Annotated in this window: 52 protein-coding genes and 2 pseudogenes; 38 read left to right on the top strand and 16 right to left on the bottom strand. The window is 65.5% G+C overall.

All coding sequences use genetic code 11. The features are described from left to right. From EBB59_RS12005 to EBB59_RS11975, 7 genes and pseudogenes are all read left to right on the top strand, one after another. A partial coding sequence (locus EBB59_RS12005) for a thioesterase domain-containing protein (RefSeq protein ID WP_245979300.1) occupies window positions 1–1,339 on the top strand: 1,339 nt, incomplete at its 5' end. After that, window positions 1,330–2,994: a multidrug ABC transporter permease/ATP-binding protein gene (locus EBB59_RS12000; protein WP_122102388.1), complete on the top strand. Its 1,665-nt coding sequence runs from the start codon at window positions 1,330–1,332 to the stop codon at window positions 2,992–2,994. The genes EBB59_RS12005 and EBB59_RS12000, both read left to right, overlap by 10 nt. A 9-nt stretch (window positions 2,995–3,003) precedes the next feature. Then, window positions 3,004–5,262, top strand: coding sequence for a M20/M25/M40 family metallo-hydrolase (locus EBB59_RS11995; RefSeq protein WP_147455581.1), 2,259 nt, complete (start codon window positions 3,004–3,006; stop codon window positions 5,260–5,262). Window positions 5,263–5,379: 117 nt separating this feature from the next. After that, window positions 5,380–5,874, top strand: a pseudogene (locus EBB59_RS11990) (TonB-dependent receptor domain-containing protein); the annotation flags it as partial. Window positions 5,875–6,080: 206 nt separating this feature from the next. Beyond that, window positions 6,081–7,337, top strand: a complete 1,257-nt coding sequence (locus tag EBB59_RS11985) for an NAD(P)/FAD-dependent oxidoreductase (RefSeq protein WP_122102385.1) — start codon at window positions 6,081–6,083, stop codon at window positions 7,335–7,337. Beyond that, a complete protein-coding gene (gene gorA, locus EBB59_RS11980) occupies window positions 7,334–8,692 on the top strand; it encodes a glutathione-disulfide reductase (protein ID WP_122102384.1) in 1,359 nt (452 codons plus the stop codon). Before EBB59_RS11985 ends, gorA begins: the two co-directional genes overlap by 4 nt. A gap of 113 nt (window positions 8,693–8,805) precedes the next feature. After that, window positions 8,806–9,000 (top strand): YgaP family membrane protein, encoded by a 195-nt coding sequence (locus EBB59_RS11975; protein ID WP_122102383.1) that lies wholly within the window; start codon window positions 8,806–8,808, stop codon window positions 8,998–9,000. 5 nt (window positions 9,001–9,005) lie between these two features. Here the strand turns inward: EBB59_RS11975 and EBB59_RS11970 are convergent, their stop codons facing one another. Next, window positions 9,006–10,886: a M48 family metallopeptidase gene (locus EBB59_RS11970; protein WP_122102382.1), complete on the bottom strand. Its 1,881-nt coding sequence runs from the start codon at window positions 10,884–10,886 to the stop codon at window positions 9,006–9,008. 28 nt (window positions 10,887–10,914) lie between these two features. Further along, window positions 10,915–11,508, bottom strand: coding sequence for a LemA family protein (locus tag EBB59_RS11965; protein WP_211327744.1), 594 nt, complete (start codon window positions 11,506–11,508; stop codon window positions 10,915–10,917). 101 nt (window positions 11,509–11,609) lie between these two features. Between EBB59_RS11965 and hutG the strand changes: the two genes are divergently transcribed. Continuing rightward, window positions 11,610–12,392: an N-formylglutamate deformylase gene (hutG, locus tag EBB59_RS11960; RefSeq protein ID WP_122102380.1), complete on the top strand. Its 783-nt coding sequence runs from the start codon at window positions 11,610–11,612 to the stop codon at window positions 12,390–12,392. A 15-nt stretch (window positions 12,393–12,407) separates the two neighbouring features. Here hutG and lpxE read toward each other — a convergent pair whose 3' ends face one another. From lpxE to parE, 8 genes are all read right to left on the bottom strand, one after another. Further along, on the bottom strand, window positions 12,408–13,040 hold the full coding sequence (lpxE, locus tag EBB59_RS11955) for a lipid A 1-phosphatase LpxE (RefSeq protein ID WP_122102379.1): 633 nt from the start codon (window positions 13,038–13,040) through the stop codon (window positions 12,408–12,410). Between the two features lie 12 nt (window positions 13,041–13,052). Continuing rightward, a complete protein-coding gene (gene eptA / locus EBB59_RS11950) occupies window positions 13,053–14,660 on the bottom strand; it encodes a phosphoethanolamine--lipid A transferase EptA (protein ID WP_122102378.1) in 1,608 nt (535 codons plus the stop codon). Window positions 14,661–14,907: 247 nt separating this feature from the next. Then, a complete protein-coding gene (locus tag EBB59_RS13905) occupies window positions 14,908–15,078 on the bottom strand; it encodes a hypothetical protein (RefSeq protein WP_158601798.1) in 171 nt (56 codons plus the stop codon). Next, window positions 15,075–15,866: a YaiO family outer membrane beta-barrel protein gene (locus tag EBB59_RS11945; protein WP_122102377.1), complete on the bottom strand. Its 792-nt coding sequence runs from the start codon at window positions 15,864–15,866 to the stop codon at window positions 15,075–15,077. The genes EBB59_RS13905 and EBB59_RS11945 overlap by 4 nt, the downstream gene beginning before the upstream one ends. Window positions 15,867–15,897: 31 nt before the next feature. Beyond that, window positions 15,898–16,518: an LbetaH domain-containing protein gene (locus tag EBB59_RS11940; RefSeq protein ID WP_122102376.1), complete on the bottom strand. Its 621-nt coding sequence runs from the start codon at window positions 16,516–16,518 to the stop codon at window positions 15,898–15,900. Beyond that, window positions 16,505–17,626 (bottom strand): glycosyltransferase family 2 protein, encoded by a 1,122-nt coding sequence (locus EBB59_RS11935; protein WP_211327743.1) that lies wholly within the window; start codon window positions 17,624–17,626, stop codon window positions 16,505–16,507. The genes EBB59_RS11940 and EBB59_RS11935 overlap by 14 nt, the downstream gene beginning before the upstream one ends. A gap of 43 nt (window positions 17,627–17,669) precedes the next feature. Next, window positions 17,670–18,299: a PIG-L deacetylase family protein gene (locus tag EBB59_RS11930; RefSeq protein ID WP_158601797.1), complete on the bottom strand. Its 630-nt coding sequence runs from the start codon at window positions 18,297–18,299 to the stop codon at window positions 17,670–17,672. A gap of 508 nt (window positions 18,300–18,807) precedes the next feature. Then, window positions 18,808–20,697: a DNA topoisomerase IV subunit B gene (gene parE / locus EBB59_RS11925; RefSeq protein ID WP_122102373.1), complete on the bottom strand. Its 1,890-nt coding sequence runs from the start codon at window positions 20,695–20,697 to the stop codon at window positions 18,808–18,810. Between the two features lie 136 nt (window positions 20,698–20,833). Here parE and EBB59_RS11920 point away from each other — a divergent pair, with 136 nt between their 5' ends. The 8 genes from EBB59_RS11920 to truD all read left to right on the top strand — a co-directional run bounded on the left by EBB59_RS11920 (window position 20,834) and on the right by truD (window position 27,723). Continuing rightward, window positions 20,834–21,082: a hypothetical protein gene (locus EBB59_RS11920; protein WP_122102372.1), complete on the top strand. Its 249-nt coding sequence runs from the start codon at window positions 20,834–20,836 to the stop codon at window positions 21,080–21,082. 252 nt (window positions 21,083–21,334) lie between these two features. Beyond that, window positions 21,335–23,020, top strand: coding sequence for a CTP synthase (locus EBB59_RS11915; RefSeq protein ID WP_122102371.1), 1,686 nt, complete (start codon window positions 21,335–21,337; stop codon window positions 23,018–23,020). Next, window positions 23,017–23,850, top strand: a complete 834-nt coding sequence (gene kdsA, locus EBB59_RS11910) for a 3-deoxy-8-phosphooctulonate synthase (RefSeq protein ID WP_122102370.1) — start codon at window positions 23,017–23,019, stop codon at window positions 23,848–23,850. Before EBB59_RS11915 ends, kdsA begins: the two co-directional genes overlap by 4 nt. Window positions 23,851–23,874: 24 nt before the next feature. Further along, entirely contained in the window at window positions 23,875–25,161 is a 1,287-nt protein-coding gene (gene eno, locus EBB59_RS11905; protein ID WP_122102369.1) for a phosphopyruvate hydratase, read from the top strand. 9 nt (window positions 25,162–25,170) lie between these two features. Next, complete coding sequence (gene ftsB, locus EBB59_RS11900; protein WP_122102368.1) at window positions 25,171–25,512, top strand: cell division protein FtsB; 342 nt, start codon at window positions 25,171–25,173, stop codon at window positions 25,510–25,512. Next, window positions 25,509–26,201 carry a 2-C-methyl-D-erythritol 4-phosphate cytidylyltransferase gene (gene ispD / locus EBB59_RS11895; RefSeq protein ID WP_122102367.1) on the top strand — a complete coding sequence of 231 codons (693 nt, stop codon included), beginning with the start codon at window positions 25,509–25,511 and terminating at the stop codon, window positions 26,199–26,201. Before ftsB ends, ispD begins: the two co-directional genes overlap by 4 nt. Beyond that, complete coding sequence (gene ispF, locus EBB59_RS11890; protein WP_122102366.1) at window positions 26,198–26,698, top strand: 2-C-methyl-D-erythritol 2,4-cyclodiphosphate synthase; 501 nt, start codon at window positions 26,198–26,200, stop codon at window positions 26,696–26,698. Before ispD ends, ispF begins: the two co-directional genes overlap by 4 nt. Beyond that, window positions 26,695–27,723, top strand: a complete 1,029-nt coding sequence (gene truD / locus EBB59_RS11885; RefSeq protein ID WP_122102365.1) for a tRNA pseudouridine(13) synthase TruD — start codon at window positions 26,695–26,697, stop codon at window positions 27,721–27,723. Before ispF ends, truD begins: the two co-directional genes overlap by 4 nt. Before the next feature lie 31 nt (window positions 27,724–27,754). Here the strand turns inward: truD and EBB59_RS11880 are convergent, their stop codons facing one another. Further along, on the bottom strand, window positions 27,755–28,300 hold the full coding sequence (locus EBB59_RS11880) for a Smr/MutS family protein (protein WP_170156560.1): 546 nt from the start codon (window positions 28,298–28,300) through the stop codon (window positions 27,755–27,757). Between the two features lie 69 nt (window positions 28,301–28,369). Between EBB59_RS11880 and surE the strand changes: the two genes are divergently transcribed. The 4 genes from surE to EBB59_RS11860 are packed head-to-tail and all read left to right on the top strand — an operon-like array spanning window position 28,370 to window position 31,287. Further along, the gene (gene surE, locus EBB59_RS11875; protein ID WP_122102363.1) at window positions 28,370–29,140 is read left to right on the top strand and encodes a 5'/3'-nucleotidase SurE; all 771 of its coding nucleotides are present in this window, start codon (window positions 28,370–28,372) and stop codon (window positions 29,138–29,140) included. Then, window positions 29,137–29,802: a protein-L-isoaspartate(D-aspartate) O-methyltransferase gene (locus EBB59_RS11870; protein ID WP_170156559.1), complete on the top strand. Its 666-nt coding sequence runs from the start codon at window positions 29,137–29,139 to the stop codon at window positions 29,800–29,802. Before surE ends, EBB59_RS11870 begins: the two co-directional genes overlap by 4 nt. A 2-nt stretch (window positions 29,803–29,804) precedes the next feature. Continuing rightward, window positions 29,805–30,464: an exopolysaccharide biosynthesis protein gene (locus EBB59_RS11865; protein WP_122102393.1), complete on the top strand. Its 660-nt coding sequence runs from the start codon at window positions 29,805–29,807 to the stop codon at window positions 30,462–30,464. 43 nt (window positions 30,465–30,507) lie between these two features. Further along, a complete protein-coding gene (locus EBB59_RS11860; RefSeq protein ID WP_122102362.1) occupies window positions 30,508–31,287 on the top strand; it encodes a peptidoglycan DD-metalloendopeptidase family protein in 780 nt (259 codons plus the stop codon). Window positions 31,288–31,318: 31 nt separating this feature from the next. Here EBB59_RS11860 and EBB59_RS11855 read toward each other — a convergent pair whose 3' ends face one another. Next, entirely contained in the window at window positions 31,319–31,693 is a 375-nt protein-coding gene (locus tag EBB59_RS11855) for an Mth938-like domain-containing protein (RefSeq protein WP_122102361.1), read from the bottom strand. A 22-nt stretch (window positions 31,694–31,715) separates the two neighbouring features. Beyond that, complete coding sequence (gene yhbY / locus EBB59_RS11850; RefSeq protein ID WP_122102392.1) at window positions 31,716–32,021, bottom strand: ribosome assembly RNA-binding protein YhbY; 306 nt, start codon at window positions 32,019–32,021, stop codon at window positions 31,716–31,718. Window positions 32,022–32,091: 70 nt separating this feature from the next. Between yhbY and rlmE the strand changes: the two genes are divergently transcribed. The 15 genes and pseudogenes from rlmE to recO all read left to right on the top strand — a co-directional run bounded on the left by rlmE (window position 32,092) and on the right by recO (window position 47,741). Further along, entirely contained in the window at window positions 32,092–32,721 is a 630-nt protein-coding gene (rlmE, locus tag EBB59_RS11845; protein ID WP_122102360.1) for a 23S rRNA (uridine(2552)-2'-O)-methyltransferase RlmE, read from the top strand. A 15-nt stretch (window positions 32,722–32,736) separates the two neighbouring features. Then, window positions 32,737–34,572: pseudogene (gene ftsH / locus EBB59_RS11840) on the top strand (ATP-dependent zinc metalloprotease FtsH); the annotation flags it as partial. Between the two features lie 229 nt (window positions 34,573–34,801). Beyond that, window positions 34,802–35,701: a dihydropteroate synthase gene (gene folP, locus EBB59_RS11835; RefSeq protein ID WP_122102358.1), complete on the top strand. Its 900-nt coding sequence runs from the start codon at window positions 34,802–34,804 to the stop codon at window positions 35,699–35,701. A 111-nt stretch (window positions 35,702–35,812) separates the two neighbouring features. After that, the gene (gene putP / locus EBB59_RS11830) at window positions 35,813–37,303 is read left to right on the top strand and encodes a sodium/proline symporter PutP (RefSeq protein WP_122102357.1); all 1,491 of its coding nucleotides are present in this window, start codon (window positions 35,813–35,815) and stop codon (window positions 37,301–37,303) included. Beyond that, window positions 37,303–38,253, top strand: coding sequence for a tRNA (adenosine(37)-N6)-dimethylallyltransferase MiaA (miaA, locus tag EBB59_RS11825; RefSeq protein WP_122102356.1), 951 nt, complete (start codon window positions 37,303–37,305; stop codon window positions 38,251–38,253). The genes putP and miaA overlap by 1 nt, the downstream gene beginning before the upstream one ends. Before the next feature lie 130 nt (window positions 38,254–38,383). Further along, on the top strand, window positions 38,384–38,653 hold the full coding sequence (gene hfq, locus EBB59_RS11820; protein ID WP_122102355.1) for an RNA chaperone Hfq: 270 nt from the start codon (window positions 38,384–38,386) through the stop codon (window positions 38,651–38,653). Window positions 38,654–38,697: 44 nt separating this feature from the next. After that, window positions 38,698–39,999 carry a ribosome rescue GTPase HflX gene (gene hflX / locus EBB59_RS11815; RefSeq protein WP_122102391.1) on the top strand — a complete coding sequence of 434 codons (1,302 nt, stop codon included), beginning with the start codon at window positions 38,698–38,700 and terminating at the stop codon, window positions 39,997–39,999. A gap of 98 nt (window positions 40,000–40,097) precedes the next feature. Next, complete coding sequence (hflK, locus tag EBB59_RS11810; RefSeq protein WP_122102354.1) at window positions 40,098–41,183, top strand: FtsH protease activity modulator HflK; 1,086 nt, start codon at window positions 40,098–40,100, stop codon at window positions 41,181–41,183. Between the two features lie 12 nt (window positions 41,184–41,195). Beyond that, a complete protein-coding gene (hflC, locus tag EBB59_RS11805) occupies window positions 41,196–42,068 on the top strand; it encodes a protease modulator HflC (protein ID WP_122102353.1) in 873 nt (290 codons plus the stop codon). Window positions 42,069–42,196: 128 nt separating this feature from the next. Beyond that, complete coding sequence (gene lepA, locus EBB59_RS11800) at window positions 42,197–43,987, top strand: translation elongation factor 4 (RefSeq protein ID WP_170156561.1); 1,791 nt, start codon at window positions 42,197–42,199, stop codon at window positions 43,985–43,987. Window positions 43,988–44,122: 135 nt separating this feature from the next. Next, on the top strand, window positions 44,123–44,929 hold the full coding sequence (gene lepB / locus EBB59_RS11795) for a signal peptidase I (RefSeq protein WP_122102351.1): 807 nt from the start codon (window positions 44,123–44,125) through the stop codon (window positions 44,927–44,929). Window positions 44,930–45,008: 79 nt separating this feature from the next. Further along, on the top strand, window positions 45,009–45,383 hold the full coding sequence (locus EBB59_RS11790; RefSeq protein WP_122102350.1) for a DUF4845 domain-containing protein: 375 nt from the start codon (window positions 45,009–45,011) through the stop codon (window positions 45,381–45,383). Further along, entirely contained in the window at window positions 45,373–46,035 is a 663-nt protein-coding gene (gene rnc, locus EBB59_RS11785; RefSeq protein ID WP_122102349.1) for a ribonuclease III, read from the top strand. The genes EBB59_RS11790 and rnc overlap by 11 nt, the downstream gene beginning before the upstream one ends. Window positions 46,036–46,070: 35 nt before the next feature. Then, the gene (gene era, locus EBB59_RS11780; RefSeq protein WP_122102348.1) at window positions 46,071–46,967 is read left to right on the top strand and encodes a GTPase Era; all 897 of its coding nucleotides are present in this window, start codon (window positions 46,071–46,073) and stop codon (window positions 46,965–46,967) included. 24 nt (window positions 46,968–46,991) lie between these two features. Further along, a complete protein-coding gene (recO, locus tag EBB59_RS11775) occupies window positions 46,992–47,741 on the top strand; it encodes a DNA repair protein RecO (protein ID WP_122102347.1) in 750 nt (249 codons plus the stop codon). Between the two features lie 16 nt (window positions 47,742–47,757). Here recO and EBB59_RS14090 read toward each other — a convergent pair whose 3' ends face one another. The 3 genes from EBB59_RS14090 to EBB59_RS11760 all read right to left on the bottom strand — a co-directional run bounded on the left by EBB59_RS14090 (window position 47,758) and on the right by EBB59_RS11760 (window position 50,370). After that, complete coding sequence (locus tag EBB59_RS14090; RefSeq protein WP_211327742.1) at window positions 47,758–48,549, bottom strand: hypothetical protein; 792 nt, start codon at window positions 48,547–48,549, stop codon at window positions 47,758–47,760. Next, window positions 48,550–49,422 (bottom strand): acyl-CoA thioesterase, encoded by an 873-nt coding sequence (locus EBB59_RS11765; protein WP_122102346.1) that lies wholly within the window; start codon window positions 49,420–49,422, stop codon window positions 48,550–48,552. A gap of 354 nt (window positions 49,423–49,776) precedes the next feature. Further along, on the bottom strand, window positions 49,777–50,370 hold the full coding sequence (locus EBB59_RS11760) for an N-acetylmuramoyl-L-alanine amidase (protein ID WP_122102345.1): 594 nt from the start codon (window positions 50,368–50,370) through the stop codon (window positions 49,777–49,779). Between the two features lie 51 nt (window positions 50,371–50,421). Between EBB59_RS11760 and EBB59_RS11755 the strand changes: the two genes are divergently transcribed. From EBB59_RS11755 to EBB59_RS13530, 3 genes are all read left to right on the top strand, one after another. Further along, entirely contained in the window at window positions 50,422–50,946 is a 525-nt protein-coding gene (locus tag EBB59_RS11755) for an alpha/beta family hydrolase (protein WP_122102344.1), read from the top strand. Window positions 50,947–50,963: 17 nt separating this feature from the next. Further along, the gene (gene rlmKL, locus EBB59_RS11750; RefSeq protein WP_122102390.1) at window positions 50,964–53,102 is read left to right on the top strand and encodes a bifunctional 23S rRNA (guanine(2069)-N(7))-methyltransferase RlmK/23S rRNA (guanine(2445)-N(2))-methyltransferase RlmL; all 2,139 of its coding nucleotides are present in this window, start codon (window positions 50,964–50,966) and stop codon (window positions 53,100–53,102) included. Between the two features lie 466 nt (window positions 53,103–53,568). Continuing rightward, a partial coding sequence (locus EBB59_RS13530) for a DUF6531 domain-containing protein (RefSeq protein WP_147455580.1) occupies window positions 53,569–55,483 on the top strand: 1,915 nt, incomplete at its 3' end.

Raw genomic sequence — 55,483 nt, 5'->3', positions numbered from 1 at the left:
GGCCGCGTTGGCGGGCGTCGCGGATGCGGCGGTGGTGTTGGAGGGTCGGGGCGAGGGCGCGTGTTTGTTGGGGTATGCGGTGGCGGAGGCCGGTGTTGCGCTGGATGCCGAGCAACTGCGTGAGCAACTGCGCACCCAACTGCCCGACTACATGCTGCCGCGGCAGATCGTGTTGCTGGCGGCGTTGCCGCTCACGGTCAACGGCAAGCTCGATCGAAAGGCGCTGCCGAAGCCCGAACAGCACACCGACGCAGGCCGTAAGCCGCGGTGCGCGCTGGAATGGCAACTGATGGATGCCTGGCGGCAGGTGCTGGGCAGAAGCGACTTCGGTATCGACGACGACTTCTTCGAGTTGGGCGGCCACTCGCTGCTCGCGACTTCGCTGCTGAGTCGGCTGCGTCGCTTGCAAGGGCAAGACTTGCCACTCGCCATGCTGTTCCAGCATTCCACGATCGCGCGCATGAGCGAGTTCCTACGCCATCGCGCGGGTTCGGCCAATACGCTGGTGCGTCTGCGCATGGGCATCGGGCCAGTCTCCCTGTTCTGTCTGCATCCCGGCGGTGGGCACACGCAGGCCTATGGCCCAGCGCTGGAACGCCTCAATATCGGCGCGTTGGGCGTGAACTCGCGCATGCTGATCGACAACGACTGGCGCCCGGAATCCCGCGAGGCACTGCTCGACGACTACCTCGCCCTGATCCGTGCCGAACAACCAAACGGACCGTATCTGTTGCTGGGCTGGTCGCTGGGCGGCACCTTGGCCTACGCACTGGCCGAGCGGCTGGAGCAAGCCGGCGAACGCGTCGCGCTGCTCGGGTTGATCGATTGCTTCGGCTGGCGTGAGAAGGAACGTGTCGAGCATCCGGCGCTGCATGGACTCGTCTGGTTGCCCGAATACTTCGCCTATCTCGAACCGCCGCAACGCGAAGACCTATACGCCCAGCCCGAACGGCTCGCCGTGCTCGATGCCGAGTTGGTGCAGGCAGGCGATGAAGCCACGCGGCAGGCCGTGCTCGCCGCACATTACGTTGCACTGGCGGGTGAGGCGGCTGTGGATGCAGAACGGCATCTGCTGCAACTGCGGCTGTTCCGCGCTTGGGATGAGGTGATGACGGGCTACCAGCCACGCACACTGACCGCTCCGGTGGTGCATTGGCAAGCCACCGACACCATCGCGCTGTTTGGCGGCACCCAGGACGCCTGGGAGGCGCATGCCACGGTCACGCGCTACCCGGTGTCGGGCGATCACTATTCGATCATGCAATCGCCCGCGCTCGCCGAGGGCGTCGCATCCGCCATCGCGCAGGCTCTACCCTTGGGGAGCACCGCATGTCGCTGATCCGCCTGTTGTACGCAAGGCACCGCTTCTTTATCGCCACTGCAATGTTGTTGAGCATTGCCAGCGCGGCGCTCGGCATCGCCGTCATGGCCATGATCAACGAACGTCTATTGGCGGCGCCGGCACTCGATCTGGCGGATCTGGGCCGCTTTGGCGGTTTGTTGCTGGCGACGTTCGTGGTGGGAAGCCTGGCACAGATCGTAATGTCCACGCTGGGCCACAAGGTGGTCTACCGGCTGCGCCAGACCATGGTCAAGCGTGTGCTGGACACCGGTATCGAGCGGCTGGAAGACCTCGGACTTCCGCGCATCCTGGCCACGCTCAGCGGTGACATCAACAAGATCACCCTGGCATTCGCCAGCCTGCCCTCGGTGGTTTATGGCCTGACGTTGACGCTAGGCGGTTTCGGCTACCTGGCCTGGTTGTCGCCGCGTCTGTTCGTCGCCACGGCGGCGTTGCTGATGCTCGCGGTCGCGGGCGGCGGTCTGTTAATGGCACGGACCCGGCGCGAAGCGGAACTGGCGCGCGAATTGGAGGATGAGCTGTACCGCCACTATCAGGCCGTCGTCGAAGGCCGTAAAGAGCTGGCTCTCAATCGCGACCGTGCCCGACACGTGTACGAGCAGGAGTTTGAAATCGATGCGCGCCGCAGCCGTGACCGTGAAATCCTCACGGACGTGTTCAACGGCCTCAACCAGAACTGGGTAAACACGATGCTGCTGACGACGATCGGCGTCGCCCTGTTCCTGGCGGATTACTTGAACTGGGCGTCCGCTGGCATCGTTTCCACGTTCGCATTCACCCTGATGTTCCTGCGAGCGCCGTTGACTGGGCTCGTTGGCGCCATCCCGAGCCTGATTTCCGGCAGCGTGGCGCTGGCCAAGGTCGAAAGTCTGCAACTGGCCGAATACCACGAAGATTTCGATCGGTTGCCCGAATTGCTGCCGCGGCAGTGGACGCAACTGCGCCTGGAGGGCGTCGAATATCGCTATCGCGGGGCCTCTGCCGACGAGCCGGGCTTTGCCGTCGGGCCGATCGATTTGCAAGTGCGCCGTGGCGAGCTGTTGTTCGTCGTGGGTGGCAATGGCAGTGGCAAGACGACCTTGATGCGCTTGTTGTCGGGACTGTATCGACCGCAACAGGGGCGGGTGTGCATCGACGAGATCGAGATCGATGACACGCGGCGGCCAGCTTTGCGCACCATGTTCGCCAGTGTTTTTTCCGACTTTTACCTGTTTCGCAGCGTGCTTGGACACGATGGAAAACATGCGGACGAAGAGCTGGGTGATACGTTGCTGACGACCTTGCAACTGGAGCACAAGGTATCGATCGATCGAGGCAAGCTGTCGGACGTCCGGCTTTCACAGGGACAGCGCAAGCGTCTGGCGCTTCTGTTGGCATGGGCCGAGCAGCGGCCAATCCTGCTGCTCGACGAGTGGGCTGCCGATCAGGATCCCGCTTTCCGCGACTTCTTCTACCACCACCTGCTTCCCGAACTGCGTAGCAGCGGCAAGACCATCGTCGCGGTAAGCCACGACGATCGTTATTTCCATCTCGCCGACCGCGTGTTGAAGCTCGACAGCGGGCGCTTGGTCGATTGGCGGGAACCGGGAGTGCAACTTCCCGCCACGCTTCCGCAAGAACTCACGGCCTGAGTTCCCGCCTTGTCCATTGCTTTGTCCGCAGCGAAGCCTTTTCTGCCGCGTGTTCTCGCCTTCCTTCTGGTCGTGCTGAGCGCCATCGCGTCACTGGCGAGCCTGCGCCCACCCGCGCCACGCGATGATGGCCCAAGTACGTTCTCGGCAGTGCGGGCCAAAACGTATTTGCCAGAGATTGCACGAGCGCCACATCCCATCGGCAGTGTCGAGAACGCGCGCGTGCGTGGTTATCTCGTGGAGATGCTTCGGACGCTGGGGCTACAACCGCATGTGCAGAGCGAGTTCGTCGTCCGACCCGATCCCTGGGGGGCCACGGCAGGCATCGTGCATAACGTAGTCGTGCGTTTGCCGGGCCGGGTTCCTGGCAAGGCCGTGCTGCTCATGGCGCATTACGACTCGGTGACTACAGGTCCCGGCGCCGCAGACAATGGCGCCTCGGTTGCCGCCGTGCTGGAAGTGTTGCGGATCATCAAGGGCCACAGCACATTGAAGAACGATATTGTCGTGGTGCTGACCGATGGCGAGGAAGTGGGTTTGCTGGGGGCGTACGCTTTCGTGGCCAAACACGCCTGGGCACGCGAAGTTGGCGTGGCCCTGAACTTCGAGTTTCGCGGCAATCGTGGGCCCGCCATGCTGTTCGAGACGGGGGATGGCAATGATCGCGTCGTCAGTGCTTACGCCACCGCCGTACCCGATCCGAAAGGCAGTTCGTTGCTATATGAGCTCTATCGGCTCATGCCGAACGACACCGACTTCACTCTCTTCAAGCAGGCAGGGGTACCGGGGCTGAATATCGCTGTGGCTGAGGGGCACACGAGTTATCACACAACCTTGGACCGCTTCGACCTGCTGGACGAGAACAGTCTGCAACACCTGGGCGAGACCATGCTTGGGTTGACACAGCACTTCGGCAACGCCGATCTCGATGGTCTACAGGGAGACGATCGAACCTTCTTCGATGTCCCGGTAATCGGCATGGTGTCGTACGCCTTATCTTGGAACCCGGTACTGTGCGCGTTGACCGCGCTTCTGTTCGTTGTGGTCTTTGTCCTCGTGGTTCGGCGGGGTGCCGTGCGTATTTCCAGAGCTACATGGGCTGCGTTGGCCTTCGTGGGTGTACTGGTCGCAGGCGCTGCTATGGCGCAACTCGGATGGTGGAGCGTACTGCAACTTCATCCTGGACATGCGACGCTGCTGCAAGGCGACACCTACAATAGCCATTGGTATCTGCTGACTTTCCTGATCATTGCCACGGCTGTCCTCGTGGGTGCCGTGCAGTCGCTCTCGCGCTGGATAACCCGCTTGGAGTTTCTGTTCGGCGTACTGGCGGTCTGGGTAGTCCTGATGGTCGCGAGTGCGATATGGCTACCGGGCGCCAGCTATACGCTGGTGTGGCCGCTCGTCTCGATGCTGCTCGTATTGCTGCTGAGAATGACGCGCGGTGGCGAGTTGGATACACACCTGTCGATGGCCTTGGCCGCGATTCCAGGCGTCGTATTGTGGATACCGCTGACGTGGTTGCTCTTCGTGGCTCTGACGCCTGCGCGGTCATTCTCGGCGGTGGTTTCCTTCGTGCTGCTCCTGGGCCTGCTTACCCCACTGGTACCGACCATCGCGGCGCGCAAGGTAGGGCACCGGACTACCGTCGTATTGATCATCCTCTCGTTGACGGGTGGTTCGCTGAGTTCCACCCACAGCCCCTCGAATCCGATCCAGAACAGCCTTATCTACGGCCAATATCGCGATAAAGCTTACTGGCTCTCCATGGACCCCGAACTTGACCACTGGACACGCCAGTTCATGGGTATCCAGCGCCAGTGGCGCGCCGTGCCGGAAATTTTCGGACCCGATTCCGCAATGTTCTGGACGGCTTCAGCCCCCGCGCAATTGCCGCCTCCCACCATCAAGGTCATCAACGAGCGGTTGGCTGCCAACCGTCGATCGATCCAATTGCGGATCGCGTCGCGTCGACGAGCTCCGCGACTGATGCTCGCCGTCGAAGGTGCCGCGGTGCTGAGCTCGTCGCTCGGAGGCTACCCCCTTACCGACTCGCGCAAGGACGATTGGACGCTGGATGCCTATGCCACCCGCGAGGACGGCTTGTCCGTCACTCTGGAGATAGAAGGCACCAAGCCCGTGCGCCTGCGCCTGTCGGATGTCTCCTACGCGTTGCCCGCTTCAGCTCCCGCTCGCCCGGAAGACCTGATCCCAAAACCCTTCATGCTGAACGGAAATTCCATCGCAACGAGCGATCTCTGGCACTAGTCCGACGCTTCCCAGGATTCCGATGCCGCTCGGCAAAAGGTACCGGTCGAGCCTGACCCTCAAGTACGAATGGTTGTCACTTGCTAAAGCCATGAGGGAAGGACCACCGACCCCACCGATCCGCGCCGGCAGATCAACGTCGGCACGCAGCGCACGCGCGGTGTCGAACTGGGATTGGCGGCCTCGTTGCTGGAGCGGCGGCTTGATCCGTATGCGGGCTACGCATATTTGAATGCGGAAATTACCCGTTCGAACAACGTGGTGGCGTACGGTAGCCAGCGCATCCCGTTGCAGGGCAAGGTGCCGGCACTGACGCCGCGCGACAGTGCGTCCTTGTTCGCCGAGTACGATCTCGGTGGTGGTTGGCGCGTGGGCGGTCTGGCTCAGCACGTCGGCCTGCGATATGCCGCTCCGACCAACGCATCGGTATTGCCGGCCTACACCCGCTTCGATGCGCACGTGCGCTACGCCAACGGCCCGTGGAAGGTACGCTTCCGCGTTGAAAACCTGTTCGACAAGCGTTATTACGCATCCGCTCACGGCGGTGTGGATGGCTTCAATACGCCAGGCGCGCCACGGACCTATGGCGTGAGCGTGGATTACCAGTTCTAAATTGGCCTGAGCCAAACCCCTTGGCGGTGCGCGCGTACCGTCGGGGGGCGTGGTTTGCGTCGTTTGTTGATTTTGCCGTAGCCAATATTGCCGGACGTGGGGTCGGGGGCCGCATTGGATGCGCGGCACGCCGTTCCGGGGCGAAGGGGCGGCCCATGCGTTGCCTTGGTCGTTGCCGTCCTGGGCGCAGGTTCTAAACTGTCGCCATGAGTGAGCAAACGGATGTCGTCGTCGTCGGTGCCGGGGCCATCGGCCTCTCTTCGGCGTTGGCCCTGGCCAGGGCCGGGCGCAGTGTGACGGTGATCGATGCCGGGCGCGTCGGGGGCGGGGCTTCGCACGGCAACTGCGGGACGCTGACACCCAGCCACGCGCCGCCGCTGGCCGCGCCGGGCACGGTGATGAGGGCGCTGGGCTGGATGCTGACCCCGGACGCGCCGTTGTACGTGCATCCGCGGTTCGACGCGCACCTCTGGCGCTGGCTGCTGCGTTTTTCCCTGCGTTGCAACGAAGTCGATTGGCGTCGCAGCGCGCGCGCGAAGCACGCGTTGCTGGTCGATTCCCGCCATCGCGTCCAGACGTGGATCGAGGCGCACGGACTGGCTTGCGAATTCGTCGAAAGCGGCGAGGATTACGTGTTCCGCGATGAGCGCGCGTTGCGTCACGAAGAGCGTGAATTTCAGTTGCTGCGCGAGCTGGGCGTCGAGGTGCAACTCATCGATGGCGCGGCCTACGAGCGCGAGGAGCCGGCGATGAAGCCGGGCGTGGCCGGGGCGATCCGTTTCGCCGGCGATGCCATGTTCCGCCCCGATGCGTATGTGCGAGAGCTGGCGCGCGCCGCGCGTGGTTGCGGTGTCGACATCATCGAGCATTGCGCCTTGCAAGCCATGCGCGAGGAGCAGGCCGGCGTGGTGCTGGCGACCTCGCGGGGTGAGCGCCGGGCGGGCCAGCTCGTCCTCGCGGCCGGCGCATGGTCGCCGCTGCTGGCCGGTATCGTCGGTGCGCGCTGGCTGCGTGGGATCATCCAGCCCGGGAAGGGTTACTCGATCACTTACGATGCGCCGGCGCTGGCGCCGAAGCGGCCGCTGGTGCTGCGCGAACGTCTGGTTTGCGTCACCGCCTGGGGCAGTGGCTACCGGCTGGGCAGCACGATGGAGTTCTCCGGCTACGACGACAGCCTCAATCCGCGCCGCCTCGCCGCGCTGGAACGTGGCGCCGCCGAATACTTGCGGCAACCGCTCGGCCCGGTGGCGCGCGAGCGCTGGTTCGGCTGGCGGCCGATGTCGCTGGACGATGTGCCATTGATCGGTCGCATCCCCGGCCGCCGTTCCAGTTGGCTGGTGACCGGCCACGGCATGATGGGCATGGGCATGAGCGCCGGCAGCGGCCAGTTGCTGGCCGACCTGTTGACGGGCGCCGAGCCGGCCATCGATCCCACCCCTTTTTCACCGGAGCGCTTCGTATGAGTGATGTTGGAAACGAGTTCGATCTCATCGTGATCGGCGGTGGCAGCGGGGGGCTGGCCGGTGCCTTTCGCGCCGCCGGGCACGGGGCCAGGGTGGCCTTGCTGGAGCCGGGCCCGCTGGGAGGCACCTGCGTCAATCTGGGGTGCGTGCCGAAGAAAGCGATGTGGTTGGCGGCGGACGTCGCCCACAAGATCGGGCAGGCGCGGCAGCTCGGCTTCGATCTGCCGGCCTCCGCGCCGCTGGATTGGCGCGAATTGATCCTGCATCGCGCTCGCTACATCGAGAACATCCATGCCGCCTACCGTGCCCGGTTGGCGCGGGAGGGCGTGGCGCTTCTGCCGTATCGGGGCGAACTGACCGGTATGCCTGGCGAGGTGCGCTGCGGCGACCTGCGCTGGCGCGCCCGTCATCTGTTGGTCGCCACCGGCGGGCATCCGTTGAAGCCGGAGATTCCCGGGGCCGAGCTGGGCGGCGTCTCCGATGATTTCTTCGCCCTGACCGAGGCGCCCGCGCGGGTGGCGCTGATCGGCGGTGGTTACATCGCGGTGGAACTGGCGGGCGTGTTGCAGGCGCTGGGCAGCCAGGTCGAGGTGTTCGTGCGGCAATCGTCCTTGTTGACCAGTTTCGATGCCGAGGTGGCCGCGCGGCTGGCCGAGGACATGGCCCAGGCGGGCGTGCGCTGGCACTTCGATACCGAGGTATCGGCGTTGCGGCGCGAGGCGGATGGCCGCACCGCGCTGGTGGTCGGCGAGGGCGCGCACGGCGGCTTCGATCGGGTGCTGTTTGCCACCGGGCGCGGGCCGAACAGCCGTGGCATCGGCCTGGAGGCGGCGAGCGTGCGCTGCAACGCGCGTGGTCAGATCGAAATCGACGCCTTCCAGAACACCTGCGTTCCCGGTGTCTACGCGACCGGCGACGTCACTGCGCAGCCGGCGCTGACGCCCTACGCCATCGCCGCCTCGCGCCGGCTGATGGATCGCCTGTTCGGCAGCCAGCCGGAGGCGCGCGCATGTTTCGACGAAGTGCCGACGGTGGTGTTCTCGCACCCGCCAATCGCCAAGCTTGGCCTGAGCGAGGCCGAAGCGCGCGAACGCCATGGCGGAGACCTGCGTATCCTGCGCGCCGATTTCCGCCCGATGCTCAGCGCACTGGCCGACTGCCCGACGCAGAGCCTGTTCAAGCTGATTTGCGCCGGGCCGGAGGACAGGGTGGTCGGCTTGCACCTGATCGGCGAAGGTTGCGACGAAATCCTGCAAGGCTTCGCGGTGGCGATGCGGATGGGCATGAAGCTGTCCGACTTGCGCGATACGCTGGCGATCCACCCGACCAGCGCCGAGGAAGTGGTGTTGATCTGATTGCCGAAAAAGACCGCGCGGCGGCGACCCGGCGACGTGGTCGCGCGCGTCCCCACTGGGTGAAGGGGGCGTGGTGCGCGATACTTGCGGTGTCTTCCAATGGAATTCCCGCCATGCAAGCCAACGTCGGTTCCGTCGATCGCATCATCCGCATCGTTATCGGTCTGGTGGTGTTGAGCCTGTTGTTTGTCCTGCCAGCGCCGCAGAAGTATTTCGGACTGATCGGGATCGTACCGATACTCACCGCGATCATCCATTTCTGCCCGCTCTATCACTTGTTCGGCATCGATACCTGCAAGGCGCGCTAGCCGGCTCAGGCGTGCAGGATCGGCGGTAGCGGGCAGTGCAGGATCGCGCAGACCGTGCGCAGCAGTTCCGACTCGGCCACCGTCACCCGGCCGTCGTGGCTGATGGTGGCGGTGATCGCCTCCAGCAAGGCTTGCTTGGCCAGCGGGTCCAGGCTGTCGAGCGGCGTCCACACCATATCGAGTGCCTGCACGCCTCCGCGTCGCGCTTGCCACGGCAGCGCCTGATGGGGGTACAGCAGGGCGATGCCGGCGTTGTAGGCGCGGCGTGCGTGCTCGGCATCGCCGTGGCCGAGCTGGGCCAGCACGGTAAGCAGGGTGGACGCCTCGGTCTTGACCGTGGACAGCTTACGCAGACCGAAGCCTGCGTGTCGCGCCGGTGACAGGGCATCACCCACTTGCACTTGCAGCATCCGCGCCAGGCAGTATTCGAACAGGGACACTTGGCCATCGACGTGCGAGACCGCCTGGCAGGTTTCGATGAAGGCATCGAGCGCCGGCCGCGGCCGTCGACGCAGGGCGGGGAAGGCCAGGGCCGCCAGCGGCAGGCGCAGCATCGGGTGTAGCGTTGCCAGTCGGCCACGCGCGAGCGCAGTGGCGGATTCGGCCACGGCATCGTCAAGGCGGGCGGCGATCTCCCGGCGTTGCGCCTCGGCGATGCCGGCATCGTCCGAAAGCAGTAGGCCGAGCAGCAAGGGCATCGCGCCCGCCTGTTCGCCGGCCAGTTGTCGTAGTGCGTCGGGCAACGTGGTGGCGATGCGTTCGGCGGCGAGATAGTCGTCGCTGGCTGGTTGCGCGACTTGCTCCACCACCTGTGTCGGATCGACGGCGAGCTCGCGCGCCGGCGAGGGCAGTGGTGGTGGGCCGTCACCGGCCAGACCGAGCAGGCGATCCTCGGCCAGGCCATCCGGTGGCGCGGACAGCCATTTCGCGCGCAGCTCGTCCAGTTGGCGCGCATCGAAACCGGGTTCCAACGCGCGGATGCGTTCCAGGAGCGGCGGATGGGTGGCGAACAGGCCGCTGAAGCCGACGCCATCGCCAAACAGCATGTGGCTGACCTCCTCGGCGTCGTCGCGGTGGCTGAGCCGGGCGCCTTCGCCGACGCCGGCGATTTTCTTCAGCGCCCCGGCCAGGCCCGAAGACTGGCGGGTGAATTGCACCGCCGAGGCATCGGCCAGCATCTCGCGCGAACGGCTCACCCCGGCCTTGATCATCCGCCCGAAGAACAGCCCGGCGTAGCCGATCAGCATCAGCCCAAGCGCGGCGACCAGTACCGCGCCCGCACCCTTGCCGCGCACGCGGCCACCCTCCAGGATCTTGCGGCCGGCCAGGCCGATCATCAGGATGCCGAACAGCACGCCGATCAGACGGATGTTGAGCCGCATGTCGCCGTTGAGGATGTGGCTGAACTCATGCGCGATCACCCCCTGCAATTCGTCGCGGCTCAGCCGGGCGAGCGCGCCGCGGGTGACGGCCACGGCGGCGTCGCTGGGCGAATAGCCGGCGGCGAAGGCGTTGATTGCGTCCTCCTGCTCCAGTACGAACAGCCGGGGCACCGGCACTCCGGAGGCAATCGCGATTTCCTCCACCACGTTGCGCAAGCGGCGTAGGTGGAAATCGGTGGTGTTGGCGGGCACTTCCACGCCGCCCAACTGCCGGGCGATGGCTTCGCCGCCATCGGACAGCGAGGCGATGCGGAACATCGAACCGGCGGCGATCACCGTCAACGTGACGAGGCTGGCGGCGGCGATCAACGCCGGATCGGAACTGAAGGCGATGGCGATGGCGACATCCACCGCCGCCACGATGCAGATCACCGCCAGCGCGAACAGCGCCAGCAGACGCGTGGAGCGACGCTTCGCCTCGGCCTGACGCTCGAAAAAGTTCATCGTTGCGAACCGCCGCCGGACGACCGCCTCAGAATTGCACCTTCGGCGCTTCGCGCACCTGCTCGCGTTTTTCCTCGGCGATTTCCAGCAGCGTTGCCGGGGTGAAGCCGAGGCTGCCGGCGATCAGGCCGGCCGGAAACATCTCGCGGCGGTTGTTGTAGGCCATCACCGCGTCGTTGTACGCCTGCCGGGCGAACGCGATCTTGTTCTCGGTGCTGGTCAGCTCCTCGGTGAGCTGCATCATGTTCTGGTTGGCTTTGAGGTCGGGGTAGGCCTCGGCCACCGCCAGCAGACGGCCCAGGCCGGTGTTCAACTGGTTCTGCGCGGCGGCCAGTTGCGCCATGGCCTGCGGGTCGCCCGGATTGGCCTTGGCCGCGGCCAGCCCCGATTGCGCGGCGGCGCGCGCGGCCACCACGGCCTCCAGCGTCTCGCGTTCGTGGCCCATGTAGGCTTTGGCGGTTTCCACCAGGTTGGGGATCAGGTCGAAGCGGCGCTGCAATTGCACGTCGATCTGAGCGAAGGCGTTGCGGAAAGCATTGCGGGCGGCGACGAGGCCGTTATAGACGCCCATCGCCCACAGAAAGCCGCCGACGATCAATATCAGCAGCACGATGGCGAACACGATCATGCGGAATCTCCCCACGCGCGGAATGCGCGTCCAGTGCGCGAAGCATAGCGAATGCGGGCGGCGGCGAGATGAAGCCGCACACTAGAATGGCCCGTATGGACACGCCGACCCACACTCTGCATCGCGGCACGTTGCCGCTTCTTATCAGCGCGCCGCACGATGGCAGCCGCGTCCCCGCCGGGATCGCCGCGCGGCTCACGCCCGCGGCGCGGCGCGTGCCGGATACCGATTGGCATATCGCACGGCTTTACCGCTTCGCCCGCGAAATGGGTGCGTCGATAATCGTGCCGAAGCATTCGCGTTACGTCATCGATCTGAACCGTGGCGAGGACGACGTTTCGCTCTATCCCGGCCAGAACACCACCGGCCTTTGCCCATTGCTGCGCTTTTCCGGCGAGCCGGTCTATCTGCCTGGCCGCGAGCCTGACGAGGATGAGGTGCGGGCGCGTGTCGAAACTTTCTGGCGGCCCTATCACCACGCCCTGCGCGGGGAGCTGGAACGCCTGCATGCCGAGCATGGCCGGGTATTGCTGTGGGAGGCGCATTCGATCAGGGGCGAATTGCCATTTCTGTTCGAGGGCCGGTTGCCCGACCTCAACCTCGGTACCGCCTCGGGCAACAGTTGCCTGCCCGAAACGCAGGCACGGATCGAAACCGTGCTAGCCGGGCAGGGCGATTACGGCTTCATTTCCAATGGCCGTTTCAAGGGCGGCCACATCACCCGCCATTATGGCCGCCCGGATGGCGGCATCGAAGCCGTGCAACTGGAAATCAGCCAGCGCTGCTATATGGACGAGGACAGCTTCGAGTGGAACGAGGCAAAAGCCGAGTGCCTGCGGCCGTTGTTGAAGCGGCTGATCCAGGCGGCGTTGGCCTAGCGGCAAGGGTAGGGTTCATACCGCCGCGTCGTTCTTGGTGTCGGTTTCGCGCTTGGTGGTGAAGATCGCAGTGACCATGATGCCGAGCAGGGCGCCGGAAATCACCGCGGAAATGGTGTGCATGTCCAATGCCACCCGCGCGTGCATGGTGAGCAGCATGATGGGGAGCGTCAGTATCGCCAGCATCCAGCCATAGCGGCGGCAGACGAAGTAGAAGCCGCTGGAGGCCATCGACGAATGGCCCGAGGGCATGTTGTGCCGGCTGTTGGGGGAGCTGGGTCGCTGGCCCAGCCGGGTGTCGCGGATCGTCAGGCCGTTCAAAAGGCGCTTGGCGCCGTGGGTGGCGAGCGTGGTGGCGATGGCCACCTTGGCGAGTTGGACGATGCCTGCCACATCGCGATAGGCCAGGGGCAGGCCGATTTGCAACGCGGTGTTGATGAAGCGCCCGTAGTTTTCGGTGACGTAAGCGGCCTGGGGGGCGATGGAGCTGCCCTTTTGAAGCTCGTAACAGGCCAGGTCGCTGGGATATAGCGTGCTTGTCAGGAGTGCAAGGATGCTGAGCAGCCATAGCATCCGTATGCTGGATGAACGTTTCGTGGGCAGGAAGTCGTCGTTTGGCGGGAGGTTTTTGTCGGAGGCGGGGGTCATGTGGGGGCGGGGTCAGGGGGCGAATATGTCGAATGTGGGGTTGTAGATGTCGCTGCGGGCATCGAAGGCGCCGAGCACGCTGTGAAAGATATCGTCCTGAGTACGGCCAGAGTTTTTCGCTTTTGTGACAGCCGAGGCTTGGGTCTTGCTGAAGCCCGGAGATGTCCAGACCAGGAAGGGGATCGCGCGTTGCTCATCGGGGGCTAGCGTGTTCGGTGTTCCGTGCAGGTAGAAGCCGCGCTCCCCCAGGGATTCGCCGTGATCGGACATGTAGATCATGGTCGAAACGCTATCGGGGACCGCTCGCAGCAGTTGGATCGTCTCGGCCAGGAAATGGTCGGTGTAGAGGATGGTGTTGTCGTAGGCATTGACGAGCGTGTCCGGCGGGCACTTGCTTACGTTTACCGAACGGCATACGGGTGTGAAACGCTCGAATTCCCGCGGGTACTTCCCGGCATATTGCGGGCCATGGCTGCCGGCCTGGTGCAATACCACGAAGATGCGCGAGGCGTCCGATGCCTGGAGTTTTTCCTTCAGCCCATACAGCAGCGCTTCGTCGTAGCGCAGGCGTGCGCAGTCGGTGCCGGTGCAGGTCTTGCGTATGTCCTCGGCGCGTTGATAGAGACCGACCTTGAGTGGCGGCTCGCCCCAGTTGTTGCTGCGCCAGATCACCTCCACGCCGTGGCGTTGCAGGTAGTTGGGCAGGATTTCCTGGGTGACGCGCGCCGGCGCCTTGCTGCCGAGATGCGACAGCATGCAGCGCAGCGATGCGGTGGTGTAGGTGCTGCATGAAACCGTATTGCCGAGCGCCACGACGCCGGCCTTGGCCAACTGCGGGTTGGTGTCTTTGGCATAGCCGTAAAGCGAGAAGTTTTTCGCGCGTGCGGATTCGCCGATCACCAGCACGACGATGGTCTTGCGCCCGGGCTGTGGCGCTTCTTCGAAATGCAGGGGCGGCAATGGCGCCTGGGGCCGGTTGGCGGAGGCCGAATCCTGGAAATGGCGGATCGTATTGGCGATGTAGGACCAGGGCAGCATCAACCCGCCGAGGTGCTTGGCGTGCTTGTCGAACCACAGCCAGGTGGACGAGCTGGCATAGATCATCGCGCAACCGAGTACCGCGCTCGCAAGCAGCAGCCCCAACCGTTTGAGGCGGGTGGAGCCGCGGATGGCGGCCTTGGCCACCACGAGCGCGGGCAATACGCCCAGCGCCAGCAGATAACCGATGATCCCGGGGCTGAAAAGCTCCCCGGCCTCGCGGCGGTCGGTGTTGAACACGTTGCCCATCATCGCCTTGTCGATGAGCACGCCGTAGGTGGTCATGAAATACAGCGCGAGAGCGTTTCCAAGCAGGATCAGGATGCAGGCGGTCTTGGTGAGCCGGATCGAAAGCAGGGAGAGCAGGGTCAGGAAGACCGCCATCAGCGCGACCTGGAGGCCGCTCAGCGTCAGCAGGTTCAGAAGGCCGGGAAGCGATCCGGGCTCGCTGTTGGCGATGGCGTAGCGGTACAGCGGCCACTGGAAGACCAGCAGGTTGAACAATGTGAATGCGGCGAGAAAGGCCGCATAACCAAGGTTCAGGTCGAACTTGCGGAAAACGGTGGATAGGGTTCGGCGCATGCCTTGAGGGAGTCGGTAAGGGCGCCGGGTGCGACCACGAGCGGGGCGTTATTGTTGCACGGCAGCATGGCGAAGATCGCCGGATGGCCGGGCCGATCGTGAACCGTATTGGGAACCGGGTCCGTTGGAGGCGCTCGCCTGGATGTCGGGCATCCGCTCGCGCGAGGCCGGGTTGATCGCATTTCCCCCTCATGGAGGTCGATCGGATACCGGTGTCGAGCGCGCGCGATTGCTCAGCCGCCAGCGGTCAGCGCCGCCGCATAAGAAGGCTACGCAGGAAGCGGATGCGGCATGCCTGCGGCATCGCGGCGGTGGCGGGCGGATCGCCCACGGAAATATTGGCATTCAAGCCGACACGGGTGGTAAAAAGACGGGAGGCTTCGATCAGCCTCCCGTGCGATTTCCCGGTGGGGTTCACCAGTTGTATTCGATGCCGAGACCCAGCGTGGTTCCGGTGTATTGGGTGAACGGCATCTTGTACCAGGTGCGGCCAAGCGTCGCGTTCAGCGCCAAGTTCTCGCTGACCGGTTGCACGCGGCGCAAGGTGGCCGATTTCGTCGACCCGGCCAGGAATTCCGTTGCCCAGTCGTACGCGAACGCGCGATTGCCCTTGCCCAGCCACAACTCGGTCCTGCCCTTGCTGGAAGCCCCATCCTTGATGGTCAGGCGGGCGGTGTGCCCGTTCTTGGAGCCGGTGATGTCCGTCTTGTAACGGGTGAAGCGATACATCAGCGAGCCGCGAGGGAAGTAGTAGGTGGCGCCGGCATTCCACGAGGTCACGCCGACATTGCCGAAGTATCGGGTATCGCGGGCGCCGAAGCTGAGCGAAGTGTTCGGGATGAAGTTGAGATCGACGTTGCCGTACAGGTCGCGCTTGGCGAACACCGGCTTGTCCGAGGCGACGGAGCCGCCGAAGCGGGTCGTGACGACGTCATTCCACTTGGTGTAGACCGTGATGCCGGCCTTGCTGGCCTTGGCGTCGGTGCCTTGCGGGAAACTGCGATCCCCCCCGGCAATGTTGAAAACGAAGGTGTTCTTTTCCTTCTTCAGGACATAGTCGGCGGACAGGACGGAACGTTCGCCCAGCGCCTCTAGGTCGGTGTATTCGACATTGAGGGAGAAAGTCTGTTCCGCAGCGATGCTGTGGGTGGTCGCGAGCGCCAGAATCGTAGCGGAAAGCGCCAGGGCGGGAGTTCGTTTGGTCATCGTGCTTCCTTCGTTCAGTCTATTGATGGGGCTACAGGTTGGAGGTGGAGAGTTCCTGCCGCAGGCTGTAGCGCGCCGTTGGCAGGTTTTTGGTGATGTTGATTCCCGGCCCGAACTGCGAATCGGCAGCGATCGTCCGCCCGGGAAAGACGATGCAGCCGACACCGAGCTTCGCGCGCTTGCCGATGCAAGCGCCAAGCTTCATGGTCCCGGAATCGACGCGTTCGCCCAGGGCATTCATCACTTCGATGTTCCGGTCGTCGAGTCGGTAGTTGGAGGTGCGGACCAGGGCGCCGAGAAAGACGGCTTCCCTGATGATGGAATCGGCGACGTAGGAATAGGGGCCGAGGCTCGCCTCGTCCTCGATGATGGCGTTCTTGACTTCCGCGCCATTACCGATGAGTACCTTGTCACCGATGAAGGTCGCGCCACGGATGACCGTATTGGTGCCGATGATGCAGCCCTCACCGATGATCACCGGGCCGCGGATGACGGCGTTTTCGCAGACTTTCGTTCCATGTCCGATGGCGATCGGCCCCTGGCTCGCGTCCAGGGTGGCGGTTGGATGTACCTCTGCGTGGATCCGGTTCGGGCCATCTCCCAGGTGCGTGGAAACTTCGCCGGTGCGCGTTTTTAATTCAACGCTCCACATGGGGATACCTCGTCGGTTTGTCGCGGGCGGGCTCGCGTCCCGTGAAAAGGCCCTTGATGCCGTGGCTGATCCAGATCGCGTACGCCAGTAGCACGTAACAGATAGCCAGCGGTGCGAGGAACACCAGCCGTTTCCGTTGATGGAATACGGCACAAAACATCCCGATGGCCATCACGACGAGAACCCAGGTGAGTGGAAATAGCGAATGGAAAATCCCGATGGGGCCTTCGTTCGAGAATGAGTCGGCCCAGTTGATGGCGTAGACGGCGACGCCCAGCATGACGAGGCCGAGCATGGGCAGGATGGAAAACAGGCCGAATCGGGTGATGAGCAGGCGCGGATACAGGCGCATGCAGACGGCATAACCGACGATCCAGCGGCGCCAGCGCTTCCACTCTTCGGTAACGGTATTGCACTCCTGCGGGTAAACGATGCAGCGGTTGGCTTGCCGGACCTTGTGGCCGGCCGCGACCAGTTGCCAGGTCAGATCGAGGTCTTCGACCTTGGTGCGGTCGGAGAACGGATATTTGCGGAGGACTTCGGTCTTGAACATCCCGCAGGCGCCGCTGATGATGAACGGCGCGCCGCCCAGCATCTGTTGGAAGGTGCGCTTGATGATGATCATCGGCAGCTTGACCGACGCGCGGATATGCGGCAACAGGCCGGCGCCGTTTCTCAGGTTGGAAGATGGAATTCCGCCGGCCGCGTCCGCGCCCGCCTCGATCTCGGCCAGCAGGAAGCCGATGGATTTGTCCGGTGGCACATAGGTGTCGGCGTCGGTCAGGAAGACCTGGTCGGTCGTGACGTATTGGAGACCTTTCATCAGCGCCCCGCCCTTGCCGGTATTGGTTTGGCTGACAACGACCAGGCGCTCGCCGTATTCCTGCTGGAGACGGGCGAGCTCGGCGGCCGTGCCGTCGGTGGAACCGTCGTTCACGCAGATCACCCGGTTGAAGTACGGGTTGCGCATGAGGTAGGTCAGCGAATCGGCGATGCATGCCTCCTCGTTGAAACACGGGATGATGGCGTCCACCGAGCGGAAGTTGGCCGATGCCTTGCGCCGCAGCGTGACCAGCAGCAGATAGCCCAGGGCGATGGCGGCCATCATGAAGAAAGCGATTGTTTTCATGTGTATGGGCGGTGTTGCCGTTTTAGAAAATGAATTTGTGTGCGATGAAGCCCTCGCATTGATTCAGGCCGACCTGCGTCGCGCGGAACTTGCATGCGGCCGTGATGGCTTCGTGATCCATGTAGATGCGTTCACCCTGGCTGACGTGTGCGGCCAGAGCGGTTTTTTTGAGCTGTATCTGCGCGGGGCTGAGCGCCTCGAAGAAGGTCGGCACGAAATTGGGATAGGCCGATGGCGTTTCGTAAACGAGGATCTGGGGCACCTTGCGGCAGGCCACGTCGGAGGCGTGGAAAACGGCGCGGTGATCCTGGTGCCGGTCTTCGCGGAACATCGTATAGACGCGATCGGGCTTGATGGAGGCGACCGTGTTTTCGATGCAGCGTATGAGTTCGAACAGCGGAACGCTGTCCAGCCGCGCATCGGGAAAATCGTGCTGAACGATATTTTCCATCGGCACACCCAACGTATTGAGAGCCGTGGCGGTTTCTTGCACGCGGTCGTGGCCGAAGGCGGCCGTGCCACCGCGAGTCGCGACGAGGCAATAAGGCTCGATGTCGCGCTCGATGAATTTCGCGATGGTGCCGCCACAGCCGAGTTCTATATCATCGGGATGCGCGCCGATGAACAAGGCTTTCTGGATTTTGCGTGTCATCGTGGGGAGCCATGCGTGGCGCATGCTTGAAATTTTGGGGAAAGGTAGTTCATAACCAGTACAGGCCATAGGAACCAGTTCACATATCGAGCCTCGAAGCGCTGGAGTGTTTCGATCTGTGGAAGGGCGCACATAGCTACGGTGCGTATATTCGCAGTAATTCCGCAAGGGTGAATCCATTTTTCATGTGGACTAAGAATTGGGCGGCCTGGTGATACACCAGGAATTCAAGCGATCTCAATGCGGTGTGAATGCCGGATGCGGCAGTCATCGATGGGTACGGCCGAGTGCCGGGCTAGGGCGCCTGGCGGGCATGTCGGATTGAAGGTGGATTCGCCCGCTTCGGTGTGCACCGGATGACCGGCCAGACGGATGACGGCATGTGCCGGATGACGAGCCGCACTGCCGGTAGCGGCGATTCGATCCTGCCCCGTGGCTGGTTGTTCGCCGGGCGGGGCCGGGTAGCGGCGCCGGCGCTCGGGGCTTGCCCTCGCGCGGCGGCGGGCGCTCAGACTTCCAGCGTCGCCAGGTCGCCCTTTTGCTCCAGCCAGTTCTTGCGGTCGCTGGCGCGTTTCTTCGCCAGCAGCATGTCCATCAGGCCGCGGGTGAGCGCCTCGTCGTCGTTGGTCAGTTGCACCAGACGACGGGTATCGGGATGGATGGTGGATTCGCGCAACTGCTGCGGGTTCATCTCGCCCAGGCCCTTGAAGCGGGTGATCGAAACCGCGCCCTTCATCTTCTCGCGTTCGATGCGCTCCAGCAGCAGGCGCTTTTCTTCCTCGTCCAGCGCGTAGAACACCTGCTTGCCCACGTCCACGCGGAACAAGGGCGGCATCGCCACGAACACATGACCGGCCTCGACCAGTGCCGGGAAGTGGCGCAGGAACAGCGCCGAGAGCAGGGTGGCGATGTGCAGGCCGTCGGAATCGGCATCGGCCAGGACCACGATCTTGCCGTAGCGTAGGCCGCCGATGTCCTCCTTGCCGGGATCGCAGCCGATGGCGACGGCGAGATCGTGCACTTCGTTGGAGGCCAGTACCTGGCCGCTACCGACCTCCCAGGTGTTGAGAATCTTGCCGCGCAGCGGCAGGATCGCCTGGAAATCCTTGTCGCGCGCCTGCTTGGCGCTGCCGCCGGCGGAATCGCCCTCGACCAGGAACAACTCGGTGCGTGAGAGGTCCTGGCTGATGCAGTCGGCCAGCTTGCCGGGCAGGGCGGGGCCTTGCGTGACCTTCTTCCGCACCACCTGTTTTTCGGTCTTGAGCCGGGCCGAGGCACGCTCGATGGCGAGTGCGGCGATTTTCTCGCCCAGTTCGGTATGGGTGTTGAGCCATAGCGAGAAAGCATCGTGCGAGGCGTTCTCGATGAAGCCCGCCGCCTGCCGAGAGGACAGCCGCTCCTTGGTCTGGCCTGAGAACTGCGGCTCCTGCATCTTCAGGCTGAGGACGAAGGCGACCCGGTCCCAGACATCCTCCGGCGCCAGCTTGACGCCTCGCGGCAGCAGGTTGCGGAACTCGCAGAACTCGCGCAGCGCCGCGGTCAGGCCGGAGCGCAGGCCGTTGACATGGGTGCCGTGCTGCGCGGTCGGGATCAGGTTGACGTAGCTTTCCTGCACCAGCTCGCCCTCGGCGATCCAGGCGGCCGCCCAGTCCACCATCTCGGTGTCCTTCTTCATCTGGCCGACGAACAGCTCCGGCGGCAGCGCCTCGGTCTGGGCCAGTTCGCCCTTCAGGTAATCGCGCAGGCCGTCCTCGTACAGCCACTCGCAGCGCTCGCCGCTGGCCTCGTCGAACAGGTTTACGGCCAGGCCGGGACAGAGCACGGCCTTGGCGCGCAGCAGGTGTTTCAGGGCGCGCAGGTTGAATTTCGGCGTGTCGAAGTATTTGGCGTCGGGCAGGAAGCGCACGCGCGTGCCGGTGTTCTTTTTGCCGACCGCGCCGACGATCTCCAGTGCCGAGGCGCGCTCGCCGTCGGCGAACGCCATGTGGTACTCGCTGCCCTCGCGCTTGATCCACACATCGACCCGCTGCGACAGCGCGTTGACCACGCTAACGCCCACGCCGTGCAGGCCGCCGGAAAAGGTGTAGTTGCGATTGCTGAATTTGCCGCCGGCATGCAGCCGGGTGAGGATCAGCTCGACGCCTGGGATGCCTTCCTCGGGGTGGATGTCCACTGGCATGCCGCGCCCGTCGTCGGAGACCTCGCAACCGCCGTCGGCGCGCAGGGTGACTTCGATGCGCCGGGCGTGGCCGGCCAGCGCTTCGTCCACCGCGTTGTCGACGACTTCCTGCGCCAGGTGGTTCGGGCGGCTGGTGTCGGTGTACATGCCCGGGCGGCGTTTGACCGGGTCCAGGCCGGAAAGGACTTCGATGTCGGCGGCGTTGTAGCGGGTGTTCATTCGTGACCGGGCGGCGCGTGAAGGCGGCAAGGATAGGCGATGCGAGGGGCGGGCGGACAGTCCGGTTGCGCGCTTCGTGGCGGATTCAGCCGGCGCGCGTTAGGCTCCGCGCGTTGATCCGCGAGGAGATTGTGTGATGAGGATTCGCAATACCGTGTTGTGGCTGGCCGCCGCTGGCGCATTCGCCCTGTTCGCGGGCAATGCCTTGGCGCAGCAGAAGCAGGGCGACGAGCCGAAGCAGGGCAGCGAGCAGCCCCCGGCTGACCAGAAGGCGGAGGAAAAGAAACGCGCCGAGGCCGAGGCGGCCAAGCAGCGCCGCGCCGAGCGGCGTGCCGCCCGCACCGGTGACGAACGCGAGAAGGAAGAGGACGAGCCGCTCAACTGAGCGCCTCGCCGCCGCACTCACTACACTCGCTGAGTTACGGCCACGAACGCATCGTGCTCGAGTTGAAAAGGCCGCGTCCGGCGCGATGCCGGAGCTGGCCCTGGCGGGGCGGGTTGCCTCGAACGCCGCCTGGTTTCCCAGGGCGATTCGCACGGCTTTGAGCTGCCCGGAGCGGCTGTCCGCTCTCGCGCGGCGTTCCGTCGGCGGTTCCGTATCCGGTAGAATGCCGATTTCCAGCGCGACGCGAACGCCATGATCTCCTCCGCCGCCACGCCCCTGATCTTCGTCACCGGGGGCGTCGTGTCCTCGCTCGGCAAGGGCATCACCGCCGCCTCGCTCGCCGCCATTCTCGAGGCGCGCGGGCTGAAGGTGACGATGATGAAGCTCGACCCCTACATCAATGTCGATCCCGGCACCATGTCGCCGTTCCAGCACGGCGAGGTCTACGTGACCGATGATGGCGCCGAGACCGATCTCGATCTCGGCCATTACGAGCGCTTCGTCAACACCCGCCTGTCGGGCAGGAATTCGATCACCACCGGCAAAATCTACGATGCGGTGATCCGCAAGGAGCGCCGTGGCGATTACCTCGGCGGCACGGTGCAGGTGATTCCGCATATCACCGACGAGATCAAGGCCCGCATCGACGATGCCACCGCCGGTTTCGACGTGGCGCTGGTGGAAATCGGCGGTACCGTCGGCGACATCGAATCGCTGCCCTTTCTGGAGGCGATCCGCCAGATACGCACCGAGCGCGGGCCGTGCGCCGCGATGTTCATGCACCTGACGCTGGTGCCCTACATCGCCGCGGCCGGCGAGCTGAAGACCAAGCCGACCCAGCATTCGGTCAAGGAGCTGCGCTCGATCGGCATCCAGCCGGACGTCTTGATCTGCCGCAGCGAGCAGCCGCTGCCGGAAGGCGAGCGGCGCAAGATCGCGTTGTTCACCAACGTGCCCGAGCGCGCGGTGATCACCGCCGTCGATCTCGACAACATCTACAAGATTCCGTTCTGGCTGCACGAACAGCAGCTCGACCAGATCGTGATCGACCAGCTCCGCCTGGAGAGCAAGGCGTCGAAACGGGCCGACCTGTCCGAATGGCAGGCGGTGGTCGATGCCACCGACCATCCGCTGGATGAAGTCACCATCGCCGTGGTCGGCAAGTACATCGACCATCAGGATGCGTACAAATCGGTGGCCGAGGCGCTCCGGCACGGTGGCATCCGCCAGCGCACGAAGGTCAAGCTGAAGTGGCTGGAATCGCAGGACGTGGAGCGCGAAGGCGCGGCGAACGCGCTGGCCGAGGTCGATGGCATTCTTGTTCCCGGCGGCTTCGGCGACCGCGGTTTCGAGGGCAAGGTGCAGACCGCGCGCTACGCCCGCGAACAGGGCATTCCATATTTCGGCATCTGCTACGGCATGCAGGCGGCGATCGTCGATGCCGCGCGCCACAAGGCGGGACTGGCGGGCGCCAACAGCACGGAGAACGACAAGGCATCGCCGCATCCGGTGATCGGTTTGATCACCGAGTGGCGCACCTCTACGGGCGACGTCGAGCGCCGTAGCGAGGCCAGCGATCTCGGGGGCACCATGCGTCTTGGCCTGCAAGAGCAGCGGTTGAAGGCCGGCACGCTGGCGCACCGGATGTACGGGACGGACGTGGTGGGCGAGCGCCATCGCCACCGTTACGAATTCAACAACCATTACCGCGCCCGGCTGGAGGAGATTGGTCTGGTGTTCTCGGCCAAATCGATGGACGACACCCTGGTCGAGATGATCGAGTGGCCGGATCATCCGTGGTTCCTGGCCTGCCAGGCCCACCCCGAATTCCTGTCGACGCCGCGCGGTGGCCATCCGTTGTTCGTCGGATTCATCCGCGCCGCGCGCGAGCACAGGCACGGCGGCATCGCGCATGACCAGGTGGAGGCGGCGGCATGAAACTCTGCGGTTTCGACGTCGGTCTCGACCGGCCGTTCTTCCTGATCGCGGGTCCCTGCGTGATCGAATCGATGCAGTTGCAGCTCGACACCGCCGGCGAATTGAAGGAAATCACCGACGCGCTCGGCATCCCCTTCATCTTCAAGTCCAGCTTCGACAAGGCCAATCGCACCTCGATTTCGAGTTTTCGCGGCCCCGGCATGGAAGAAGGGCTGAAGGTGCTGTCCGAGGTGAAGCGCCAGCTCGGCGTGCCGGTGCTGACCGATGTCCACGAATACACGCCGATGGACGAAGTGGCCGCGGTGGTGGACGTGTTGCAGACCCCGGCCTTCCTCGTGCGTCAGACCGATTTCATCACCCGTGTGTGCAACGCCTGCAGGCCGGTCAACATCAAGAAGGGCCAGTTCCTCTCGCCGTGGGACATGAAACCGGTGGTGGAGAAGGCCAGATCGACCGGCAACAGCGCGCTCATGGTCTGCGAGCGCGGCGCCAGCTTCGGCTACAACAATCTGGTCTCCGACATGCGTTCGCTGGCGGTGATGCGCGAGACCGGCTGCCCGGTGGTGTTCGACGCCACCCACTCGGTGCAGTTGCCCGGCGGGCAGGGCAGCGCCAGCGGTGGGCAGCGCGAGTTCGTGCCGGTGCTGGCGCGCGCGGCGATGGCGGTGGGCGTCAGCGGCGTCTTCATGGAAACCCATCCCGACCCGGCAAAGGCGCTGTCGGATGGCCCGAATGCCTGGCCGCTCGGCAAGATGCGGGCATTGCTTGAAACCCTGAAGGAGCTGGATGCGATCACCAAGCGCAACGGCTTCCTGGAATCCCAACCCTGACTGACGGAAACCTCCCGAAACGACATGACCACGATCAGCCGAATCCACGCCCGCGAAATTCTCGATAGCCGCGGCAATCCCACCCTGGAAGCCGAGGTCACGCTCGCCGATGGCGGCTTTGGCCGTGCGGCGGTGCCCTCGGGCGCTTCGACCGGCACCAAGGAAGCGGTGGAACTGCGCGATGGCGACAAGACGCGCTATCTCGGCAAGGGTGTGCGCAAGGCCGTCGAAAACGTCAACGGCACCATCGCCGAAGCCCTGGCGGGCATGGACGCGGCCGACCAGCCGGGCATCGATGCGCGGCTGATCGATCTCGACGGCACCGAGAACAAGGGCCGCCTCGGCGCCAACGCGCTGCTCGGCGTCTCGATGGCGGTGGCGCATGCCGAGGCCGCTTCGCGCAAGGAACCGCTGTGGCGATACCTCGCCCATGGCCGCGCGCCGGTACTGCCCGTTCCCATGATGAACATCATCAATGGCGGCGCGCACGCGGACAACAACGTCGACTTGCAGGAGTTCATGATCCTGCCGGTCGGTTTCGACAGGTTTTCCGAGGCGCTGCGCGCCGGCACGGAAATCTTCCATGCGCTGAAGGCGGTGCTGAAGGCGCGCGGTCTGTCCACCTCGGTGGGTGACGAAGGCGGTTTCGCCCCCGACCTGCGCAGTAACGCCGAGGCGCTCGACACCATCATGGAAGCCATCGGCAAGGCCGGCTACAAGGCCGGCGACGACGTCCTGCTCGGTCTCGACGTCGCCTCCAGCGAATTTCACGACAACGGCAAGTACAACCTGACCGGCGAGGGCAAGCGCCTGAGCTCCGAGCAGTTCGCCGATTTCCTCGCCGGCTGGTGCGACCAGTACCCCATCGTCACCATCGAGGACGGCATGGGCGAACACGATTGGGAGGGCTGGAAGCTGCTGACCTCGAAGATCGGCCAGCGCGTGCAACTGGTCGGCGACGATCTCTTCGTCACCAACCCGCGCATCTTCCGGCAGGGCATCGACGCGCAAGTCGCCAATGCCATTCTGATCAAGGTCAACCAGATCGGCACCCTGACCGAAACGCTGGAAGCCATCGCCATGGCCGACGCGGCGAAGTACGCGGCGATCGTCTCGCACCGCTCGGGCGAAACCGAGGACACCACCATCGCCGACATCGCCGTCGCCACCACCGCGACCCAGATCAAGACCGGCTCGCTTTGCCGCAGCGACCGCGTGGCCAAGTACAACCAGTTGCTGCGGATTGAGGAACGGCTCGGCGCGGCGGCGAAGTACGCCGGGCGCGACGCTTTCGTTTCGATCGGGCGCTGAGCCGCGCCCATGTCACGGCGTTGGTACGCATTGGCGGTCGTGCTGCTGCTGGGCCTGCTGGCCTGGTTGCAGTACCGCCTGTGGTTCGGCGCCGGTGGCGAGGGCCAGGTCGATGCCTTGGCTGCCCAGGTGGCGGCGCAGAAAGCCAGAAACATCGAGCTGAAACAGCGCAACGACGCCCTGGCCGCCGAGGTGCGGGATCTCAAGGATCCATCTTCGGGCGGCGCCGCCACCGAGGAGCGCGCGCGCGACGAATTCGGCCTGATCAAGCCCGGCGAGACCTTCTACCGGGTGGTCGATGACGCGCCGCTCCCGGTCCCACGGCCGCTGCCGGAGCCAGAGGGAGAATGAGTGCCGCCTGGTGCGTGATTCCCGCCGCCGGGCGTGGCCTGCGCTTTGGCGGCGAACTGCCGAAGCAGCATCTGGAAGTGGCCGGCAAATCGGTGCTGGCGCACACGCTGGATGCGCTGCTTTCGCACCCGCGCATCACCGGCGCGATGATCGCGCTGGCGCCGGGCGATACCCGTTGGCCGCCCGGTTTCGATTCCATGCACGGTAAGCCGGTGCGGGTCTGCGCCGGAGGCGTCAGTCGCGCGGCTTCGGTGGCCAATGCGTTGGCGGCGCTGCCCGCCGAGGTGGTAGCCGACGCCCCCGTGCTGGTGCACGACGCCGCCCGGCCGAATCTGGCCTTCAGCGATCTCGATGCGCTGTTCGCCGCGCTCGATGCGCACCCGGCCGGCGCCATCCTCGCCGCGCCGGTGCGCGATACCCTGAAGCGTGCCGATGCCGCTGGCGACATCCTCTCGACCGAGCCGCGCGAATCGCTGTGGCGCGCCTTCACGCCCCAGGCGTTCCCGCGTGCGGAACTTTCGCGAGCGTTGGCCGCCGCCGCCGCCGCGGGCATCGAGGCCACCGACGAGTCGATGGCGATGACCCGGGCCGGCGTCCGCGTGCGCTTGGTGGAAGGCCGCGAGGACAACTTCAAGATCACCACCCCCGCCGATCTGGCGCACTTCGCCTACCTGGTATCGCAGCGATGACAGATTCCGCCGCACCCGTGCCCTTCCGCATCGGCCAGGGCTTCGATGTCCATGCCTTCGGCCCCGGCGACCACGTCATGCTGGGGGGCGTCCGTGTACCGCACAGCCAGGGGGTCGAGGCCCACAGCGATGGCGATGTGGTCATCCACGCCCTCTGCGACGCCATGCTCGGCGCATTGGCGCTGGGCGACATCGGGCAGCACTTCCCGCCCACCGACATGCGCTGGAAGGGGGCGGCCAGCCTCGATTTTCTGCGTCATTGCGCTACGCTGCTGCGCGAGCGCGGCTGGCGCGTCGGCAACTGCGATCTCACCGTGATCTGCGAGCGGCCCAAGGTCGGCCCGCATGCCGGGGCGATGCGCGAATGCCTGGCCGCCGGACTCGGCATCGGCGTGGAGGCGGTCAGCGTCAAGGCCACCACCAGCGAAAAGCTCGGCTTCACCGGCCGTGGCGAGGGTATCGCCGCGCAGGCGGTCTGCCTGCTGGTGAGGGCATGAGCGACGCGGCGTCCGGCCTCGCGCGCGCCCATGGCGAGCCATCGTTACGGGCACGGATGCGCGCCGCGCCGGAGGATTTCTTCGTCGAGGAACTCGATGCCTTCGAGCCCAGCGGTAGCGGCGAGCACTTGCTGCTGACGGTCGAGAAGCGCGGGATGAACACCGCGTTCGCCGCGCAGCGCATCGCGCGCTGGGCCGGCGTGGCCGATTCCGCCATCGGATATGCCGGCTTGAAGGACCGCCATGCCGTGACGCGGCAGCGCTTCTCGGTCTGGCTGCCGAAGAAGGTCGCGCCCGACACCGCCGCGCTCGATGGCGACGACTTCAAGATGTTGTCCGCCCATTGGCATGCCCGCAAACTGCCGCGCGGTGCGTTGGCCGGCAACCGGTTCGTGCTGACGCTGCGCGATGTCCGGGGCGAGCACGCGGCGATCGAGGCGCGGCTCGGCGTCATCGGCCAACGCGGCGTGCCCAACTATTTCGGCGAACAGCGTTTTGGCCGCGATGGCGGCAACATCGCCCAGGCGCGGGCGATGTTCGCCGGACGCCGGATGAAGCGTGAGCAGCGTTCGATCCTGCTTTCGGCGGCGCGTTCGGAAATCTTCAATGCCGTGCTGGCCGAGCGGGTCGGGCGCGGCGATTGGGATCGTGGCATCGACGGTGACGTGTTCATGCTCGATGGCAGCCATAGCGTGTTTGGCCCATTGCCGCTCGATGAAGAGATCGAATCGCGGCTGGCCCGTTTCGACATCCATCCCACCGGTGCGATGTGGGGCCGTGGCGCGACGCGCGTGACAGGCGCGGCGGCGGCGCTCGAATCGAACATCGCCGAGTCCCTGCGCGAGCTCTGCGAAGGGTTGGAGGCCGCTGGGTTGAAACAGGAACGCCGCAGCCTGCGCCTGCCGGTGCGAGGGTTGAGTTGGCGCTGGCGGGCGGGGGATACGCTGGAGCTTTCCTTCACCTTGCCGCCGGGCGCGTATGCCACGGTGGTGCTGCGCGAGCTGGGCGAAATCGGCGGCGGATGATCGGCGTGGCCGTTGCCGGCTGTCCCCTGGCTCAAGGCTTGTGTTTCAGCAATACCACCACCGCCCCCGTACCGCCCTGCGCGAGTGGGGCGGAATGAAAGGCGAGCACGTCGGCGCGTTGGCGCAACAGGCGGTCGACCAGATTCTTCAGCACAGGTATGCCTTCGGCGGAGTAGCGGCCCTTGCCGTGGATGATCCGCACGCAGCCGATACGTTCCACCCGGGCGTGGCGCAGGAATTCGCGCAGCCAGTTTTCCGCGGTCCTGGCGTCGAGGCCGTGCAGGTCGAGTTCGTCGCCGGCCGAGAATTCGCCGCGCGCCAGCCGCTTCAACGTACGTGACGGCACTTCGTCGCGGCGATAGGACAGGCTGTCGCCGGCGCCCAGCAATTGCTCGTCGAGTGCGAGGCGGAATTCGCTGCGGGCTTCGCGCTCGTCACGCTCGGCCATCGCCGCGCGCGGCGTCGGGCGCGGTCTCGGTGGCGGGGCGTGATGGCCTCCCAATTCGCGCACCGGGCCGATGGCGGCGCGGAACAGCGCGGCGTCGTCTTCGTCTTCGGGCGGGGGATTTTCCGGCATGCGGCGCATCGTGACACTTTAGCCGCAGGATGGCTCCGGTATCATGACCGCTCCGCAACGAGGAACCGCATGCGCATTCTGGTGAGCAACGACGACGGCGTGGATGCGCCGGGCATCCGCATTCTGGCCGCAGAACTGCGCGCGGCCGGGCACGAGGTCACGGTGGTCGCCCCCGACCGCGACCGCAGCGGCGCCAGCAATTCGCTCACGCTCGACCTACCGATCCGCGTCGTGCGGCTGGACGAAGACACCTGGCGCGTGCACGGCACGCCCACCGATTGCGTGCATTTGGCCTTGACCGGCATCTTCAGTGGCCGCGCCGAGCCGGACATGGTGGTTTCCGGCATCAACAATGCGGCCAATCTGGGTGATGACGTGATCTATTCCGGTACCGTTTCGGCGGCGATGGAAGGGCGCTTCCTCGGCCTGCCGGCGGTGGCGGTCTCCCTGGTCAGCCGCGATCACGACCCGAAGCATTTCGAGACCGCCGCCTGCGCGGCGGTGCGGATCGTCGGCCGTCTTGCCAGCGATCCGCTGCCGGCGGACACCATTCTCAACGTCAATGTGCCGGATATCGCATGGGAAGCGGTCAGCGGCTTCGAGGCGACGCGGTTGGGAAACCGCCACCGTGCCGAAAGCTGCATCGTCGCGCCGGACCCGCGTGGGCGCTCGTTCTACTGGATCGGCCCGGCCGGTCCCGAGCAGGACGCCGGCCCCGGCACCGATTTCGACGCCATCCGTCGTGGCGCGATCTCGGTCACGCCGATCAAGGTCGATCTCACCCGTTACCAGGCGCTGGAGCAAGTGGCCAGCTGGGTGCAGGGTTTCGGCCTGACATGATTTCGCGGATGCGCCTGCATGGGGATGCGCTGGGCGTCGGCATGACCGGCCAGCGCGTGCGCGACCGGCTGATCGAGCGCCTGCGCGAGCAGGGCGTGGCCAACGAGCGGGTGCTGGCGGCGGTGCGCACACTGCCGCGCCATCTGTTCGTCGATGAAGCCTTGGCCGCCCGCGCCTACGAGGATACGGCCTTGCCGATCGGCCACGGCCAGACCATCTCGCAGCCGTGGGTGGTGGCGAAGATGACCGAGGCGGTGCTGGAAACGCAACCGAAGACCGTGCTGGAAATCGGCACCGGCTCCGGTTATCAAGCGGCGATGCTGGCCGTGCTCGGGCTCCAGGTATTCACCGTGGAGCGTATCGGCGACCTGCTGCGCACCGCGCGCAAGCGGTTTCGCAAGCTAGGCATCGAGGTGCGCAGCCGTCACGACGATGGCCGCATCGGCTGGGCCGAGCATGCGCCCTTCGACGCCATCGTAGTCACCGCCGGCGCGGCGGCGCTGGAACCCGCGCTGCTCGAACAACTCGCGCCGGGCGGCACTCTGGTGGCGCCGGTCAACGGTCAACTGCTGCGCCTGCGCAAGTCGGCGGCGGGCGAAATCGAGCAACTGAACCTGGCGCCGGTGAGTTTCGTGCCGTTGCTCGCGGGCATCATCGAATGAACATGAACGAAGACGATATTTCCCTGTCCGCGACCGATTGCCAATCGGCCTCGCTCGGCGAACAGATCGAGCGGGTGATCGAGCAGTTGCCCGAAGACCATCTCAGCCTGGGCAAGCTGCTTGAGATATTCGGGGACGAAGGTCTGCTGATCCTGACGATCCTGCTGACGTTGGTATTCCTGATTCCGGTATCGATTCCCGGCGTGAGCACGGTATTCGGCGCGGGGATACTGATGATCGGCGTGAGCCGGTTGATTGGCAGGCCGCTCTGGTTGCCCGCTTCGCTCAAGACGCGGGCGCTGCCCGCGGAGAAACTCCGCCCCGGGTTGCGCGCCGGCTTGCGCTGGGTGCAGCGCATGGAGCGCATCAGCAAGCCGCATCGTCTCCCCCGCTTGGTCAATGGCCGCGGCATGGCGTTCATCAACAATCTCGCTTTTATCCTGGGCGCCTTGCTGTTGATGGCGCCATTCGGGTTCGTTCCTTTCAGCAACACGCTGCCGGCCGTGGCGTTGCTGCTGCTCGCGGTGGGCTTCATCCAGCGCGATGGCGGTTCCGTACTGCTTGGGCACCTGGCCAACCTTGGCACGGTGATCTACTTCGCTATCCTGATCGGCGGCGGCACCGCCGCGCTCCACCAACTCTGGCAGCACCTTGCCGGATGAGGCACTACCGTTCGAGCAATATGAAAAGGAGCACGAATTGCCCATGAAGCTTTTCCCGTCCCTTGTTTCCGCTCCTCGTCTGGAGGTGTTCGGGTTGTCGGTGGTCTTGCTGGGCCTGTCGGCTTGCAGCAGTTCCGTGGTGCGCACCGAGGGGGCCGCGTCGCGCCCGGCCGTCAAGCCGCAACCACGGATATCGCAGCCGAAATACGGGGCGAGCTACGTGGTGCAGCGCGGCGATACCGTTTATCGCATCGCCACCGGCAATGGCATCACGCCGCTGGATCTGGCGCTGTGGAACAACATTCCGCCGCCGTACACCATTTATCCCGGTCAGCGCCTGCGCCTGTATCCCGGTGGCCTGGCCCCGGCCGCCGGCTCCCGGTCCCCGGTGGCGGCCCGGCCGGGCACGCCGCCGCCGCGCCCGGTGACGCCAGTGCCGCCCGCCAGCCAGTTGAGCTGGCAATGGCCGGTGTCGGGGGGGCAGATCGTTTCCACTTATCTGGCCAACGATCCGACTCGCCAGGGCATCGACATCGCCGGCAATGGCGGCGAAGCGGTGCGCGCGGCCAATGCCGGCGTGGTGGTGTATTCCGGCTCTGGTCTGGTGGGCTATGGCGAACTCATCATCGTCAAGCACAACGACCAGTGGCTTTCGGCCTACGGCCATAACCGTAAGCGTCTGGTCAGCGAAGGGGCGGTGGTCAAGGCCGGCCAGCAGATCGGCGAACTCGGCGGTACCGGCGCGCCGCGCAACATGCTGCATTTCGAGATCCGCCTGAACGGCAAGCCGGTGGACCCGCAGGCGTACCTGCCGAAGCGCTGATGCCTGGGCGGAGTGTCCGGTGTGACGTGCTTCAGGGCGCGAGCAGGAAACCCGCCACGACCCGCCGCCCTTCGCCGGCCAGCACGTTGAAGGTGCGCGCGGCGGCGGCATTCGACATGGATTCGATGCCGACGCCCCGTTGCAGGCAGGCGGCCATCACCTCCGCCGGCGGGAAGTCCTGACGCTCGCCGGTGCCGAGGATCACCACTTCCGGGGCCAGTGCGAGCAGGTCGTTGATCGCCGCGGCATCGAGATCGGCCAGCCGGCGCGGCGGCCAGTTTTCGACCAAGTGGTTGGGCGCAACGATGAAGCTGGCTTCCAGCCGGCGCTCGTTCACCAGCGCCGAACGGCCATCGGCGCCGCGCAGGAAATATTCGAAATCCGGTTTTTCCTCGACCAGATGCACGGCGATACCCGGTTCGGTTCGCTCAGGCGCGCGGCAGCACGATCCGGCGTTTGTCCTTCGAAGGGCGGTACAGCACCGCCGTATGGCCGATCCGCTGTACCAGGGCCGCCCCGACCTTGCTCGCCAGTTTGGCGATCATGCCGTCGCGCGCCTCGCGGTCTTCCGCGCCGACCTTCACCTTGACCAGCTCGTGGTCTTCCAGCAGTTGCGCCAATTCGGCCACCAGCCCTTCGCCGAGCCCCTTGCCGCCCACTTGCAACAGCGGCTTGAGGCCGTGCGCTTCGCCGCGCAGATAACGGGTCTGGGATGGGGTGAGTTCGATGCTCATGTGATACGCGGGCGGATGGGTGATGCGGAGAGGCAGGGTATCATGCGGGCCATTCATACCGGCTCGTTCCATGGCACGCAGCAAATCCAGCCAGCGCTGGCTCAAGGAGCATTTCTCCGACCCCTACGTCAAGAAGGCGCAGGCGGCCGGGTTGCGTTCGCGGGCGGCGTTCAAGCTGGAGGAACTGGTCGAGCGCGACCGCCTGCTCAAGCCCGGCATGGTGGTGGTCGATCTCGGCGCCGCGCCGGGCGGCTGGTCGCAATGGGTGCGGCAGCAGTTGGGCGGCGGTGGACGGGTCATCGCATCGGACATTCTCGACATGCCTTCGCTGGCGGGCGTCGAGTTCCTTCATGGCGATTTCAGGGAGGATACGGTCTTATCCCGGTTGCAGGCCATGCTGGGTGGAGATGAAGTCGATCTTGTGTTGTCGGACATGGCCCCCAATATGACTGGGGTGGATGCGGTCGACCAGGCGCGCGCGATGCACCTGTCGGAATTGGCGATGGCCTTTGCCGACGGCCATTTGCGTACCGGCGGCACCTTCCTCATCAAATTGTTCCAGGGTGTGGGTTTCGACGATTACGTACGCGACTTGCGCCGCCGTTATGCCAAAGTGGCGATCCGCAAGCCCGCGGCTTCGCGCCGCCGTTCCAACGAGGTTTACGCGCTGGCCCAGGGCAAGCTGGCCGAGATGAAATAGACGCCCGGAGATTCCATGAAAGACTTGATGAAGAACATGCTGCTCTGGGTCGTGGTTGCCATCGTGCTGATGATGGTGTTCCAGAGCTTCAGTCCGCGCACGGGCGTCGCCGGCGCCGGCGGCAACGTGGCTTATTCGGAATTCATCCAGGCGGTGCGCGACGACCAGGTGCGCAAGGTCGATATCGCCGACGATGGCCGCAGCATCACTTTCGAGCGCAAGAACAACAGTACCGGGACCACCGTCGCGCCGCGCGACGACAAGATGATGGACGACCTGATCAACCACAAGGTCGAGATCCGTCAGGAAGCGCCGTCTTCCGGCCGCGGCATTCTGCTCACCCTGCTGCTCAACCTGTTGCCGATCGCGCTGATCATCGGCTTCTGGTTCTTCATGATGCGGCAGATGCAGCAGGGCGGCGGCAAGGGGGCGATGTCGTTCGGCAAGTCGCGCGCCAAGCTGCTGACCGAGGATCAGACCAAGGTGACTTTCGCCGACGTCGCCGGCTGCGACGAGGCCAAGGAGGAAGTCTCCGAGCTGGTCGAGTTCCTGCGCGATCCGTCCAAGTTCCAGAAGCTGGGTGGCAAGATCCCGCGCGGCGTGCTGATGGTCGGCCCGCCCGGCACCGGCAAGACGCTGCTCGCCAAGGCGATCGCCGGCGAGGCCAAGGTGCCGTTCTTCTCGATTTCCGGCTCGGATTTCGTCGAGATGTTCGTCGGCGTCGGCGCCAGCCGCGTGCGGGACATGTTCGAGCAGGCCAAGAAGCAGGCGCCGTGCATCATCTTCATCGACGAGATCGACGCGGTCGGCCGCCACCGTGGCGCGGGCCTCGGCGGTGGGCACGACGAGCGCGAGCAGACCCTCAACCAACTGCTGGTCGAGATGGATGGCTTCGAGGGCGGTGAGGGCGTGATCGTGATCGCCGCGACCAACCGCCCGGACGTGCTCGATCCGGCGTTGCTGCGTCCCGGCCGCTTCGACCGCCAGGTGGTGGTCGGCCTGCCCGACGTGAAGGGCCGCGCGCAGATACTGAAGGTACACATGCGCAAGGTGCCGCTGGCCGACGACGTGGAGCCGATGATCGTGGCGCGCGGCACGCCGGGCTTCTCCGGCGCCGATCTGGCGAATCTGGTCAACGAGGCCGCGCTGTTCGCCGCCCGCGAGAACGCCAAGGCGGTGCGGATGGATCACTTCGACCGCGCCCGCGATAAGATTCTGATGGGCGCCGAGCGCCGTTCGATGGCGATGAGCGAGGAAGAAAAGACACTCACCGCCTATCACGAGGCCGGGCATGCCATCGTCGGCCGGATGGTGCCCGAGCACGACCCGGTCTACAAAGTGACGATCATCCCGCGTGGTCGCGCGCTGGGCGTCACCATGTATCTGCCGGAGGGCGACAAGTATTCGCTCAACAAGGTGGCGATCGAGTCGCAGTTGTGCTCGTTGTACGGTGGCCGCGTGGCCGAGGAACTGATCTTCGGTGCCGAGAAGGTCACGACCGGCGCCTCCAACGACATCGAGCGGGCGACCAAGATGGCGCGCAACATGGTGACGAAGTGGGGGCTTTCCGACGAACTCGGCCCGGTGGCTTATCACGAGGACGAGGAGGAAGTGTTCCTTGGCCGCTCGGTCACGCAGGCCAAGCATGTCTCGGACGAGACGGCGCGCAAGATCGACGTGGTGGTGCGTGGCATCCTTGATCGCGCCTATACGCGCAGCACGCAGATACTCACCGATCACATCGACAAGCTGCACGCGATGGCCCAGTTGCTGCTGAAGTACGAGACCATCGACAGCCCGCAGATCGACGCCATCATGGATGGGCGCGAGCCGCCACCGCCGGCCGGCTGGTCGCCGGGTGGCCCGGCCACCGAGGAACCCAAGACGATCAACCTGGGGGGCGTGGAAGCGCCCAGCACCTGAAACGACAGAGCCGGGCATGCCCGGCTCTTTTCTTGTGTGTGGCTCCGTGCGGTGGAGACGGAATTGCCGATGCGTCCGCTTTCGGCGTGGGTATTTCGCTGATTCCGCCATTGGTCATATCGGTTACATTGCGTTCACGCCGAAGCACTGGATCGCCATGTTCGACATTACGCCGCAGCTCGATTGCGCCGGCCGCGCCCTCAAGTTCGATCGCCCGCGCGTCATGGGCATCGTCAACGTCACGCCGGATTCGTTTTCCGATGGCGGCGCGTACGATTCCACCGATGCCGCCATCGCCCATGCGCTGGAGCTGGTGGAGGCGGGCGCGGACGTTCTCGATATCGGTGGCGAATCGACCCGGCCCGGTGCGGAAGAGGTCGGCGTCGAAGTGGAGTTGCGTCGGGTGATTCCGGTAATCGAGACGCTGGCGGGGCGGACGGACGTGCCAATCAGCATCGATACTTCCAAGCCGGAAGTGATGAGGGCGGCGGTGCTGGCGGGCGCGGGCATGATCAACGACGTGTACGCCCTGCGTCGCGAGGGCGCGTTGGCGGCGGTGGCCGAACTCGGCGTGCCGGTGGTGTTGATGCACATGTCGGGCGAGCCGCGCGGCATGCAGGTCGATCCGCATTACGACGATGTGGTGGCCGAGGTGCACCGTTTCCTCGCCGAACGCGTTTTCGCCTGCGAGATGGCCGGCATCGATCGGGGGCGGGTGGTTGTCGATCCCGGCTTCGGCTTCGGCAAGACCTCGGCGCACAACTTGCAGTTGCTCGCGCGGCTCGACCGCTTCGCCGAGTTGGGCGTGCCGTTGTTGGCCGGTCTTTCGCGCAAGCGGACCATTGGCGAGCTGACCGGCCGCGATGTCCCGGCCGAGCGCCTGCACGGTTCGGTGGCGGCGCATCTCGTCGCCGTCCAGCGCGGGGCGAACATCGTGCGCGTCCACGATGTTGCCGCCACCGTCGATGCGTTGAAAGTGTGGGATGCCGTTGCCGCGGTGCCGCTGCCGCGCGTGGAGAAACCATCGCCGGCCATCGCATGGCCGGATGATCCGTAGCGCCCGTTTCCGTCAGCCATCGCCGGGACTTCGTGTTGCCGGCCGGGAGGGGGGATATCGCGCCCGGCCCGAGGGTCGTTACACTCCGTCGATTCACACAGGGAACGCCGCATGACCGCCAGCCCGCAATTGCTCATCACCTTCGGTCTTTATCTCGTGGCGATGGTCGTCATCGGCTTCATCGCCTGGTGGCGCACGCGCAATTTCGACGACTACATTCTTGGCGGTCGTTCGCTCGGCGGCTATGTCACGGCGATGGCGGCGGGCGCTTCCGACATGAGCGGCTGGTTGCTGATGGGCCTGCCCGGCGCGATCTTCCTCACCGGCCTGTCGGAGGCATGGATCGCGGTCGGGCTGGTGATCGGCGCGTGGCTCAACTGGCGCTTCGTCGCGGGCCCGTTGCGGGTCTATACCGAAAAGAGCAATGACGCGCTGACCTTGCCCGATTACTTCACCACCCGCTTCGATGGGGGCGGGAAGTTGCTGCGGGTGGTCTCGGCGCTGGTGATCCTGGTGTTCTTCGCGCTATACGCCGCCAGTGGCATCGTGGCGGGCGCGCGGTTGTTCGAAAGCGTGTTCGGCATTCCCTATGCGCAGGCGTTGTGGCTGGGGGCTGCGGCCACCATTGCCTATACGCTGGTCGGCGGTTTTCTGGCGGTGAGTTGGACTGACACCGTGCAGGCGACCTTGATGATTTTCGCCCTGATCCTGACGCCGGTGATCGTGATGGTCGCCGTCGGCGGGCCGGAGGCCAGCATCGCCCTGGTCGGGCAAAACGATCCGCGCAAGCTGTCGTGGATGGGGGCGGGCGGGCTGGTCGCGGTGGTCTCGGCGCTGGCCTGGGGGCTGGGATATTTCGGTCAACCGCACATCCTGGCCCGCTTCATGGCGGCGGAGAGCCTGAAGACCATTCCCCAGGCGCGCCGCATCGGCATGACCTGGATGGTTCTGTGTCTGGCCGGAGCGGTTCTGGTGGGGTTTTTCGGCATCAGTTGGTTCGAGGCGCACCCGGAGCGCGCGGCGGGGGTCAACGCCAACCCGGAGCGGGTATTCATCGCATTGGCGGAATTGCTGTTCAATCCATGGGTCGCCGGCGTGCTGTTGTCGGCGATCCTGGCGGCGGTGATGAGCACGCTTTCGGCGCAGTTGCTGGTCTGCGCCAGCGCCTTGACCGAGGATTTCTATCATGGCTTCGTGCGGCCCGGCGCGGGGCAACGGGAGCTGGTCTGGTTCGGCCGCGCGATGGTGGCGCTGGTGGCGCTGATCGCCATCTTCATCGCCCGCGACCCGGATAGCCGTGTGCTTGGGCTGGTGAGTTACGCCTGGGCCGGATTCGGCGCGGCATTCGGGCCGGTGGTGCTGTTGTCGCTGTTCTGGCGGCGGATGAACGGCTGGGGGGCGCTGGCCGGAATCGTGGCCGGTGCGGCCACGGTGATCCTGTGGAAACAGTACGCCGGCAGTGCGCTGTACGAAATACTGCCGGGCTTCGCCGCCGGGGCGCTGTCGGTGATCGTGGTCAGCTTGCTGACGCCGCCGCCGTCGCGCGAGGTGGAGGCCGCCCACGACGAAGTGCGGGCCGAATTGGCGCGCACGGGGTACTGATGCCGGCGGATCGCCGCCCGCCCGCGGTCGCGGTGATGGGGCCGACGGCGTCGGGTAAGACCGCGTTCGCATTGGCGCTGGCGGAAGCCTTCGATGGCGAGATCGTCAGCGTCGATTCGGCGCTGGTCTATCGCCGTCTCGACATTGGCGCGGCCAAGCCCAACGCCGCCGAACAAGCGCGCGCGCGACATCATCTGATCGATCTGCGCGAGCCGTGGCAACCGTATTCCGCCGCCGAATTCGCCGCCGACGCCCGTTTGGCGCTCGATGGCATCGTCGCGCGCGGAAAACTGCCGATCCTCGCTGGCGGCACGGGCCTGTATTTCCACGCCCTGTTGCAGGGACTGGCGCCGATGCCGGAGGCCGATCCGGCCATCCGCGCCGAGCTGGCCGCGCGCGCCGGGCGCGAGGGGTGGCCGGCGCTGCACGCCGAACTGTCCCGGGTGGATGCCGAGGCCGCCACGCGTATCCATCCCACCGATCCGCAGCGCATCCAGCGTGCGCTGGAAGTCTGGCGCCTGAGCGGCAAGCCGATCTCGCAATGGCAACGCGAAGGCGCCGATACGGCTCGGCCGCCGGTGAAAGTGTTGAAGCTGGCGCTCGCGCCGGCCGGGCGCGAGGTGCTGCATCGGCGCATCGAACACCGTTTCGACACCATGCTCGAAGCCGGTTTCCTCGATGAAGTGCGCAGCCTGCGCGCTTTGCCGGCGCTGGGGGGACATCCGTCGCCGCTCGACCTGCCGGCGATCCGCGCGGTCGGTTATCGCCAAGCCTGGGAGCATCTCGATGGTCGCTACGACGTGAAAGATTTTCGCGACCGCGCGATCTTCGCCACCCGTCAGCTGGCGAAGCGCCAGCTCACCTGGCTGCGCGCCCGCCACGACGCGCGCTGGTTCGACCCGGAACGCGATGCCCGACGGCTGCGCGAGGCCGTGGCGCGGTTCGTCTGAAAATTTCCTCCACGCCCGCCGATGCCGAGCAGGAACAGCGTCATGACGCTAAACTCGTGCGTTCAATCGGGGTGCTGGCGCAGTCCGCATCACCAGAACAACAACAAACAAACGCAATACGGGGAATGAAGTGTCCAAAGCCCAATCCTTGCAGGATCCCTTTCTCAACGCTCTGCGCCGCGAGCGCGTGCCGGTCTCGGTCTATCTGGTCAACGGCATCAAGTTGCAGGGCACCATCGAGTCTTTCGACCAGTTCGTGGTGCTGCTGCGCAATACCGTGAGCCAGATGGTCTACAAGCACGCTATTTCCACCGTGGTGCCGGCGCGTAACGTGCGGGTGGGACCGGGCGGTGGTCACGTACAGTCGGCGCTGGCCGACGATCACGCGGGCGAGGATTGATGTCGCGACGCCTTGTCGTTCGCGCGGGCGCCTGAGCGGTGGAATTGTTCGACCGCTCGAAGAAGGGCGAAAACGCGTTGCTGATCCAGCCGCATCGAGGCAGCGCGCCGGAAGCCGAGGTGACGGAGGAGTTTGCCGAACTGGCGCGCTCGGCCGGCGCGCGCGTGCTGCATGTGGCGATAGCGCGCATCGATCGCCCGAACCCCGCCACCCTGATCGGCAGCGGCAAGCTGGAGGAAGTGAAGGCGCTTGCCGATGCGCTGGGCGCCGATCTGATCCTGGTCAATCACCAGTTGAGCCCGGGGCAGGAGCGCAATCTGGAAAAGGCGCTGGAGCGGCGGGTGGTGGATCGCACGGGGTTGATCCTCGACATCTTCGCCCAGCGCGCGCAGTCGCATGACGGCAAATTGCAGGTGGAACTGGCGCAGCTCAAGCACCTCGCCACCCGTCTGGTGCGTGGCTGGACCCATCTCGAACGCCAGCGCGGCGGCGCCATCGGCTTGCGCGGCCCCGGCGAGACCCAGTTGGAAACGGACCGCCGATTGCTGCAAAAGCGCGTCGAGCAGTTGCAGAAGCGGCTGGAGAAGGTCGAGGTGCAGCGCGGGCAGATGCGCCGCGCCCGGGTGCGCAGCGCGTTGCCGCGCGTGGCCCTGGTCGGTTACACCAATGCCGGCAAGTCCACCTTGTTCAATGCCCTGACCGGTGCCGGGGCCTATGCCGCCGACCAGTTGTTCGCCACCCTCGACCCGACCGTGCGCCGGATCGACCTGCCGGGCGGCCACGCGCTCCTGGCCGATACCGTCGGCTTCGTGCGCGATCTCCCGCACGAACTGGTCGCGGCCTTCCGCTCCACATTGTCCGAGGCGCGCGAGGCCGATCTGCTGCTGCACGTGATCGATGCCGCCGACCCGCTTCGAGAGGAGCGCATCCGACAAGTCGATACGGTGCTGGAGGAAATCGGCGCCGGCGATCTGCCGCAGGTGCTGGTCTACAACAAGATCGATCGCCTGGAAGGGGCGGCGCCGCGTTTCGAGCGAGGGCAGGACACCCGCCCGCGCGCCTGGTTGTCCGCCCGTGACGCGTCGGGGCTGGACGAACTGCGCGAAGGCTTGGCGCAATTGTTCGGCATGCGTCGGGTCGTCGCCCGTCTGCATCTGCCCAGCGATGCCGCGCGCTTGCGGTCGCAGTTGCACGCGCTGGGGGCGATCCGCGCCGAGTCGCATGACGAGGCTGGCTGGGCGCTCGACATCGACTTGCCGGAGAGCGATGCCCGGCGTCTGTTGGCCGAGCCGCAAGCCGCCCCCCTGCGCGCGCTCTTGCCTGCGGACGAGAGCGACCCCACCTAGACCAAGCGCGCCGCATCGATGCCGGCACGTCCGGGCGATGCCCGCTAGAATCCCCGATCCACCCGCGTCGCGCCCGACGCGATACCCATGGAGCAGGCATGGCCTGGAACAAGCCCGGCAACGGCAATTCCGACAACCCGACCCCCCCACCACGTTCGTCCGGCGGCGGTGGCCGCAATCCGCTCGATGGGCTGCTTCAGCAATTGCGCGGGCTGTTCGATGGCGGCAATCCGCTGCGTTGGGCGCTGGTGGCGCTGGCGCTGTGGCTGGTCTTTTCCAGCTTCGTGCTGGTGGCCGAGCAGCAGCGCGGCGTGGTGCTGCGTTTCGGCCAGTTCAACCGCCTCATGCAGCCGGGGCCCAACTTCAAACTGCCGTGGCCGTTCGAGCAAGTCACCAAGGTCAACGCCACCAAGATCCAGACTTTCGACGTCACGGTGCCGGTGCTCACCAGCGACGAGAACATCGTCAACGTGCAGATCAACGTGCAATACCGGGTTGGTGATCCGCGCCAGTACCTGTTCGGCACCCGCAACGCCGACGATGTGCTGAAGCAGGCCGCGCTCAGCACCGTGCGCGAGCAGGTCGGGCGCGCCCCGCTGGACACCGTGCTGGGCGCGCGCGCCGCGCTTGGCGTGGCGGCCCGGGAGCAGTTGCAGAAGTCGCTCAACGCCTATCGCACCGGGCTGACCGTCACCGAGCTGAACTTGCAGAACGCCCGCCCGCCGGACGAGGTCAAGCCGGCTTTCGATGATGTCAACAGCGCCCAGCAGGACAAGGACCGCGTGATTAGCATCGCGCGCTCCTACGCCGCCCAGGTGGTGCCGGAAGCGCGCGGCCAGGCCGCCAGCATCCGTACCGCGGGCGAGGGCTACAAAGCCGCGAAGGTCGCCCGCGCCACGGGTGACGCAGCCCGCTTCAGCCTGCTGGTGAACGAATACAAATCGGCGCCGGAAGTCACCCGCAAGCGTCTGTGGTTGGAAACCGTGCAGGAAGTGCTGGCCGAGAACCGCAAGGTGGTCGGCGGCGACGGCCGCCAGTTGATCTACGTGCCGATGCCCGGGCAGGGCGATGCCAGCGCCGCTGCCGCGCCGGCATCGGCGCCGGTGGTGGTGCCGGCCGAACCCGCCGTGCCCGCCGCATCCGCCCATTCTCCGCGCCCCGAGCGCACCCCGCGCGGCAACTGAGGAGGCCCAGGTATGAATACTTTCGTCTCTCGTGTCCTGCCGCTGGTCGTCGTCGCCCTGCTGTTGGCGATGGGCTCGTTCTACGTCGTGCGCGAGGGCCAGACCGCCATCGTGCTCAACCTCGGCCGGGTCGTTCGCGCCGATATCGGGCCGGGGCTGCACTTCAAGGTGCCGCTGATCGAGTCCGCGAGCATCTTCGACCGTCGCTTGCAGGTGCTCGATGCCGATTCCGAGCGTTATCTCGATTCCGAGCGCAAGGACCTGAGCGTCGATTTCTTCGCGCTCGGCATGATCGAGAACGCCAGCGCCTTCTATCGCGCCACCGATGGCGGCGACGAGGCAGTGGCCGCGCAGCGTCTGGCGCCGATCATCAAGGATGCCCTGCGCAACGAAATCAACTCGCGCACCTTGCAGCAGGTGGTCTCCGGCAATCGCGCCGAGGTGGTCAAGCAGCAGCTCGACACCATCAACGAGGGCGCGAAGAACATCGGCGTGCGCATCATCGACCTGCGCCTGAAGCAGATCGAGCTGCCGACCGATAGCGACGTGATTGGCGATGTCTACAACCGCATGCGCGCCCAGCGCCAGCAAGTCGCCAGCAAGTTGCGCGCCGAGGGCGAAGAGCAGGCCCGGGAGATCCGCGCCCGGGCCGACCGCGACCAGACGGTGATCCTGTCCGAGGCCGAGCGCGACGCCCAGAAGCTGAGAGGCGAGGGCGACGCCGAAGCCGCCCGCCTGTACGCGCAGGCGGCCAACAAGGATCCCGGCTTCTACGCCTTCCAGCGCAGCCTGGATGCCTACCGCGCTTCGTTCAAGGACGGCAAGGCGGTGATCGTGCTGGAACGCAACGATCCCTTCCTGCAATACCTGCGCAGCGACCGTTGAGCCGGCGGCGGTTCCGGCGCCGGCGGCCTCCGGGCGCGGCCGGCGCCGTGCGATAATCCTCCGCTTGATTTTCGAAGGGCCGCGTTGGCGGCTGAATCGCCACGATGTCGTCCGAAATCCCAGAATCCATGCGGTTGATCCGCAACTTCTCCATCATCGCCCACGTCGACCACGGCAAGTCGACGCTGGCCGACCGCATCATCCAGCTCTGCGGCGGCCTCCAGGACCGCGAGATGGAAGCGCAGGTGCTCGATTCCAACCCGATCGAGCGTGAGCGCGGCATCACCATCAAGGCGCAGTCGGTCTCGCTGCCGTACAAGGCCAGGGACGGGCAGGTCTACCAGCTCAACTTCATCGATACCCCCGGCCATGTCGATTTCAGTTACGAAGTCAGCCGCTCGCTGGCCGCCTGCGAGGGTGCATTGCTGGTGGTGGACGCGGCGCAGGGCGTCGAGGCGCAATCGGTCGCCAACTGCTACACGGCGGTGGAGCAGGGGCTGGAAGTGATCCCGGTCATCAACAAGATCGATCTACCGACCGCCGACATTCAACGCGCCAAGGACGAGATCGAGGCGGTCATCGGTATCGATGCCGACGACGCGGTGCCGGTCAGCGCCAAGACCGGCCTCAACGTGTCGGACGTGCTGGAGGCGATCGTCAACCGCATCCCGCCGCCGCGCCCGCGCGATACCGACCGCTTGCAGGCGTTGATCATCGACTCCTGGTTCGACAATTACCTGGGCGTGGTCTCGCTGGTGCGCATCATGCAGGGCGAACTGAAGCCCGGCGACAAGATGCTGGTGATGTCCACCGGCCGTACCCACCAGGTCGACAACGTGGGCGTGTTCACCCCCAAGCGCAAGGTGCTGAAGCGGCTCAGGGCCGGTGAGGTGGGCTGGATCACCGCCTCGATCAAGGATGTGCACGGCGCCCCGGTGGGCGACACCCTGACTCATGCCGGCCATCCGGCGCCGGCGCCGCTGCCCGGCTTCCAGGAAATGCAGCCGCGCGTGTTCGCCGGGCTGTTCCCGGTCGATGCGGAGGACTATCCCGACCTGCGTGAGGCGCTGGACAAGCTGCGCCTGAACGATGCCGCGCTCAGGTTCGAGCCGGAAAGCTCGGAGGCGATGGGCTTTGGTTTTCGCTGCGGCTTCCTCGGCATGCTGCACATGGAAATCGTGCAGGAGCGGCTGGAGCGCGAATACGACCTCAACCTCATCACCACCGCGCCGACCGTGGTCTACGAAGTGCTGAAGACCGACGGCGAGGTGATGCCGCTGGACAACCCGGCCAAGCTGCCGCCGGTGAACATGGTGGAGGAAATCCGCGAGCCGATCATTCGCGCCAACATCCTCACCCCGCCGGATTACGTCGGCAACGTCATCAAGCTGTGCGAGGAGAAGCGCGGCACCCAGATCGGCATGACCTACATGGGCAGCCAGGTGCAGATCAGCTATGAGCTGCCAATGGCCGAAGTGGTGCTGGACTTCTTCGACAGGCTGAAATCGGTGAGCCGCGGTTATGCCTCGCTCGATTACCATTTCCTGCGTTTCGACGCCGGCCCCTTCGTGCGCGTGGATACGCTGATCAACGGCGACAAAGTGGACGCGCTGTCGATCATCTGCCACCGCCAGCATGCCGACCGTCGTGGCCGCGAGCTGACCGAGAAGATGAAGGAATTGATTCCGCGTCAGATGTTCGACGTCGCCATTCAAGCCGCCATCGGCAGCCAGATCATCGCCCGCACCACCGTCAAGGCGCTGCGCAAGAACGTGCTGGCGAAGTGTTACGGCGGCGACGCCACCCGCAAGAAGAAACTCTTGGAGAAACAGAAGGAAGGCAAGAAGCGGATGAAGCAGGTTGGCCGCGTCGAGATTCCGCAGGAAGCCTTCCTCGCCGTCTTGCAGGTGGATAAATGAGGCCAAGGGCCGGGCGGTGGGAAGAGGCGCATCTTGCCGCTGTTCCGTTCCCGTTTTTTTGCGGGCTGTCCCGGTGCTCGATACAAACGTTTCCGTTCTTTCCCGGCCTCTGGCCTCTGACCCCTGGATCCTGACATGCGCTGGTTCGAAATCACTCTGGTCACGTTCACCCTGGTCACGGCCGTGTTCTGGGCGCTGGACAAGTTTGTGCTCAGGAAGCGTCGCGCCGAGGCCGGTCTGCTGGCCGAGGAGCATGTCCCCTGGTACATCGACTATTCCAATGCGTTCTTCCCGGTACTGCTGGCGATCCTGATCCTGCGCAGCTTCATCGCCGAGCCGTTCCGCATCCCCACCGGCTCGATGATCCCGACGCTCAAGATCGGCGATTTCATCCTGGTCAACAAGTTCGCCTATGGCCTGCGCCTGCCGGTGACCAACAGCAAGATCGTATCGATCGGCGAGCCCGAGCGCGGCGACGTGGCGGTGTTCCGCTATCCCGGCATGGGTAAGGACGACCCGGATGCGGGTATCGATTTCGTCAAGCGGGTGATCGGTATGCCGGGCGACCATGTCGTCTACCAGCGCGGCGTGCTCACCATCAACGGCAAGCCGCTGGCCTACAAGGCGCGCGGGCCGGTGGAGATCCGCAGCGGCGATGACGGCATCGCGCTGCCGGGCATGTTGATCGAGGAAACCGTGGGCAAGCGCCCCCACCTAGTGCAGAACTACCTCCAGAGCCTGGAGCAGGGCGGCATGGGCGATGGCGAGTTCCAGGTACCGCCCGGCCATTACCTGGTGATGGGCGACAATCGCGACAACAGCCTGGATGGTCGCTTCTGGGGCATGCTTCCGGAAAAAAACCTGCGTGGCAAGGCATTCCTGGTCTGGATGAACTGGAACAAAGGCGTGGACTTCTCCCGTATCGGCGAGCGTATTCCGTGAGCTCGATGGGTAATCAGTCTCGTCAAACCGCGCCCGAGGCTCTAAGCTTCGCCGAATTCAATCGCGAGGGGATGGGGTAATGAACAAGCGCGAACGTGGAATCACGCTGACCGGCTTTCTGATGGCGCTGGCGGTCGCCGGGTTCTTCCTGTTCATCGGCATGAAGTTGTTCCCGATGTACCAGGAGTTCTGGAGCGTCAAGAAAGCGCTGAAGAGCGTCGCCGAGGATGGCAGCGTGTCCACCGATCCGGCCAGCATCCGCAACTCGCTGGGCCGGCATTTCGATGTGGGCTACGTGGAAGACGTGAAGCCGAGGGACATCAAGGTCGAGCGTTCGCGCAGCGGCGGCGCGCAGATCAGCATCGATTACGAGGTGCGCAAGCCGCTCTTCTACAACCTGGATATCGTTGGCAAGTTCAGCGCCAGCGAGGAAAAGCGCGCCGGTGCCGAATAAGCGCATCGGCCACGGCTTCGCCCACCCCGCGCTGCTGGCGCAGGCGTTGCGCCACCGCAGCGCCGGCCAGCCGCACAACGAACGGCTGGAATTCCTTGGCGATGCCATCGTCAACCTGCTCGCCGCCGAGGCGCTGTACGCGGCTTGGCCGAAAGCCGACGAAGGCGCGCTGACCCGCGCGCGCGCCGAACTGGTGCGCGAATCGGCGCTGGCCGGGATCGCCCGCAGGCTCGATCTTGGCGCGCATCTCAGCCTGGGGCCCGGCGAGATGAAGTCCGGTGGCCACCGCCGCGATTCGATCCTGGCCGATGCGGTCGAGGCCATCGTTGGCGCGGTTTATCTCGACGCCGGGCTGGAGGCGGCCCGCCGCGTCGCCATGCCCTGGTTCCAGCCATTGATCGACGCGCTGCCGTCGCCCAATAAGGTCGGCAAGGACGCCAAGACGCGCTTGCAGGAATGGTTGCAGGCGCGCGCCAAGCAACTGCCGATGTATGCCTTGCTCGAAGAGCGCGGCGAGGAGCATGCGCGGCACTTCCTGGTGGCCTGCCGGCTGTCCGATCCGGCGTTGGAAACCCCCGGCGAGGGCGGTTCGCGCCGCGCCGCCGAGCAGGCCGCCGCCGCGAGCATGCTGGCGCGGCTGGAAAACGACTGAACGGCTGGCGCCCGCAACCGGCCTACAATTCCCGCATGAGCGAACAACCCTACCGCGCCGGCCACGTTGCCGTCATCGGCCGGCCCAATGTCGGCAAATCCACCCTGATCAACGGCCTGGTCGGCACCAAGGTCAGCATCACCTCCGACCGCCCGCAGACCACCCGTCACCGCATGCTCGGCATCGCCAGCTTCGATGGCGGCCAGATCGCGCTGGTGGACACGCCCGGCATCCACGGCGCGCAGAACAAGGCGATGAGCCGGGTACTCAATCGCGCCGCGCGCGGGGCGCTGGAAGGTGTGGATGCCGCCTTGCTGGTGGTCGAGGCGGGGCGCTGGGATGCTGAGGATCAGATGGCGCTGGATGCGCTCGCGCAGGCGAAAGTGCCGGTGGTATTGGTAATCAACAAGACCGACCGCTTGCGCGACAAGGCCGAGTTGCTGCCGTTCCTGGCCGAAGTGGGCGCTGGCCGCGATTTCGTCGCCGTGCATCCGCTTTCCGCGCTCAAGCGCAAGGGGCTGGAAGACCTGGTGCGAACGCTCTTGCCGCTGCTACCCGCGCAAGCCGCGCTGTACGACGAGGACGACGTCACCGACCGCAGCATGCGATTCCTCGCCGCCGAGTTCGTGCGCGAGCAGTTGATGCGCCAGCTCGGCGCCGAATTGCCTTACGCGGCGGCGGTGGAAATCGAGCGCTTCGAGGAGGATGGGGCGTTGTTCCGCATCGGCGCGGTGATCTGGGTCGAGCGCGAGAGCCAGAAGGCCATCGTCATCGGCAAGGGTGGCGCCCGCCTGCGCGGCATCGGCACCAAAGCGCGAGAACAGATGGAAAAGCTCTTCGGGCGCAAGGTGTTTCTGGAAACCTGGGTGCGCGTGCGCCAGGGCTGGTCCAACGACGAGGCCGCCCTGCGCGTGCTCGGCTACGGCGAATAGACGGGCGGGGCGGGCGGCGGCGCAATGCGCATTTCCAGCCAAGCCGCCTTCGTGCTGCACGCGCGGGCCTGGCGCGAGACCAGCCTGCTGGTCGAGGCGCTATGTGCAGAACATGGGCGCATCGGCCTGGTGGCGCGTGGCGTATCCACGCCCAGGCGGCATGCGCTGCGGGCGGCGTTGCAACCGTTGCAATGCGTGCGGCTGGAGGCCGTGCAGCGTGGCGAACTGGCCACCTTGCAGGTAGCGGAAGCCATCGACGGCGCGCCCCGGCCATCCGGAGATGCCGCGCTGGCCGCGTTCTATCTCAACGAACTCACCCTGCGGCTGACGCCGCGCCTCGACCCCTTGCCGGAGCTGCACGCCGCTTACGCACGCACCCGCCGCGATCTTGGCGGCGCCGCCGCTTCGCTGCCGTGGAGCCTGCGCCGCTACGAGCGCGACCTGCTCGATGCGATCGGTTTCGGCTTCGACTGGGCGCATGACGGCGATGGCGAGCCGATCGACCCGGCCGCGCGCTATCGCCTCGATCCCGAGCACGGCCCGCGCCGCCTGCTGCGCGATCGCGGCAGCGAGGATCGCCGCGATACCGCCACGGGCGCGGCGCTGCTGGCCCTGGCCGCCGATCACCGTCCCGGCGACGACGATCTCGCCAGCCTGCGCCGGCCGATGCGCGCCCTGCTGGCGCGGCATCTCGGCGCGCGCGGACTGAAATCGTGGGAAATGGCGGCGCAGTTGCGGCGGCTGCATGCCGGCGGCGGCGCGGGGCGCGAGTAAAGCGGCTGGATCAACCCTAGGGCAATTCGCGCAGCACTTCCCAGGCGCGGCCCTCGCGGCGTACTTCGTGGCGGCGCTTCGCGCCGGCCTTGCCCGAGCGCCATTCCACCTCGACCGTACCGGAGCCGGAGCCATCGGTACGGTAATCGCGCACTTCGATGCGGGCTTCGGCGCTGGCGCAGTCGGCGGACGCGGGGTGGGCGATGCCGCTCACTTCCAGACCATCGCGCTTCAGGCAGGCGCGTTGGATGTCCGCACTGTCGGCAATGCGCGCGAACATCAGCTCGGCCAGCGCGGTCGGCACTTCGGCCCGATAAACCTGATCGAGCGCGCGCGCCGCCGCCATCGCCGGGGGCGCGGGGCGCGTATTGGCGGCGGCTGGTGCGGGTGCGTCATGGCGAGGCGCCTGGTAGCGCCACCATAGGCCCATCGCGATCACCAGACCGATCCCGAACAGGAGGGCGATACGCAGGCGCCCGGGCGAGAACAATCGCGGGCCGGCCTCGCGCTGGCCGGTGGCGGGGACATACTGGCTGGGCGCGAAGCTGCCGCGCGCTTCCGGCCGCGTACTGTCGATCAGGCCGGCCTCGCGTAGCAGTTGCCGCGCCTTGGGCTGGTCATCGGAGCGGATCACCCAGACCGTGGCCTGCTCAGCGCTGGCTGGCGGGGCGCGGTAGCTGAAACCACGCCGGTAGCCGCCCTTGTAGGAGCGGCCGTTACGGATGCGGGTGGCGATGCCGTGCTCGTTCAACAGGCGCGCCACGCCTTCGACGTTTTCCAGCCTCGGGCTGGAGAACACCTGGCGCACTCAGGCGTCCTTCCCGTCGAGAACGCGGATCATGCCTTCCTGCGAGGTGCTGGCCACCAGCCGGCCCTGGGTGTCGAAGATCTGGCCGCGCGCCAGCCCCAGCGAATTCTGCGCGCTCGGGCTGTCGATCGAATACAGCAGCCATTCGTCGGCGCGAAAGGGGCGATGGAACCACAGCGCGTGGTCGAGCGAGGCCATCTGCACTTCCGGGTGGTAGTAGCTGATGCCGTGCGGAAAGTTGGCGGTGCCAAGCAGGTGGAAATCGCTGGCATAGGCGAGCAGGGCGCGATGCAGCGCCGGCGCGTCGCCGACTTTCTCGGCCAGGCGGAACCAGACCTGTTGGAACGGCGGGCGCTTGGGCGGCTTGAGTTCGTCGCGCGGGTAAACGTGGCGGAACTCGAACGGGCCGGCGCGGTCGAGCCAGCGCTGGATCTTGATCGGCAGTGTTTCCAGCATCGATGGCGGCACCACCGGATCGGGTTCGACGTCCTCGGGGCGCGGCACTTCGGGCATCGACAATTGGTGCGTGGCGCCTTCTTCGTGGATATGGAAGGAGGCCGCGCAGAAGAAGATCGCCTTGCCATGTTGGATCGCGGTGACGCGGCGCACCGAGAAACTGCCGCCGTCGCGGGTGCGGTCCACTTCGTAGACGATCGGCGCGTTGATGTCGCCGGCGCGCAGGAAATAGGCATGCAGCGAATGCGCCTCGCGCGGGGATTCCATCGTCGCCTGCGCCGCCGACAGCGCCTGGCCCAGCACTTGGCCGCCGAATACGTATTTGGTGCCGATGTCGCGGCTCTGGCCGCGGAACAGGTGGTCTTCGAGGCGTTCGAGCGTGAGCAGCTCGAGCAGTTCGGATACGGGCGGGGACATGGCGGGACGAGGGCTGGCGGGGCGGCAGTATAGCGGCGGCGGGTTTTTCGCCGCCCGTGCGGCTTGGCGCGTGGCGTCCCCGCTGCCGCGGGAGAAGGCGGCGGCAATCGCCCGCCCACCGCGAAGGCCGGGCTTCCGGCCTTGATCCGCCGGGCGATGGCACGACACGGCGCGGCCACCGTGGGGCGAGGCGTATTCGACCACCGGCCGTGGCGGGCCGCGCGCCGGCAGGCGCCGATCGCCATGGCGGATGCGTGTTCGCCTTCGAGCAATAGCGCGTCCGTCGCGCGGCGAAGGGGGCCGGCGCTTGAGCGTCATGCGCCGGCCCGGCCCGAAGCGCGCCTTGGATGGGCTTCACCGTTCGTCGGGCGGGAGCGCGGCTTGGCCGATTCGCACGAGTGGACTGCCGGCCAGCACCCGCGCCCACGGGAAGCGCGGGCCGGGGTCGCGCTTGCGGCATACCCGCCGCGAGGGATCGTCGCTGGCCTCGACCGTTTCGGTGTCCAGTTCGTCGTGGCCGGCGATGCGCGCGAGCGCGGGCAGGCGTGCATGCAGCGCGCGCAGCAGCGCGATCAGAGCCGCGATCTGCGCTTCAGCATACGGTTCGTCCATCGCCTGATTTCGTGAATCCAGCCAGTCCGGCCAGCGCCCGCGGTTCACCAGTTCGATGCCGAGGCTGTGCGCGTTCATCCCACGTACGTGGTGGGCGATGCGGGTTTCCGCCACCCAGCGCTCGATCCGGCCATCGCGGTCGATGTAGTAGTGGCCGCTGTTGCCGCTGCGCGAATGCGGGTAAAGGACCCGCTCGCCGTATTCGCGCGCAGTGGCGAGATCGGGCAGCTCGGTGCAATGGATGACCACCAGGTCGATGTCGTGAAGCGCGCGCGCGCCGAGATGGCCGGCATAGGGCAGGGGGCGGTCGAGGATGTCGATGGCCGGTTCTCGCATGCCGCGATGCTAGCAGGCCGTTCCTGGGGTGGCGGCAGTTAACATGTCGGCATGACAGGTCACTGCATTCTTTCCCACGGCTTCGAAAGCGGGCCCGACGCCACTAAAGTCACCGCGCTCGCCGAAGCCGCCGAGGCGCTTGGCTGGAGCCACGAACGCCCCGATTACACCGATCTCGACGCCCAGCGCGAAGTCAGCCAACTGGGCAACGTGCCAGCGCGCATCGAACGGCTGCTGGCGCTGGCGGAAAACGCCGCCCGGCGTGGCCCGCTGGTGCTGGCCGGCTCCAGCCTGGGCGCGTACATCTCGAGCCTGGTCTCGTTGCGGGTACCGGTGGCCGGCCTTTTCCTGCTGGCCCCGCCGATCCGCATGGGCAGCGCCCACCCGCTCGATGCCGCGCCGGTGCCGACCTCGATCGTCCACGGTTGGCGCGACGAACTGATCCCCGCCGACGAAGTGGTGATGTGGGCGCAGGCGCGTCGCGACCGGCTGCTCTTGGTGGACGATTCGCATCGGCTCAGTGAGCACGTCGAATCCGGCAAGCTGGCGTTCGCCGCATTGCTGGCCGGGCTTTGAACACGGATGCGACGCCGATGAAATTCTTCGCCAGCTGTGGCAAGGGCTTGGAATACCTGCTGGCCGACGAGTTGGCCGCGCTGGGCTGTGCCCGCGCCACCGCCACCAACGCGGGCGTGAACGTGGAAGGCGAATTGCCCGATGCCCTGCGCGCGGTGCTGTGGTCGCGCTTCGCCAGCCGCGTGCTGTGGCCGCTGGCCGAATTCGACTGCCCGGACGAAGCAGCGCTCTATGCCGGCGCCCGCGCCATCGACTGGCCCCGGCATCTCGATCCCGACATGACCCTGGCGGTGGACGCGCACGTCTCCGGCGATGGCATCACCCATGCCCGCTTTGCCGCGCAACGTTTGAAGGATGCGGTGGTGGACGTCCTGCGCGAGGCCAGTGGCCAGCGCCCCTCGGTCGATGCCGAATCGCCCGACCTGCGTCTCAACCTGGTCGTGAAGAAGGGCCGCGCCATCGTCTCGGTCGACCTCTCGGGCGGGCCGATGCACCGGCGTGGCTGGCGCGCGGAGCAGGGCGAGGCGCCGCTGAAGGAGAACGTCGCCGCCGCGGTGCTGGCGCGCGGCGGCTGGCCGTGCCGCTATCGCGAAGGCGGCGCCTTGCTCGACCCGATGTGCGGCAGCGGCACGCTGGTGATCGAGGCCGCGCTGATCGCCGCCGACGTCGCCCCCGGTCTGCAACGCCACGGCCTGCGCCTGCCCAGCGCCTGGAAGGGCTTCGACCGCGAGGGCTGGCATGCGCTGACGATGGCGGCCGAGGCGCGCGCCAGGGCCGGCCTTGCCGCCTTGCGTCCGGCATTCTTCGGCCACGACCTCGACCCGCGCGCGGTCCGCGCCGCGCGCCGCAATGCGGAAGCCGCCGGGGTCGCCCACGCGCTGCGGTTCGAACAAGGCGACATCGCCGCGCTGACCGCGCCCGCGGCGGAAGGCCCGGGGCTGGTCGTCTGCAACCCGCCCTACGACGCCCGCCTCGCCGCCGATGCCGCACTCTACCGCGCGCTTGGCGATGCGTTGAGGCGCGCCACGCCCGCATGGTCGGCCAGCCTCCTCTGCGGCGACGCGGAGCTTGCCCGCGCCACCGGCCTGTTCGCGCGCAAGGTCTATCGCGTCTTCAACGGTCCCATCGAATGCGCGCTGATCGCGGTGGACGAAATCGCCCCGCCCAGGAGCGAACAGGCCGCGCCGCGCCCGCTTTCCGACGAAGCGCGGATGGTCGCCAACCGCATCGAGAAGAATCTGCGCAAGCTCAAGAACTGGCGCAAGCGCGAGGGCATCGAGTGCTTCCGCGCCTACGATGCCGACATCCCCGAATACGCCGCCGCCATCGATGTCTATGCCGATGCCGACACTGGCGAGCGTTGGCTGCATGCGCAGGAATACGCCGCGCCGGCCTCGATTCCCGAGGCGCTGGCGAAGAAGCGACTGGGCGATTTGCTGGCCGCCGTGCGCCATGTCTTCGAGGTGCCCAAGACGCGCGTCGCGCTCAAGACCCGGGCCACCGGCAAGGGCGGCGGCAAATACGGCCGCTTCGCCGACACCGAGGCGTTCATCGTGGTGCGCGAGGGTGCGGCGCGCCTACGCGTCAATCTGTTCGATTACCTCGATACCGGCCTGTTCCTCGACCACCGTCCGCTGCGCGCGCGGCTGGCGCGGGAATCGGCAGGCAAGCGCTTCCTCAACCTGTTCTGCTACACCGGCGCGGCCAGCGTGCGGTCGGCGGTCGGTGGCGCGGCGGAGACCACCAGCGTCGATCTTTCCGCCACTTATCTGCAATGGTTCGCCGACAACCTGCGCGAGAACGGCCAGGGCGGGGCGCGCCATCGCATCGTCCAGGCCGACGTGATGGAGTGGCTGGCATCCGAGCATGGCCGCTTCGACGTGATCTTCTGCGACCCGCCGACCTTCTCCAACTCCAAGCGCGCCGAGGATTTCGACGTCCAGCGCGACCACGCGCGGCTGATCCGCGCCGCCATCGCCAGGCTGGCCCCGGGCGGCGTGCTGTATTTCTCCAACAACTTCCGCCGTTTTCGGCTCGATCAGGACGCGCTGGCCGACGTCGGCGCGATCGAGGACATCAGCGCCTCGACCATCCCGGCGGATTTCGAGCGCAACCCGCGCATCCACCGCGCCTGGCGGATCACCGCGCGCACCTGAGCCGGATCGAAACGGCAGATTGCCGGGTCTGTGCGAAGGGGGCGATTTCCCCCGCATTCTGCTTGCTCGTTCAGTCAGAGTCACCAATTGGCGAAGGGGGCCTGATTTGGGGGCTCAGTTTGAATATTGACATGCTTGAGTGGTCAGGGGTGAAGGTGCATACTCGACGCATGACCAAGCCAAAGCGCCCCTAGGACATTAATCAGCTTGCGAAGCTGATCGTCGATATGGCTACATCTGGCCATGGCGATGCCAAGGGCTCGGTCGAAGTGGGGGCTGAAGGTGTTGTGGCTAGGGTAAGGTACTAACCAGAGTACAACGCCACGAAATTGCCAGCAAAGCTCACAAGGCTCGCTGGGGCAAACAAGGTGGAAATGGATTTTGATAGCTGGCTTGCTACGTTTCTCGTGCGTAGCAAATCAGGTGTGATACAAGTTCGCATCGTTTCTCGTACCAGGGGAGTGGTATGCAAAATTCTGTTTTGAGGCGTGTTGTTCGCTTTGGCCAGCTCGCGGGCGTTGCGGCATTGATAGGTATTTCGACTGATGTCAGCTCCCAATCAACTGGTCCGACCATCTGGAATGACTTGCCCAATAGCGCTGTCCCGGATGCGGATTATTGCGTCGTCAGTACCGGTCAGTGCTATACCTCGAGGGCGGCCGCCGAGACGGCGATGCGCGCTGGAACGACGATTGGTCCGTATCTCCGGGAGAAATTTACAAGCTTTGTAAGTAGTGGTGTCATGGATATCGTCTATGGTGCCGATGATCGTGCCCCAGAGCATATCTACGGACCGGGTTACCAGAATGGCTGGAAAGCAGATGCAAGTGTGTGCCCACAGTCGGATATTCCAAATCTAACCGGTGCGACGGTGGGGGGGTATTGTAACTCAGAGCAGTCGGCGGTTGATGCCATATATAACTGGCTTTTATATTCGTATCCAGAGTGTGTGCATACAGAGATTGGATATTCAGGCAGTTATGTCAATCCCATGTATATGGTCGATGCGACAACGGCAAGCGCTGGACGTATGTTGCACTACAACTCTTCCCCGAGGCGAAAATTTACATATATGGTTCAGTGCCCTGGATGGGCTGAACCAGATCAGCGGGTTATCAATTTGAGCAAATTCTCGGAATTCGTATGTCCGGCAGGATTTCGTCCCATCAGTGATTATCTTGCGGGGAAAAACCCAAATGGCGCATCTGGTGGAGTCGTTTGGCCCAATCTTTGCACGACCGGAGAAACACATAGTATCAGGACAGTGATTCGACCATCCAGTTGTCTGAAAATCGGGCACCCGTGTAGCCCATCAACTGGGGATAAGTCGCGTCAAGAAGTTGATTTTGAGTTCGCTGGCCGTCAATTCAGTCGCTTCTATCATTCTCGACCGCAATGGCGGAAAGACGATGCGCTGGGGGTGGGTTGGACACACTCATTTAGTGACATGACGAGTTTGGGCGGTACCCGCTTCTATATTGACGAGAACGGAGGGTATTGGCCCTTATTGAATGGCGGCAATGGCCAGCTTTACGTGCCGGGGACAGGGGCTACGCTGCTTCAAAACAACTGGGAAAGCGATATGTTCTTCCCCAATGGCGATGTGTATCACTTCGATGACTATGGGAATGTCACATCGATCAAGAACGCCAGGGATCCGCGTCGGAATATCACGCTGACCTATTCTGGATTGGGGGCGGACCTGCGATTGACAGCCATGACGGATATCAGTGGACGATCGGTGCAGCTCAGCTATATGAGCGGCCGGCTGTCCAGCATTTTGCTACCCACGGGTCAAACAATCACCTATGGCTATGACGTGCGCGCGAATTTGACATCCGTTGATTACGGCAACGGTCAAGTCAAGCAATACGTGTATGGAGAATCTGGCTTGGCACCTAATGGCGATGCTGGCCTCCTGACCGGGATCATTTCCGAAGACGGCAAGCGTTACGGCACCTTTGGTTATGACGAATACGGCCGAGTGATTTCCAGTGTGCTACATGGCGAGAATGGCCCCACCGAGAGCACGGATCTTCGCTTTCCAGATGCCACGCACACCGTGGTCAAGACGATGACAGGTGAGTTGCAAACCTACGCCTTTACAAGCGATCAATATCGCAGGCCACTTTCGATCGCAAGCAATGCGAGGAGCGAATCCAGCACCTATGATAGCCATGGTAGAAAGTTGAGTCACACCGATGGCCGGGGTGTGCAGACCACTTATGCCTATAACGCATCGGGTCAACTCTCTCAACAAATCGAAGCGGCGAACGACACTACCGGCGATAAGCGCACCACACAAACGGACTGGCACGCCACGCTGAACGTACCCGTGGCGCGCCGAGTGCTGGATGCCGCCGGTCAGTGGGTTTCCCAAG

The organism is Solilutibacter pythonis, from assembly GCF_003697345.1.
Taxonomy (GTDB): Bacteria; Pseudomonadota; Gammaproteobacteria; order Xanthomonadales; family Xanthomonadaceae; genus Solilutibacter; species Solilutibacter pythonis.
Note: the sequence above shows the minus strand (reverse complement) of the source record. Positions and strands in the feature narration are given on the sequence as shown.

Coding starts and splice junctions, on each gene's coding strand:
- truD (WP_122102365.1), top strand. CDS start 26,695: ATGAGCGACGCGGCGTCCGGCCTCGCGCGCGCCCATGGCGAGCCATCG.
- EBB59_RS12000 (WP_122102388.1), top strand. CDS start 1,330: ATGTCGCTGATCCGCCTGTTGTACGCAAGGCACCGCTTCTTTATCGCC.
- gorA (WP_122102384.1), top strand. CDS start 7,334: ATGAGTGATGTTGGAAACGAGTTCGATCTCATCGTGATCGGCGGTGGC.
- hflK (WP_122102354.1), top strand. CDS start 40,098: ATGGCCTGGAACAAGCCCGGCAACGGCAATTCCGACAACCCGACCCCC.
- EBB59_RS11975 (WP_122102383.1), top strand. CDS start 8,806: ATGCAAGCCAACGTCGGTTCCGTCGATCGCATCATCCGCATCGTTATC.
- miaA (WP_122102356.1), top strand. CDS start 37,303: ATGCCGGCGGATCGCCGCCCGCCCGCGGTCGCGGTGATGGGGCCGACG.
- hflC (WP_122102353.1), top strand. CDS start 41,196: ATGAATACTTTCGTCTCTCGTGTCCTGCCGCTGGTCGTCGTCGCCCTG.
- ftsB (WP_122102368.1), top strand. CDS start 25,171: ATGTCACGGCGTTGGTACGCATTGGCGGTCGTGCTGCTGCTGGGCCTG.
- kdsA (WP_122102370.1), top strand. CDS start 23,017: ATGAAACTCTGCGGTTTCGACGTCGGTCTCGACCGGCCGTTCTTCCTG.
- EBB59_RS11945 (WP_122102377.1), bottom strand. CDS start 15,866: ATGACCAAACGAACTCCCGCCCTGGCGCTTTCCGCTACGATTCTGGCG.
- ispD (WP_122102367.1), top strand. CDS start 25,509: ATGAGTGCCGCCTGGTGCGTGATTCCCGCCGCCGGGCGTGGCCTGCGC.
- rlmE (WP_122102360.1), top strand. CDS start 32,092: ATGGCACGCAGCAAATCCAGCCAGCGCTGGCTCAAGGAGCATTTCTCC.
- eptA (WP_122102378.1), bottom strand. CDS start 14,660: ATGCGCCGAACCCTATCCACCGTTTTCCGCAAGTTCGACCTGAACCTT.
- putP (WP_122102357.1), top strand. CDS start 35,813: ATGACCGCCAGCCCGCAATTGCTCATCACCTTCGGTCTTTATCTCGTG.
- EBB59_RS11755 (WP_122102344.1), top strand. CDS start 50,422: ATGACAGGTCACTGCATTCTTTCCCACGGCTTCGAAAGCGGGCCCGAC.
- parE (WP_122102373.1), bottom strand. CDS start 20,697: ATGAACACCCGCTACAACGCCGCCGACATCGAAGTCCTTTCCGGCCTG.
- EBB59_RS11940 (WP_122102376.1), bottom strand. CDS start 16,518: ATGTGGAGCGTTGAATTAAAAACGCGCACCGGCGAAGTTTCCACGCAC.
- EBB59_RS11790 (WP_122102350.1), top strand. CDS start 45,009: ATGAACAAGCGCGAACGTGGAATCACGCTGACCGGCTTTCTGATGGCG.
- era (WP_122102348.1), top strand. CDS start 46,071: ATGAGCGAACAACCCTACCGCGCCGGCCACGTTGCCGTCATCGGCCGG.
- EBB59_RS11930 (WP_158601797.1), bottom strand. CDS start 18,299: ATGACACGCAAAATCCAGAAAGCCTTGTTCATCGGCGCGCATCCCGAT.
- lepB (WP_122102351.1), top strand. CDS start 44,123: ATGCGCTGGTTCGAAATCACTCTGGTCACGTTCACCCTGGTCACGGCC.
- EBB59_RS11870 (WP_170156559.1), top strand. CDS start 29,137: ATGATTTCGCGGATGCGCCTGCATGGGGATGCGCTGGGCGTCGGCATG.
- EBB59_RS11765 (WP_122102346.1), bottom strand. CDS start 49,422: ATGTCCCCGCCCGTATCCGAACTGCTCGAGCTGCTCACGCTCGAACGC.
- eno (WP_122102369.1), top strand. CDS start 23,875: ATGACCACGATCAGCCGAATCCACGCCCGCGAAATTCTCGATAGCCGC.
- ispF (WP_122102366.1), top strand. CDS start 26,198: ATGACAGATTCCGCCGCACCCGTGCCCTTCCGCATCGGCCAGGGCTTC.
- lepA (WP_170156561.1), top strand. CDS start 42,197: ATGCGGTTGATCCGCAACTTCTCCATCATCGCCCACGTCGACCACGGC.
- EBB59_RS11985 (WP_122102385.1), top strand. CDS start 6,081: ATGAGTGAGCAAACGGATGTCGTCGTCGTCGGTGCCGGGGCCATCGGC.
- EBB59_RS11935 (WP_211327743.1), bottom strand. CDS start 17,626: ATGATGGCCGCCATCGCCCTGGGCTATCTGCTGCTGGTCACGCTGCGG.
- EBB59_RS11920 (WP_122102372.1), top strand. CDS start 20,834: ATGAGGATTCGCAATACCGTGTTGTGGCTGGCCGCCGCTGGCGCATTC.
- lpxE (WP_122102379.1), bottom strand. CDS start 13,040: ATGACCCCCGCCTCCGACAAAAACCTCCCGCCAAACGACGACTTCCTG.
- hutG (WP_122102380.1), top strand. CDS start 11,610: ATGGACACGCCGACCCACACTCTGCATCGCGGCACGTTGCCGCTTCTT.
- rlmKL (WP_122102390.1), top strand. CDS start 50,964: ATGAAATTCTTCGCCAGCTGTGGCAAGGGCTTGGAATACCTGCTGGCC.
- EBB59_RS11880 (WP_170156560.1), bottom strand. CDS start 28,300: ATGCCGGAAAATCCCCCGCCCGAAGACGAAGACGACGCCGCGCTGTTC.
- recO (WP_122102347.1), top strand. CDS start 46,992: ATGCGCATTTCCAGCCAAGCCGCCTTCGTGCTGCACGCGCGGGCCTGG.
- EBB59_RS11970 (WP_122102382.1), bottom strand. CDS start 10,886: ATGAACTTTTTCGAGCGTCAGGCCGAGGCGAAGCGTCGCTCCACGCGT.
- yhbY (WP_122102392.1), bottom strand. CDS start 32,021: ATGAGCATCGAACTCACCCCATCCCAGACCCGTTATCTGCGCGGCGAA.
- EBB59_RS11915 (WP_122102371.1), top strand. CDS start 21,335: ATGATCTCCTCCGCCGCCACGCCCCTGATCTTCGTCACCGGGGGCGTC.
- folP (WP_122102358.1), top strand. CDS start 34,802: ATGTTCGACATTACGCCGCAGCTCGATTGCGCCGGCCGCGCCCTCAAG.
- surE (WP_122102363.1), top strand. CDS start 28,370: ATGCGCATTCTGGTGAGCAACGACGACGGCGTGGATGCGCCGGGCATC.
- EBB59_RS11760 (WP_122102345.1), bottom strand. CDS start 50,370: ATGCGAGAACCGGCCATCGACATCCTCGACCGCCCCCTGCCCTATGCC.
- EBB59_RS11865 (WP_122102393.1), top strand. CDS start 29,805: ATGAACGAAGACGATATTTCCCTGTCCGCGACCGATTGCCAATCGGCC.
- EBB59_RS11860 (WP_122102362.1), top strand. CDS start 30,508: ATGAAGCTTTTCCCGTCCCTTGTTTCCGCTCCTCGTCTGGAGGTGTTC.